Source organism: Shewanella sp. SM55 (genome assembly GCF_025654025.1).
Taxonomy (GTDB): domain Bacteria; phylum Pseudomonadota; class Gammaproteobacteria; order Enterobacterales; family Shewanellaceae; genus Shewanella; species Shewanella oncorhynchi.
On the sequence record NZ_JAKKRS010000001.1, the window covers coordinates 288,357 to 346,027 of the forward strand.

The 57,671-nt window shown below is 43.9% G+C and carries 60 protein-coding genes (2 of these 60 cut by a window edge); 24 read left to right on the plus strand and 36 right to left on the minus strand.

Translation table 11 applies throughout. From position 1 onward, the window contains the following. From L5L91_RS01285 to L5L91_RS01295, 3 genes are all read right to left on the minus strand, one after another. Positions 1-18 carry the 5' end (the start) of a hypothetical protein gene (locus tag L5L91_RS01285; protein ID WP_263235500.1) on the minus strand. 597 nt of this gene lie to the left of the window's left edge, so the window shows 18 of its 615 coding nt (coding positions 1-18); it begins with the start codon at positions 16-18; its stop codon lies off the left edge, out of view. A gap of 227 nt (positions 19-245) precedes the next feature. Further along, positions 246-770 carry a tyrosine-type recombinase/integrase gene (locus tag L5L91_RS01290; protein WP_317630156.1) on the minus strand — a complete coding sequence of 175 codons (525 nt, stop codon included), beginning with the start codon at positions 768-770 and terminating at the stop codon, positions 246-248. 319 nt (positions 771-1,089) lie between these two features. After that, a complete protein-coding gene (locus L5L91_RS01295) occupies positions 1,090-1,455 on the minus strand; it encodes an Arm DNA-binding domain-containing protein (RefSeq protein ID WP_263138206.1) in 366 nt (121 codons plus the stop codon). Between the two features lie 176 nt (positions 1,456-1,631). On the opposite strand from L5L91_RS01295, the gene sbcB reads away from it, so the two are divergent. Together sbcB and cdd are read left to right on the plus strand one after the other, a co-directional pair. After that, the gene (gene sbcB / locus L5L91_RS01300) at positions 1,632-3,050 is read left to right on the plus strand and encodes an exodeoxyribonuclease I (RefSeq protein ID WP_263235503.1); all 1,419 of its coding nucleotides are present in this window, start codon (positions 1,632-1,634) and stop codon (positions 3,048-3,050) included. A gap of 211 nt (positions 3,051-3,261) precedes the next feature. Continuing rightward, complete coding sequence (cdd, locus tag L5L91_RS01305; RefSeq protein ID WP_212599913.1) at positions 3,262-4,152, plus strand: cytidine deaminase; 891 nt, start codon at positions 3,262-3,264, stop codon at positions 4,150-4,152. Positions 4,153-4,277: 125 nt separating this feature from the next. Here the strand turns inward: cdd and L5L91_RS01310 are convergent, their stop codons facing one another. From L5L91_RS01310 to L5L91_RS01320, 3 genes are all read right to left on the minus strand, one after another. Next, entirely contained in the window at positions 4,278-4,511 is a 234-nt protein-coding gene (locus tag L5L91_RS01310; protein ID WP_263235505.1) for a DUF1289 domain-containing protein, read from the minus strand. Next, entirely contained in the window at positions 4,486-4,836 is a 351-nt protein-coding gene (locus L5L91_RS01315; protein WP_105252887.1) for a VOC family protein, read from the minus strand. The genes L5L91_RS01310 and L5L91_RS01315 overlap by 26 nt, the downstream gene beginning before the upstream one ends. Positions 4,837-4,938: 102 nt before the next feature. Continuing rightward, the gene (locus L5L91_RS01320; protein WP_105253144.1) at positions 4,939-5,643 is read right to left on the minus strand and encodes a DUF445 domain-containing protein; all 705 of its coding nucleotides are present in this window, start codon (positions 5,641-5,643) and stop codon (positions 4,939-4,941) included. 434 nt (positions 5,644-6,077) lie between these two features. Between L5L91_RS01320 and L5L91_RS01325 the strand changes: the two genes are divergently transcribed. The 3 genes from L5L91_RS01325 to L5L91_RS01335 all read left to right on the plus strand — a co-directional run bounded on the left by L5L91_RS01325 (position 6,078) and on the right by L5L91_RS01335 (position 10,768). After that, on the plus strand, positions 6,078-6,458 hold the full coding sequence (locus tag L5L91_RS01325; protein ID WP_131524339.1) for a VOC family protein: 381 nt from the start codon (positions 6,078-6,080) through the stop codon (positions 6,456-6,458). Positions 6,459-6,713: 255 nt separating this feature from the next. Continuing rightward, entirely contained in the window at positions 6,714-10,109 is a 3,396-nt protein-coding gene (locus tag L5L91_RS01330; RefSeq protein WP_263235507.1) for a DUF748 domain-containing protein, read from the plus strand. A 302-nt stretch (positions 10,110-10,411) separates the two neighbouring features. Continuing rightward, positions 10,412-10,768 carry a glutathione S-transferase N-terminal domain-containing protein gene (locus L5L91_RS01335; protein WP_028760396.1) on the plus strand — a complete coding sequence of 119 codons (357 nt, stop codon included), beginning with the start codon at positions 10,412-10,414 and terminating at the stop codon, positions 10,766-10,768. Positions 10,769-10,928: 160 nt separating this feature from the next. Here L5L91_RS01335 and L5L91_RS01340 read toward each other — a convergent pair whose 3' ends face one another. Continuing rightward, a complete protein-coding gene (locus L5L91_RS01340) occupies positions 10,929-11,618 on the minus strand; it encodes an energy-coupling factor ABC transporter permease (protein WP_263138203.1) in 690 nt (229 codons plus the stop codon). 131 nt (positions 11,619-11,749) lie between these two features. Between L5L91_RS01340 and L5L91_RS01345 the strand changes: the two genes are divergently transcribed. After that, a complete protein-coding gene (locus L5L91_RS01345) occupies positions 11,750-12,211 on the plus strand; it encodes a hypothetical protein (protein ID WP_263235508.1) in 462 nt (153 codons plus the stop codon). Positions 12,212-12,348: 137 nt separating this feature from the next. Here L5L91_RS01345 and L5L91_RS01350 read toward each other — a convergent pair whose 3' ends face one another. The 4 genes from L5L91_RS01350 to L5L91_RS01365 are packed head-to-tail and all read right to left on the minus strand — an operon-like array spanning position 12,349 to position 17,694. Further along, positions 12,349-12,528 carry a Trm112 family protein gene (locus L5L91_RS01350; protein ID WP_006081200.1) on the minus strand — a complete coding sequence of 60 codons (180 nt, stop codon included), beginning with the start codon at positions 12,526-12,528 and terminating at the stop codon, positions 12,349-12,351. Positions 12,529-12,538: 10 nt separating this feature from the next. Beyond that, a complete protein-coding gene (gene lpxK / locus L5L91_RS01355; RefSeq protein ID WP_263235509.1) occupies positions 12,539-13,534 on the minus strand; it encodes a tetraacyldisaccharide 4'-kinase in 996 nt (331 codons plus the stop codon). Next, positions 13,535-15,343 carry a lipid A export permease/ATP-binding protein MsbA gene (gene msbA / locus L5L91_RS01360; protein WP_105252892.1) on the minus strand — a complete coding sequence of 603 codons (1,809 nt, stop codon included), beginning with the start codon at positions 15,341-15,343 and terminating at the stop codon, positions 13,535-13,537. A 32-nt stretch (positions 15,344-15,375) separates the two neighbouring features. Then, positions 15,376-17,694: a DNA internalization-related competence protein ComEC/Rec2 gene (locus L5L91_RS01365; protein WP_263171098.1), complete on the minus strand. Its 2,319-nt coding sequence runs from the start codon at positions 17,692-17,694 to the stop codon at positions 15,376-15,378. 32 nt (positions 17,695-17,726) lie between these two features. Between L5L91_RS01365 and L5L91_RS01370 the strand changes: the two genes are divergently transcribed. The 6 genes from L5L91_RS01370 to L5L91_RS01395 all read left to right on the plus strand — a co-directional run bounded on the left by L5L91_RS01370 (position 17,727) and on the right by L5L91_RS01395 (position 20,871). Continuing rightward, positions 17,727-18,236 (plus strand): DUF2062 domain-containing protein, encoded by a 510-nt coding sequence (locus L5L91_RS01370; protein ID WP_028760402.1) that lies wholly within the window; start codon positions 17,727-17,729, stop codon positions 18,234-18,236. Positions 18,237-18,494: 258 nt separating this feature from the next. Beyond that, a complete protein-coding gene (locus tag L5L91_RS01375; protein ID WP_028760403.1) occupies positions 18,495-18,899 on the plus strand; it encodes a phosphate-starvation-inducible protein PsiE in 405 nt (134 codons plus the stop codon). Positions 18,900-19,057: 158 nt separating this feature from the next. Beyond that, the gene (locus L5L91_RS01380; protein ID WP_105252894.1) at positions 19,058-19,360 is read left to right on the plus strand and encodes a PilZ domain-containing protein; all 303 of its coding nucleotides are present in this window, start codon (positions 19,058-19,060) and stop codon (positions 19,358-19,360) included. Between the two features lie 76 nt (positions 19,361-19,436). Further along, the gene (locus tag L5L91_RS01385; RefSeq protein ID WP_028760405.1) at positions 19,437-20,105 is read left to right on the plus strand and encodes an AAA family ATPase; all 669 of its coding nucleotides are present in this window, start codon (positions 19,437-19,439) and stop codon (positions 20,103-20,105) included. Continuing rightward, positions 20,092-20,436: a replication protein RepA gene (locus L5L91_RS01390; RefSeq protein ID WP_263235511.1), complete on the plus strand. Its 345-nt coding sequence runs from the start codon at positions 20,092-20,094 to the stop codon at positions 20,434-20,436. Before L5L91_RS01385 ends, L5L91_RS01390 begins: the two co-directional genes overlap by 14 nt. Before the next feature lie 237 nt (positions 20,437-20,673). Then, positions 20,674-20,871: a hypothetical protein gene (locus tag L5L91_RS01395; protein ID WP_263223057.1), complete on the plus strand. Its 198-nt coding sequence runs from the start codon at positions 20,674-20,676 to the stop codon at positions 20,869-20,871. Here the strand turns inward: L5L91_RS01395 and L5L91_RS01400 are convergent. After that, positions 20,798-21,040 carry a YecH family metal-binding protein gene (locus tag L5L91_RS01400; protein ID WP_028760407.1) on the minus strand — a complete coding sequence of 81 codons (243 nt, stop codon included), beginning with the start codon at positions 21,038-21,040 and terminating at the stop codon, positions 20,798-20,800. The two genes, L5L91_RS01395 and L5L91_RS01400, sit on opposite strands and share 74 nt — an antisense overlap. A gap of 128 nt (positions 21,041-21,168) precedes the next feature. On the opposite strand from L5L91_RS01400, the gene L5L91_RS01405 reads away from it, so the two are divergent. The 5 genes from L5L91_RS01405 to L5L91_RS01425 all read left to right on the plus strand — a co-directional run bounded on the left by L5L91_RS01405 (position 21,169) and on the right by L5L91_RS01425 (position 26,424). Next, positions 21,169-22,866, plus strand: coding sequence for a sensor histidine kinase (locus L5L91_RS01405; RefSeq protein WP_263186264.1), 1,698 nt, complete (start codon positions 21,169-21,171; stop codon positions 22,864-22,866). Beyond that, complete coding sequence (gene btsR, locus L5L91_RS01410) at positions 22,863-23,573, plus strand: two-component system response regulator BtsR (protein ID WP_263235513.1); 711 nt, start codon at positions 22,863-22,865, stop codon at positions 23,571-23,573. Before L5L91_RS01405 ends, btsR begins: the two co-directional genes overlap by 4 nt. A gap of 199 nt (positions 23,574-23,772) precedes the next feature. Then, entirely contained in the window at positions 23,773-25,233 is a 1,461-nt protein-coding gene (locus L5L91_RS01415; RefSeq protein WP_263235515.1) for a carbon starvation protein A, read from the plus strand. Positions 25,234-25,415: 182 nt separating this feature from the next. After that, positions 25,416-25,799, plus strand: a complete 384-nt coding sequence (locus L5L91_RS01420; protein ID WP_263235516.1) for a VF530 family protein — start codon at positions 25,416-25,418, stop codon at positions 25,797-25,799. 169 nt (positions 25,800-25,968) lie between these two features. Continuing rightward, positions 25,969-26,424, plus strand: coding sequence for a FlxA-like family protein (locus L5L91_RS01425; protein WP_263175935.1), 456 nt, complete (start codon positions 25,969-25,971; stop codon positions 26,422-26,424). Positions 26,425-26,475: 51 nt separating this feature from the next. Here L5L91_RS01425 and L5L91_RS01430 read toward each other — a convergent pair whose 3' ends face one another. From L5L91_RS01430 to L5L91_RS01460, 7 genes are all read right to left on the minus strand, one after another. Then, entirely contained in the window at positions 26,476-27,423 is a 948-nt protein-coding gene (locus tag L5L91_RS01430; RefSeq protein WP_263235517.1) for a hypothetical protein, read from the minus strand. Positions 27,424-27,480: 57 nt separating this feature from the next. Then, on the minus strand, positions 27,481-28,095 hold the full coding sequence (gene ribA / locus L5L91_RS01435; protein ID WP_006087423.1) for a GTP cyclohydrolase II: 615 nt from the start codon (positions 28,093-28,095) through the stop codon (positions 27,481-27,483). Between the two features lie 273 nt (positions 28,096-28,368). Beyond that, the gene (locus L5L91_RS01440; protein WP_028760414.1) at positions 28,369-28,725 is read right to left on the minus strand and encodes a YibL family ribosome-associated protein; all 357 of its coding nucleotides are present in this window, start codon (positions 28,723-28,725) and stop codon (positions 28,369-28,371) included. Positions 28,726-28,839: 114 nt separating this feature from the next. Continuing rightward, a complete protein-coding gene (gene nrdG, locus L5L91_RS01445) occupies positions 28,840-29,301 on the minus strand; it encodes an anaerobic ribonucleoside-triphosphate reductase-activating protein (protein WP_263144485.1) in 462 nt (153 codons plus the stop codon). 113 nt (positions 29,302-29,414) lie between these two features. Continuing rightward, on the minus strand, positions 29,415-31,532 hold the full coding sequence (gene nrdD / locus L5L91_RS01450) for an anaerobic ribonucleoside-triphosphate reductase (protein WP_173245562.1): 2,118 nt from the start codon (positions 31,530-31,532) through the stop codon (positions 29,415-29,417). A gap of 261 nt (positions 31,533-31,793) precedes the next feature. Further along, on the minus strand, positions 31,794-32,483 hold the full coding sequence (locus tag L5L91_RS01455) for a hypothetical protein (protein WP_173245565.1): 690 nt from the start codon (positions 32,481-32,483) through the stop codon (positions 31,794-31,796). Between the two features lie 119 nt (positions 32,484-32,602). After that, a complete protein-coding gene (locus tag L5L91_RS01460) occupies positions 32,603-33,082 on the minus strand; it encodes a MarR family winged helix-turn-helix transcriptional regulator (RefSeq protein WP_263163220.1) in 480 nt (159 codons plus the stop codon). A 146-nt stretch (positions 33,083-33,228) separates the two neighbouring features. On the opposite strand from L5L91_RS01460, the gene L5L91_RS01465 reads away from it, so the two are divergent. Next, the gene (locus L5L91_RS01465; RefSeq protein WP_263163221.1) at positions 33,229-34,239 is read left to right on the plus strand and encodes an NADP-dependent oxidoreductase; all 1,011 of its coding nucleotides are present in this window, start codon (positions 33,229-33,231) and stop codon (positions 34,237-34,239) included. A 135-nt stretch (positions 34,240-34,374) separates the two neighbouring features. On the opposite strand, the gene rssA is transcribed toward L5L91_RS01465, so the two are convergent. Beyond that, the gene (gene rssA, locus L5L91_RS01470; protein WP_263163223.1) at positions 34,375-35,322 is read right to left on the minus strand and encodes a patatin-like phospholipase RssA; all 948 of its coding nucleotides are present in this window, start codon (positions 35,320-35,322) and stop codon (positions 34,375-34,377) included. Between the two features lie 250 nt (positions 35,323-35,572). Here rssA and L5L91_RS01475 point away from each other — a divergent pair, with 250 nt between their 5' ends. The 4 genes from L5L91_RS01475 (at position 35,573) to L5L91_RS01490 (ending at position 38,688) form a co-directional block, all read left to right on the plus strand. Then, a complete protein-coding gene (locus tag L5L91_RS01475) occupies positions 35,573-36,928 on the plus strand; it encodes a DEAD/DEAH box helicase (protein WP_173496518.1) in 1,356 nt (451 codons plus the stop codon). Positions 36,929-37,131: 203 nt separating this feature from the next. Then, entirely contained in the window at positions 37,132-37,569 is a 438-nt protein-coding gene (locus tag L5L91_RS01480) for a DUF3010 family protein (protein ID WP_028760422.1), read from the plus strand. Between the two features lie 48 nt (positions 37,570-37,617). Beyond that, complete coding sequence (locus L5L91_RS01485) at positions 37,618-38,142, plus strand: M48 family metallopeptidase (protein WP_168823683.1); 525 nt, start codon at positions 37,618-37,620, stop codon at positions 38,140-38,142. Positions 38,143-38,232: 90 nt separating this feature from the next. After that, complete coding sequence (locus L5L91_RS01490) at positions 38,233-38,688, plus strand: hypothetical protein (protein WP_173248655.1); 456 nt, start codon at positions 38,233-38,235, stop codon at positions 38,686-38,688. 372 nt (positions 38,689-39,060) lie between these two features. Here L5L91_RS01490 and L5L91_RS01495 read toward each other — a convergent pair whose 3' ends face one another. The 4 genes from L5L91_RS01495 to L5L91_RS01510 form a co-directional block, all read right to left on the minus strand. Then, positions 39,061-40,362: a peptidoglycan DD-metalloendopeptidase family protein gene (locus L5L91_RS01495; RefSeq protein ID WP_263175939.1), complete on the minus strand. Its 1,302-nt coding sequence runs from the start codon at positions 40,360-40,362 to the stop codon at positions 39,061-39,063. 264 nt (positions 40,363-40,626) lie between these two features. After that, the gene (locus L5L91_RS01500; protein WP_263235519.1) at positions 40,627-43,683 is read right to left on the minus strand and encodes an AAA family ATPase; all 3,057 of its coding nucleotides are present in this window, start codon (positions 43,681-43,683) and stop codon (positions 40,627-40,629) included. Then, the gene (locus L5L91_RS01505) at positions 43,680-44,825 is read right to left on the minus strand and encodes an exonuclease SbcCD subunit D (protein WP_263235520.1); all 1,146 of its coding nucleotides are present in this window, start codon (positions 44,823-44,825) and stop codon (positions 43,680-43,682) included. Before L5L91_RS01505 ends, L5L91_RS01500 begins: the two co-directional genes overlap by 4 nt. A 383-nt stretch (positions 44,826-45,208) precedes the next feature. Next, a complete protein-coding gene (locus tag L5L91_RS01510; protein WP_028760428.1) occupies positions 45,209-45,982 on the minus strand; it encodes a TSUP family transporter in 774 nt (257 codons plus the stop codon). Positions 45,983-46,138: 156 nt separating this feature from the next. On the opposite strand from L5L91_RS01510, the gene L5L91_RS01515 reads away from it, so the two are divergent. Beyond that, complete coding sequence (locus L5L91_RS01515) at positions 46,139-47,026, plus strand: LysR family transcriptional regulator (RefSeq protein WP_263235521.1); 888 nt, start codon at positions 46,139-46,141, stop codon at positions 47,024-47,026. A gap of 152 nt (positions 47,027-47,178) precedes the next feature. Here L5L91_RS01515 and L5L91_RS01520 read toward each other — a convergent pair whose 3' ends face one another. The 5 genes from L5L91_RS01520 to L5L91_RS01540 all read right to left on the minus strand — a co-directional run bounded on the left by L5L91_RS01520 (position 47,179) and on the right by L5L91_RS01540 (position 50,792). Beyond that, entirely contained in the window at positions 47,179-47,565 is a 387-nt protein-coding gene (locus L5L91_RS01520) for a ribonuclease E inhibitor RraB (RefSeq protein ID WP_263235522.1), read from the minus strand. A gap of 22 nt (positions 47,566-47,587) precedes the next feature. Continuing rightward, positions 47,588-47,818: an RNA-binding S4 domain-containing protein gene (locus tag L5L91_RS01525; protein WP_028760431.1), complete on the minus strand. Its 231-nt coding sequence runs from the start codon at positions 47,816-47,818 to the stop codon at positions 47,588-47,590. Between the two features lie 74 nt (positions 47,819-47,892). Further along, on the minus strand, positions 47,893-48,429 hold the full coding sequence (locus L5L91_RS01530; protein ID WP_028760432.1) for a GNAT family N-acetyltransferase: 537 nt from the start codon (positions 48,427-48,429) through the stop codon (positions 47,893-47,895). A gap of 83 nt (positions 48,430-48,512) precedes the next feature. After that, the gene (locus tag L5L91_RS01535; protein ID WP_028760433.1) at positions 48,513-48,791 is read right to left on the minus strand and encodes a peptidylprolyl isomerase; all 279 of its coding nucleotides are present in this window, start codon (positions 48,789-48,791) and stop codon (positions 48,513-48,515) included. A 171-nt stretch (positions 48,792-48,962) separates the two neighbouring features. Continuing rightward, positions 48,963-50,792, minus strand: a complete 1,830-nt coding sequence (locus L5L91_RS01540) for a DUF885 domain-containing protein (protein ID WP_263235523.1) — start codon at positions 50,790-50,792, stop codon at positions 48,963-48,965. Between the two features lie 65 nt (positions 50,793-50,857). On the opposite strand from L5L91_RS01540, the gene L5L91_RS01545 reads away from it, so the two are divergent. Then, a complete protein-coding gene (locus tag L5L91_RS01545; protein ID WP_263235656.1) occupies positions 50,858-51,376 on the plus strand; it encodes a diguanylate cyclase domain-containing protein in 519 nt (172 codons plus the stop codon). 70 nt (positions 51,377-51,446) lie between these two features. Here L5L91_RS01545 and L5L91_RS01550 read toward each other — a convergent pair whose 3' ends face one another. The 7 genes from L5L91_RS01550 to L5L91_RS01580 form a co-directional block, all read right to left on the minus strand. Further along, positions 51,447-52,694: a tetratricopeptide repeat protein gene (locus L5L91_RS01550; RefSeq protein WP_105252916.1), complete on the minus strand. Its 1,248-nt coding sequence runs from the start codon at positions 52,692-52,694 to the stop codon at positions 51,447-51,449. Next, positions 52,694-53,320: an energy transducer TonB gene (locus L5L91_RS01555; protein WP_028760437.1), complete on the minus strand. Its 627-nt coding sequence runs from the start codon at positions 53,318-53,320 to the stop codon at positions 52,694-52,696. Before L5L91_RS01555 ends, L5L91_RS01550 begins: the two co-directional genes overlap by 1 nt. Before the next feature lies 1 nt (position 53,321). After that, positions 53,322-53,726, minus strand: a complete 405-nt coding sequence (locus tag L5L91_RS01560; protein WP_028760438.1) for an ExbD/TolR family protein — start codon at positions 53,724-53,726, stop codon at positions 53,322-53,324. Positions 53,727-53,739: 13 nt separating this feature from the next. Next, positions 53,740-54,267, minus strand: a complete 528-nt coding sequence (locus tag L5L91_RS01565) for a MotA/TolQ/ExbB proton channel family protein (protein ID WP_081729046.1) — start codon at positions 54,265-54,267, stop codon at positions 53,740-53,742. After that, positions 54,267-55,622: a MotA/TolQ/ExbB proton channel family protein gene (locus L5L91_RS01570; RefSeq protein WP_263235527.1), complete on the minus strand. Its 1,356-nt coding sequence runs from the start codon at positions 55,620-55,622 to the stop codon at positions 54,267-54,269. The genes L5L91_RS01565 and L5L91_RS01570 overlap by 1 nt, the downstream gene beginning before the upstream one ends. Then, positions 55,622-56,404 carry a DUF3450 domain-containing protein gene (locus L5L91_RS01575; RefSeq protein WP_105252918.1) on the minus strand — a complete coding sequence of 261 codons (783 nt, stop codon included), beginning with the start codon at positions 56,402-56,404 and terminating at the stop codon, positions 55,622-55,624. Before L5L91_RS01575 ends, L5L91_RS01570 begins: the two co-directional genes overlap by 1 nt. Before the next feature lie 1,146 nt (positions 56,405-57,550). Further along, positions 57,551-57,671: the final stretch of a TonB-dependent receptor domain-containing protein gene (locus L5L91_RS01580; RefSeq protein ID WP_173245588.1), read on the minus strand. It continues 2,858 nt past the right edge of the window; 121 of the gene's 2,979 nt are visible here — the last part of the coding sequence; the start codon falls outside the window, past its right edge — the gene reads right to left on this strand; the stop codon is at positions 57,551-57,553.

A 57,671-nucleotide genomic window follows, 5' to 3' on the forward strand; every position in this document is an offset into this window, starting at 1 on the left:
TAAAAATTTTAGTTCCATGACGTCCTTGCTTAACGTTAATCCGAACACTGTGCCAAGTGTATGATTAATTGAGTTGAAATGACTAAACCATAAATAAAGCTGATATTGAATAGATAACAGTTTACCTTGTGCCGAATTGAGCTCCAATGCACCTAATTACAAAGAGGTGTTTCTGCTGCACTGCAACGCAACTGATTTACATACTGAATAAGCTCACCATTTTCTGCTGTCAGCGACAAACATGCCTAACCCCTTCTTTCTAACACGACTATTTTGCTATCACCCAGAGCTTCCAATCTCAGCTTATTTGTCCATTTTTCATAGGCCTCAGCTTGATCATCTAACCAATCATGTTTGTTGTACACCGCCATCACCCCGCCTAATAGATGGCCTAGCATCTTCTCTGTCACATGGGGCAACACCCCCGCTTCTGACATTCTGGTCGATAATGTGCGTCTAAAATCGTGAATACGCCAGTCAGGGATTTCGAGTCTTGGTTTGATCTCGCGGACCAGCTTATTTTCTGAAGCGATGTTGCCTGGGCGCTTAAGATCGTTTGCTGCGGGAAAACTCCATAGTGAGTTATAGAGGTTCCACTGTTCTTGCAATATGTCGAATAAGGTGGGACTGATTGGCCTCCGGATTGACAAATTAGTTTTGCTATTATTTATCGGGAAGGTCCAGACCATCGACTCAAGGTCAAAATCAGCCCGTTTGGATTTTAATATTTCTGATATATGCCCCCGTAAGTAAACATGCCTTGATAGCATTGGTTACTGCTTTGGTCGCGCGGCATTTATCAAGCTCACGGATGATTTTGCCACACTCTAGAATGGTGAGTACTCGCGAACCGACTTTGGGCGCGGAGCCCACATCACTGACTCGTAATTGAAGAACATCAACAAGCGATATCATTTGTCGGCGAACGGACCAGCTAAGTACCGTCTTTAACTGTTTGAGTATCTCACCTGCGGTGACTCGACTATGAATTGCCTTTTTATCGAAAAAATCTATCCACTCGCCGAGTGTGATACTTTCGACTTTGCGATCAGCAAAAGCATCATAGAGATGTGCTCTAAAGCAGGATTGCTACGTAGCAACAGTGCTCGGCTTAAGTGCTGCACTTCGCGCCGATAAAAATTGTTCACAGCAATCCCTCAGTGTTGTCTGGCCTGCAAATGTGTTGCGCTGTTTCCAAAACACACGTGGATCTATATTATTTGCCACAGAGTTCCGTAATTCAGGGATCAGTTTCCGTGCGTCAGCTAGTTTCAAATCAGGATAGCGACCAAGGGTTAAGCGTCCAGGTTGATTATCAATCCTAAATCGATACTGCCATGTTATAGTCCCTGCAGGGGTAATACGAACGCTTAAGCCGTCGCGGTCTGCAAGCTCTGGTTTCTCTAAATATGGTTTGCCGTTTATTGCACGTAACCAATTGTCAGATAAAGACATTTTAATTACCCTGTGTACATGTGATTTTAGCTAATCTGACGCAGAACCTAATATATACAGATTATGTACTCACATCGAAGAGCTGCATACTAAATTGATGTGAATGACAACGAATCCAATTAAAGAAATTTAACTACTGATAACATGAAGTTACATGCTTTAGAGAACGAAAATAAATGAAGATGAAAGACGATAAAGCAGGGTCGATTTTTTGGCACGACTACGAAACATTTGGAGCGAACCCAGCGAAAGACAGACCCTCGCAATTTGCGGGTATTCGCACGGATTTAGATCTCAATATCATCGGCGAGCCTGAGACATTCTATTGTAAGCAAGCCACTGATTATTTGCCGTCTCCGGAAGCAATATTAATCACAGGGATCACTCCACAGTTAGCTAATTTAAAAGGCATCCCTGAAACTGAGTTTATGGGACGAATTCAAGCACTATTTAGCCAACCAAACACTTGTGTTGCAGGTTATAACTCACTGCGTTTTGACGATGAAGTGACCCGTTATGGCTTTTATCGGAACTTTATCGATCCCTATGCCCGTGAATGGCAAAATGGCAACTCTCGTTGGGATATCATTGATTTAGTGCGCGCTTGTTACGCATTTAGGCCCGAAGGTATTAACTGGCCGACAAAGGAAGATGGCTCTCCGAGTTTTAAGCTAGAACATCTGACACAAGCGAATGGTTTAAGCCATGAGAAAGCCCATGATGCTATGTCTGATGTGTATGCGACCATCGCTATGGCAAAACTCATTCGCGAGAAACAGCCTAAGTTATATCAGTACTATTTTGACCTGCGCCGTAAGCAAGCGGTTAGCGATCAAATCGATGTGCTCAATATGCAGCCTTTGGTTCACGTGAGCTCTAAAATTAGTGCGCGCAATGGTTGTGCAACGTTGATCTCACCCGTAGCGCACCATCCTACTAACAAAAATGCCGTTATTTGCGTTAATTTAGCCATGGATTTAACGCCGCTATTCGAGCTAGATGTCGAACAAATTAAAACGCGCATGTATACGTCAAGGGCTGATCTTGCCGAAGATGAATTACCTATCGCAGTAAAACAAATTCATCTTAATAAGTGCCCTTTTATCACCTCGGCAAAAATCCTCAGTGATGAGCATGCCGCTCGTTTAGGCATAGATAAAGAATTTGCCAGAGAGCAGTATAAACGCCTAAAACGTCACCCAGAATTACGCGAAAAACTGGCGCTATTATTTGAGCATGATGACAGCAGAGTAACCACAGATCCCGATTTGATGCTGTATTCTGGTGGGTTCTTTAGCCAAGCTGATAAAGCAAAAATGGAAATCATCCGTCATACCCTACCGCAAAATCTAGCGGCGTTAGATTTGCAGTTTGATGATCCACGTATTCCTGAGATGCTGTTTCGTTACCGCGCCCGTAATTACCCTGAACTACTCGATGATACAGAATCGCAGCGCTGGCGTGAATTCTGTCAAAATCGCTTAGCCGATCAAGACTACGTATTTAAATTAGAAAATTTGCTACAAGAAACACAAGCGGATGAGACTAAGCAAAAGCTACTTGCTGCCCTTTGTCATTATTTGCGTGAACTTTAAGTTGTGTAAATTCAAGCTTAAGTCTTTTGTTTTATAGTCTTAAGCTTATTTGTGTGCACCAATAGACTCAATCTATACGTGAGTAACATAAGTTTATCACTCTCGATAGCACTGACATTGACAGCGTATAAACGCGAGCTAACTCGCATTTATGCTGTAACAAAATTACTAGAATGTTCTTCCATGAACTTAACAAATAAGGAATAGGGAAATGCAAGATAGATTCATTCGTAGCATAACCCAACTGCCAACGCCGTTAGCCGATGCACTTATCCCAATGTTACACCAGAATTTTGCTGGACACATTGATGCGCAGCAACTTGCTACGCTAACAAGTGCAAGCAAAATGACCGAAGCAGAAGTGTTATTAGCATTACTGCCGATAGCAGCGGCATTGGCCAAACCGCCTATCAGTGAGTTTTATGTCGGCGCGATAGCCAAAGGTAAAAGTGGCGATATCTACATGGGTGCCAACTTAGAATTACCCGGTGAAGCGTTATTTCATTCTGTCCATGCAGAACAAAGCGCTATCAGCCACGCATGGCTCAGTGGTGAAAGCCAAATTGTTGATATCATAGTTAATGCCAGTCCTTGCGGTCATTGTCGTCAGTTTATGAATGAACTGGTTGAAGGCAGCAAGATCAGCATTCATCTACCCGCACAGGAAAGCCATCCTCTGGCCTATTATTTACCCTATGCCTTTGGCCCAAAAGATTTAAATGTCACTTCGCCTTTAATGGCTAAGCAACAAACTGAATTTGCACTGGATAGTGCCGACCCTATGATCATAGAAGGCTTAGATCATGCAGGTTTAAGCTATGCACCTTACACCCAAAGTTTTGCCGCCGTGGTATTAGAAACCCATGATGGCGCAACCTATTGTGGTCGCTACGCAGAAAATGCGGCATTCAATCCTTCTATGCTTCCCATGCAGATGGCCTTATCAAATCTGGCGCGCCACAATCGTGAGTTTAGCGATATCAGCCGTGCGGTTTTAATTGAGTCATCTCAAGGAAAAATCAGCTTAGTTGGCGCGACTATGGATGCGCTCCATACCGTTGCCGCCATCGAACTTGAGCACATAGTGGTAGATCCAGTGTAACTCCTGCTTCAAATGCCAAGGGTGTTTCAAAATGCCAACGGCGAAATACGTTTATGCGTATTTCGCCGTTCGATTATCCACTTAAAGCTTAAAAATCAATTATCGTAGGTAATTCTGACGGCTAATCATGCTCCATCCTGTCTTCTACTAACCGCGTCATTGAACTTAGCCAGATACTCCCCCTTACGCTCCTCCATCCTGATAAAACAAGCTTGCCGCTCCACTTCCGACATAACGCGCCACGCTAAAATTTCATCAAGATGCCTGAAACAACCTAAACAAATATCTTGCTGATCTAAACAACAATTTCGAATACAAGGAGTTACATTAGGATCATTCTGACCAAACGGCATATTCATTGCCACAAGGTTCAACAAAATGGAATCGACGGCCTCCCGGAAAACTAAAGATGTCAGCTGTGATAATGCCACCAGCTGTTACGACAGCCGTCAGAGTCAATTCTAAGTTCTGGCTGTAAATCACAATCAGCGGGCAACCTTTTGCGAGGGTGAAATTCACGTCGGCTTGATAGAATCCCCCAGTAATGCCGACATCCATAAAGCAACTGTATTCAGGGCCATAATCGACATAGGTCCATCCAAAAACTTGGCTAAAAAAGGCCTTAGAGCTCGCAATGTCGCGACTTGGGATTTCCAAATAATTGATACTGTGGTGACGGTTCATAGACTTCCTTGCTATTTAATCAGGACACAAAATGATGAACATAAAATGCGTAAGTGAAAATGGGAGCCAAAGCTCCCATTCTATTCGCGGCTTTAACTCAGGTTAACCTTGGATTAAGGCTGCGGCAAGTCCAATCAGACCGCCAAACACGCCGCCCCAAATCACTAACCAACCTAAGTGCGTTTGGATCATGTCCTGAACGATTTGTTTCACCATTTGCGGTGTTAACTCGTTTAATCTTTGCTCCACTATGTTAGCAATTTTAGTTTGCAGATCGGCCATCACATTTGGCTGTTCAATTTCTTGTTTCAGCAACTCGTGAAATGCATCGCTTTGTGCCATTTCAACTAAAGAAGCTTTCATCTTCACAATAAACGGCTCTTTTAACGGCAATAAGGCATCTGTGCCACCAAACATAGACAACATGCCGCCAAAGGAAGATTGGGCGACTGTGCTAATTAACGCATCAAAAGAAGGCGCTAAATCAACCTTTTCAATCACTGGCGCCAAGTCTATTTTACTCAGCCCTTCTTTTTCAGATAGGAATCGGTCGATATTTTCAGTGGTAAAAAACTGTTTCATCATCAAATGAGCAATACCCGCCTTAAACTCTTCAAAACGAGAAGGCACAACTCCCGAACCATAGAGTCCGGGGACTTTCTCAAACAACATATAAACTGCAACCCAGTTGGTAATTGCACCCGATAAAGCAAATAATCCGACATTCAGGACAATTGCCGAATTCATCAGGTAACCCACAACGACCAAAGCAGCCGCCAATAAATTCGTCACTAAACTCTTATTCAATCTCATATCCCCTAAGGTGGCATCGATAAGATGCAAAACTCGCCTATATTAACAAGTTAACGGGAGTCAGGTCTAACACTCAAACCACAGTAAACAAACCCGTTTTAAAATCTGTTTTCAGTGCTAAGTCTTGGCGCGAGGGGCAAGATGAAGCCCATCAACTAAGCCGCAGCGCCACTGAGCCACAAGAAGCTGATTAGCCAGCACTGAATAAAGTGAATCTCCTTATAGAACATTAAGTTAATTTAATGTTTGCCGACCTAAAAAAGCAAAAATTTTAATTTACCGTCTGTGAATTATCAACTTGCCTCAACTACACTCAATCAAGATAACGCACAAAAAATATGGCTCAGAATACAGCTGGCACTGAACACTGACAGTTAACCTCGGCTCAATACACAAAATTTACCCAAAATAGAATAAAGGATGCGCTTATGGAATCGGCTTTTAACACAGCAGGGGCGTTAAGTTGGCATGAATTGACAACCCATAATACCGAAGAAGCTATGCACTTCTATGCTGAGATTTTTGGTTGGCACTTTAAAACAGTCAAAATGCCCCACGGTAATTATCATATTATTGAAAATCAGGGCGTCAGTATTGGGGGGATCACCGATAGTTTGCTCCCAACGCTTCCCTCACATTGGACCGGCTACATTACCGTTAACGATGTCGATCAAGTCGCTATCAGCGCAAAAAAGCTTGGCGGGGATATTCTGTTTGGTCCTGAAGATATTCCCGAAGTAGGCCGTTTTTGTTGGATAAAAGATCCACAAGGCGCCATTATTGCAGCGATTAGTTATTTAAATCGCTGATCAAAAATAGCCTCCAATATAGCGAGTATTGACGACTCAAATCATTAGCCATAGGCTGAAACACATGTAGTTATCAATGTAGATGATAGGTTACCACTCAGGAACGTCTTAGATCAGAAGACGTTATTGTCTGTGTAATACCAAGATTTCATTGGTAAAAATATAAATAATTTCTGGAAACATTAGCATTATTCGCTAGAATGTCCGTACTTATGGAAGTTTTTCCCTGTCTTATGCATTGGAGCCTTGATATTAATGCTGACCCAGTTATCGCAATTCAGACACTCTTTTTTTGCCCTCCCAAGATACCTGCGAGTGATTATTTACCTCACAGCAGTCTACCTTAGCTATGTCTGCACATTAGGTTTAATCCTCCCCTATGCGATAACCACGCTGGCACCAGAAAAACTCTCAACTCTGCTCGCTCGTCCCGTCACCCTCGGTGATATACGCATTAACCCTTTTAATTTCAAAGTCGAAATCGACCAACTGGCCATTAAAGAAAAAGACGACAAACCTTTTGCTGGCATTGCACAAGTCCAATTCGAAATACACTTTTGGCGATCTGTTTTTAATCGCGCCGCCGTTATCGAAAACATACACATACAAGCGCCCTACGCACATATCATTCGCGGGGAAAAAAAAGGGAAAGCTGGATTCAACTTCGACGATATTCTGCAGACCTTGAACGAGCATTCATCCACCGATACAGAAACGACACCCGCTGAAGCCAGCTCACCCGTTCGTGTCCTGCTCAGCCAATTTGTGTTGGATGCAGGACAATTTAACTTCGATGACAAAATTACCCACGCTCAAGTGAACTACCCCAATATCAATCTAAAACTCAGTTACCTTGATACTGAATATTTGATGGCGGCATCATCGGCATCGATAACACCAGCCATAAAAGTAAACAAAGTTGATAATACAACACCAAACGCCCAATCAACGTCTGACTCACCCATTGTGCCTATCAAGCACAATCACTATGCGATACAACTCAGTGATGATCATGCTGGTGAAATCAGTTTGCAGGGGCAATTCCAATTGTTCCCGCTAAAAGTTGCGGGTGACATCCAAGTCGCCAAACTCAAACTGACACCACTATGGCGATTTATCGACGATCAATTTAATCCCGTCCTCACGAATGGCGAGCTCAGTATTAAAACTCAGTATCAAGTGGATCTTGCCGAGAATGGCGAGTTACAAGTCACCAGCAACAATGGCCAGTTTATTGTTGAAAAACTTAACGTTAACGACAAAGATCGCTCAGTGGTAAAGCTCCCCATGTTTGCCCTCGACGGCATTTCAGCCAACTTGAAGCAGCAGAAAGTGCATATCAACAAACTCCACAGCGATGGCTTAACAATGAGTGCCATTTTGAACCAAGACGGGCTCGATCTTGTTGGCTTATTCATGCCTAAATCGTTAAGCGCCTCCACAACGACTACGCAGCCAGTTGCTAAACCAATCGATGCTAAGCCTGCAGATGCTCAATCGCTAGAACGCGTACAAGTTACGCAAGTGGAAGAAAAACGTCAAATAGCAGAGACTGTCACAGATGCAAGCGATAGCGCAGACAAAACAACGGAAAGCGAATTAACCGCAACTAACGAGAGTGATAAAACAGAACAAAAGACAGAAGCGACCGCAAATGTCACCACTGATGCCACTAAAGAAACCGCTGCAGACATCACTTCAGAGGCAAATCCTCAACAGCCAGTCAAGCAAACACCAGTAACGACGTCAACTGACACTTGGTTAGTGCAACTCGATGCGCTCAATATTGAAAACTATGACCTTAATCTATCAGAACAAAAGCTAACGGCAACGCCGCAGCAATGGCGAGTGTATCCGCTTAATTTTTCAACTAAGGTCATAACGAGTACCTTAACCGCTCCGATTGAATATGAGCTACAACTCAGCCTCAATGGTCAAGGTACTTTGAGCTCTCAAGGCCAAGTCGATGTGACGGGCGAAACCATAGATGCCAATATCCAACTCGATAAGCTGGCATTAACCCAATTTCAGCCCTATTTAGCACCCTACGTGAATATCCAGCTCAAGAGCGGTCTATTAAGCTCAGCAGGCAAACTGACCGCCGATGCTAAAGGCAAAGCCATTTACGGTGGCAGTGTTGAGCTCGATGATTTAGCTATTCATGACAAATTGCGTAATGCTCCGCTGGTCAAATGGCAAAAGATGAATATCAATCAACTGGATTTTGACCAACAGAAAAATCAAATCAAAATTGATCACTTAGCCTTTAATCAACCCTACGCCAAAGTGGTGATAGCCAAAGATAGAACCACTAATATCAGCGATCTTATCGTTGAGGCTCCGGCTGCAAATAGCAAGACAACTAAAAACACAACCACAGCCAGTGCTAAGCAAACCGAGCTGCAAACGGCAAGCAAGACAACGCCTGAGTTAAGCCTCGATATTCAAAAAATTAGCTTTAGCCAAGGCTCGGCTTACTTTGCCGATAACTCACTGACTCCGAATTTTGCTTCGGGAATTGAGCTGCTTGAAGGCAATATCACTCACCTGTCGTCCACGCCAGGGACTAAGGCCTCGGTTGATATCAAAGGTAAGATAGACAAGTATGCGCCTGTAACTCTAAAAGGCGATATTAACCCTTTGCTAGATATGCCATATTTAGATCTCGATTTAGTCTTTAAGAGCGTTGAGTTAACCTCAGTCAATCCTTACTCAGGCACCTATGCGGGTTACTACATAGATAAAGGGCAGCTATCACTATCGCTGAACTATCAACTCGATAAGAACAAGCTCAAGGGCAGTAACCATCTGATCATAGACCAACTGAAACTTGGTAAACCCAGTGACAGTGACCTTGCCACTAGCTTACCCATCACGCTCGCGATTGCCCTGCTGCAGGACCGTAACGGCGTGATTGATTTAGGTATGGAGGTCTCAGGCGATTTAGACTCACCCAGCTTTAGTGTCGGCAGCATCATAATGACGGCGATTACCAATGTGATCACTAAAGCCGTCACTGCGCCCTTCACTTTCTTAGCAGGACTCATAGGTTCTGACGAAACCTTAGATAAGATCAGCTTTGCCGCTGGTCAATTCAGCCTAAGTGAAGATGAGCAGAAAAGTTTAGACAAACTCGCCAGCGCCTTACTCGACAGACCTATGCTCAAGCTCAGCGTTGAAGGTGAAGTCGATGCCATCAATGACAGCCAAGCCATTGCTGAGCGCATCATGAAGCGTAAATTGGCTAAGTTAGCCAATATCGAGTTCAGTGCGTTACCTGATGATTTAAGTCCAAGCCAATTCCCGACCCAAGGGCCGCTCGCCGATGCGCTAGTGAAGCTCTATGAGCAGGAAGTTAAAGCCGATCCGGCACTAATAAAAGACACAGTTATCGCAGAGGCCAAAGACGCACAGCTTTCCGATGACGAAATCACCACCCGCTGGCATATCGCTTTATATAATCTGTCGGTAAAAGCACAGAATGTTAACGATGGCATGTTGGGTAATTTAGCCCAAGAAAGAGCGAAAGCCGTTAAAGCTTACCTTGTGGACGTGAAAGAAATTGCTCCAGAGCGGATCTTCTTGCTCGAAAGCCGAGTGAGTTTAACCCAGAATGCAGCCCAAGTGAGCCTCACCATTGATGCTCAATAACTCAGCCAATTAACTGCTTTTTATATAAAACTAAGCCCGCTAAAGTCCGACTTTAGCGGGCTTTTACCTTATGGCTAAGCGTCATAACCAATCAAAAAACCATTCTTCTACAATCAAATCATCTATCTGTTAATTCACTCTAAAATGTTGGCCGAGCTTGGTGCCATAGGTTACACTCTGCGGCCTTTATACAACTGAGATCACAGTTTTTAAACGACTGGATCCCAGACTCGCCGCACGCTTTCTGTGGCGCCATGACGCACAAATGTTCTTCCACAAAAATTATCATTAAGGTCAATAACATGTTTATCATTCGCTGGATTTTAGGCAGGATTATTCTGTTTTTAAACTTCGTATTTAGCCCTAAGAAGCGCCAACGTCCACTGGCTGAGCAACAAAAAATTGATGCTCAAACTCAAGCATTAGCCCTGTATCAATATCCTGCATGCCCATTTTGTGTAAAAGTCCGCCGTGCAATGCGTCGCCAAGGACTCAACATAGTGACCCACGACGCTAAAAAAGCGCCGCATAAAGATGAACTCATCGCTCAAGGCGGCAAACAGCAAGTGCCTTGTCTGCGGATTGAAGAAAACGGTCAAGTACAGTGGTTATATGAATCAAAAGAAATCATTAACTACTTAGACCAACGCTTCGCCTAAATCACGGCGCAACGGTCAGCGCAAATATACAAATAAGTGCGTCCAATAACCTTTCAATCGTCTGTTCAATGGGCTCCTTACAAAGGGCTTTACGTTGGAATGACGAGGTTTAGGGCGCAGTTCTTTTATTGCGTTGTTTTACCACATTCTTTTATCACATTTACTTACGCCACAAATATTCACGGTCAGAATAATCAAATAACCACTGGGGCTGATACACCACCAATAGCGTCACCGCCATGCCATTAAGCAATGCCTCTGGGAATGCCAGCAAAGGGATGAGCATCAGGTAGTCGTCCACTAACACATTCCAATCGTAATCCGCTGCAGACCACAACCACATCGCCCAACTCAATTGATGAAACACAGTTGAGAGGCCCGCATTGATAAAACCACCGACGAAGATGAATACAAAAATATGTTTAGGAAATAAATGGTAACTGCGACTGTATAGGATAAAACACAGAAACAGCGGCACAGCCATAGCGAACAAACTAAAAGCACCAAAATCAGCGGGCTGCTTTAATACAAAAAGACTAAAAAAAGCGCTCGGCAATAGCAACACTAGAGTCGCAAGACGCCAGCCGAACATCAGCATACAAGTGACAATTCCCAGAAAATGCAGATGCAACCCTGTTTGAATACTGGCATTTAACGACCACAGCGCATTGATCCCCACCAACGTCAGCAACAAACGTAATTGGAGATGTTTATCCCGCCGGAGCTGCACTAACTCTTCTTTTGGCCATATGGCGTAGAGCCATAACGCCAAGAACATAAGGCATATACCTTGAGTCAGGCCCATATCCCATTCGATTTGCGCCCATTTATTTGACCAAAACGCCAACATTACTCGCCCATCCTTAATCCATTACACCTATCGGCGCGTACTCAGCCTATGAGAATGCCATAAATCCATGAACTTTAGGGCCATATTAAGGTATTCTTCTGTCAGTTAATAACTAAGAGTTAAATTTGATTATGCCGTTTCGATATCTCAGCCTTACCATCTTAAGTTGTTTCTCGCTCATCGCCTGCAGCAGTGCGCCAATTGACCCGAGTGAACTCGCCGGAAAATTACGGGATAAGTTAACGACGGATATTAAAAGCGATGGCCTTAAACTCTTCAGCTACAAAGCGCGGCTGGTCGATGAAAAGTCGACAATGAATGATACCGAGCGCCCTTTTCCACACGAGGCACGCATACGTAATATGCAAGATCCCCGTGAGCAACGTCGCGCGATGCAAGATCTACAGGACTCATTAGAAATTTGGGGGAGACAGGTTGATTTAGGTTTAATCAAAACCCTTGAAATGACGGGTTATTGCCGCGAAGGTTATATTGAATTAAGCCGAATTATCGAGACTGGTCGAGGAGAAATTCGCGGTGAGTGCCAAGAGGGGGCAACCAATGCTGATAAACACAAATTTATGAGCTATTAACTAAACTCAAAGTAATGAAGAAACGTGCACAGTTACCAATACAAAAAACTTAAATCGGCTAAAAATAGCTAAAACGATAATAAGCAGAATAAAAAGTAAGCATGCGCGTATGAGACAATACGCGCATTCACATCACACTAAACTGATTCGGTCAGTGGCACAGCACGATTTTCCAATAACACCGGGATACCTTCAGTGATCGGATAAGCAAGTTTATCTGCCTTACAAATCAACTGCTGCGTCGTTTTATCGTACTCAAGTTTTCCCTTACACACAGGGCAAGCCACTATATCTAACAATTTTTTATCGAATGCCATGGAAGTTTCCTTATTTAGCTGCAGCCACTTCACGAAGACGTGCGAGCAGCTGTTCATCAAATTGTGGGGATAGCTTGGCATCGACCGCCAAATACCACCAGTTTTCTTGTGCAAAATCGCGACATTTAACCGCATCTTTTTCTGTCATCAACAGTGGCAAGCCTTGGGCTAAATCACCTAACTGGGTTTTATCGTAGGCCTGATGGTCATCAAAACCATGGCAGAAGGCCAGTTGATAGCCTTGTGCGCGCAACGATTCAAAGAAACGCGCTGGATTACCTATGCCCGCCATCGCAACGAGCGGCTGAGACTTATCGAAAGTATATTCACCAGACGTCGCATCACATTTAACAGGCTTCACTGCCGTAGGTGTCAGTTGCATTTCGAACTGCCCTTTTGCCGCTGGGCCGCCATTACTGACGATAAAATCCACGGTATCGAGACGCCACGCGCCTTCACGCAATGGACCTGCTGGCAATAGCAAGCCATTGCCTAAACCGCGCTGACCATCAATTACCACCAGCTCAATATCGCGTGCCAGAGCATAATGCTGTAGGCCATCGTCACAGATGATGACATCAACACCAAACTCAGCAATAAGCGCGTTGGCCGCATCGACCCGTTTAGCGCCAACCACCATAGGCACTTGAGTACGCGCCACTATCATGGCAGGTTCATCACCCACCTCTGCCGCACTTGCACCTAAGCAAACCGATTTAACGCCTTGAATATCAACACCGTAACCACGACTGATCACACCGGGGTGAAATCCATGTTGGCGCAGCAATTCAATCAGATAAATCACAGTTGGCGTCTTACCGCTGCCACCGACGGTAATATTACCGACGACGATGACAGGTACAGGCATTACAGTTTGTGATTTCATCCCGAGGTGAAACAAAGCGCGGCGCACATAAGTGATAACCGCGAATAAGCCAGATAACGGTAACAAGAGCCATCGCAGTGGATGGCCCTGATACCAGATTTTATTCACTAAGGCCTGCATCTAACTACCAAATTGCATTTGGTATAATTTGGCGTACATGCCATCTAATTCCAATAGTGATTGGTGCGTCCCGCGCTCGACAATCCGCCCCTGATCGACTACTAAAATCTGATCGGCACTCTCGATGGTCGACAACCTGTGGGCGATCACTACAGATGTGCGGTTTTGTCTGAGGTTATCTAACCCTTTTTGAATGGCTTTTTCTGACTCAGTATCCAGTGCAGAGGTCGCTTCATCGAGGATCAACACAGGCGCATCACGCAACATAGCGCGCGCAATCGCAATCCGCTGCCTTTGACCACCGGACAATAACACACCATTCTCACCCACTTGGGTATCAAGGCCTTGGGGCAGCTGATCAATAAACTCCATCGCATAGGCCAAGGTCGCAGCTTCAATGATCTGCTCACGAGTCGCCTCACCGGGATAGGCGTAGGCGATGTTGTTGGCAATCGTATCGTTGAATAAGGTCACCTGTTGCGATACCAGTGCCACTTGATTGCGCAGCGATTTTAGCGAGTAATCGTAGATACTGACGTCATCAAGCAGAATATCGCCGGATTCAAGGCCCGTATAAAAACGGGTCACTAAACTCGCAATAGTCGACTTACCTGAGCCAGAACGTCCAACTAAGGCTAAGGTTTGCCCGGGTTTGACTTCAAAATCGACATTCTCAAGTGCACGACGATCTTGGCTGTCATAGGTAAAACACACATTATCAAAACGTAGATGACCCTTAGCACGCTCGACAGTATAAGTTCCCGTATCGGACTCTGGCAGCGTATCCAGTAATTCAAACACTGTGGTACAAGCCGCAATACCCCGTTGAAATTCGGCATTCACTCGGGTTAAGTTTTTGATGGGTTGTAACATGGCCATCATGGCGCCAAGAATCGTCGCGAAGGTACCCGCGGTAAGATCGGCTTTCATGCTGTCTAAGCTTGCCGCATAAAGTACAAAGGCTAAGGCGAATGAGCCAATAATCATGATCAAAGGCTGACTAATGGCTTGTGCCACAGCTAACTTCATATTTTGATGGCGGTTTTGATCGTTTACTTTAGCAAAACGGGTTGCTTCTGTTTCCTGTCCACCAAAGGCCAATACGTTTTTATGGCCCTTAATCATTTGCTCAGTTGTGGCACTCACGCCGCCCATGGCGGTTTGAATTTGCTTAGAAACCTTACGGAAACGACGACTAACCACCGCAATGACCATGCCCATGATAGGACCAATCACAAGAATACAGAGGGATAGCTTCCAAGAGTTATAGAACATCAGCACCAGCATACCAAACACAGTCACACTATCGCGGACGATGGAAATCAAAGCACTTCCCGATGCTCGAGCGATTTGCTCAGTATCAAAAGTCACTTTTGAGATCAAGTTACCGGTATTTTCCTTATCCATATAACTGACAGGCAGGCTCAGATAATGCTCAAACACTTGCTGACGCATGTCCATGATCAAACGCGCACTCATGTATGAAATGCCGTAGGTCGAGACAAAGTTGGCAAAACCGCGCAGGGAAAACATGACGATAACCACAAGCGGCGCCATCATTAGCACGTCGTTGTTCGCGTGGAAACCTTCACTGGTTGGCAATGCTATGCCGTTGGTGACCGCAGCGGGTGCGCCGCCGGAAAAGCCCTTATCAATAAAGGGGCCGATGAAAGCGATAAAGGCGGCATCGACGAGACCATAAATAATTAATCCCGCAACTGAAAGCATAAACATGCCTTTCATCTGTTTTATATAGCCCAGTAATCGTTTGAAAACTGTCCACATTTCGTCTTTAGGAGATGTTGTCATTGATAACACTAAATTATGGCAAAGTAGGCATTCTACTCTGGATTAATCAAGTCACCAAATCTAAACAGAGAGTTGTACCAAAATGGCGCTAAATCACCACGATAGGTCTTAACCTCTCGCTCAGACTGCTGAAAAATCACACTAATCTGCCCTTCTATACCTGTAGTTAGGCCCATAATCTCCCGTTGCTGATAACGTTCAACCACTGTGGATTTTGGAAACCCCCAGCGATTAGCAAAACCAGCAGGAAACAAGACTAACTTGGGGGCAACAGCATCAATAAAGGCTTCAGTTGACGAGGTTTTACTACCGTGGTGGGGCGCAATGAGCACCTCACTTTGTAACTCATACTCACCACTTAGGGCACGACTTAATAGCGAAGTTTCGATTTGCTTTTCGATATCCCCCGTAAGCAGTAGACTCTGCCTGTCATCATCAATGCGTATAACACAGGAACCATTATTACCCGCTAACGCTTGAGGCGGAGAAAGCAAATTCAAGCTCAGCCCTTGCCATTGAATCTGCTTTGGACGGCAATCTTGGCCGCTAAAGCCAGCCACGTCTGTGATCACTAAAGCCTTAGGGTAAGCCTCAATCAAAACAGGGGCACCACCTGCATGATCGTTATCGCTATGGCTGATAACAATATAATCAATCTCTTGAATGCCTTTAGCTTTTAGGAAAGGTAATATCACCCGCTCCGCATAACTAAAGTCATCACCAAAGGCGGCACCGGTGTCGTAGACCAGCCCTCTACCATTCTTTTCAATAACCACAGCTAAACCTTGGCCCACATCCAGTAAATGCATAGCCCATCGATTATTTTGAAAGGGTGACCACAGCGTAATACAGAAAAGCAAAGCGGGAATAAACAGTAAACTCAGCAGGCTTAACCAAGAAGTATAATTTTTATTTTTAGGCACATAGCGCCATAACACACCACCGATGAGCGCGTATAACCCAAAGGCTAATATCGTATCTGAAAGCGCTAACCAATGGGCTGGCAATTGCTGGCTTATGTCTAGCAACTGCGCATAGGGTGATAAACTCCAATCACTTAGGCGAAGCAGTCCCAACCAAGAGAACCCAAACGCAGTTCCAAACCACCAGCATATAAATCCCGCCATGGCTAATGGGATAACAACAAAACTAAACCATGGCACAGCTAGGATATTCATCCACAAGCTGTGTAAACTCACACCACCAAAGAGTGCTCCTTGCAGTAATCCAAGCCCAAGGCTCAGGCGCCATTGGATAGCCCAAAATTGCAAAAGCCCCGCGCCTACACGCGTCCTTCGAGTCGACACAGCCGTAAACTCTTTGGGCTGGATGACTAAGGTATATAAAATCACCCCTAAAGCACAAAACGACAGCCAAAAGCCCGCACTTAAACAAGCAAGCGGGTCGAGTAACAATACGACAAACAATGCAAACAGCAAGCGCTCCCACGCAGTAGAAAATCGCTTTAATAAACTCAGTAGCATTAACAGTAAAATCATCACGAGTGCACGCTGAGTCGACACACCAAAGCCTGCAAGATAAGCATAAAATGCGGCGCCTATACCTGCCGCGACTAACGCAAAAGTCATATTCCGTCGACTCTGATGTGACACTAAACGACTCAATCCAAACAAAAGGCAAGCGTATACCCATGCCGCGACAACGGAGAGGTGCAAACCGGAAATCGCCACTAAATGGCCAGTGCCAGTCTGCCTTAGTGCTTGCCAACGAGCTTGTGAGATCAAATGCTTATCCCCCAAAAGCAAAGCGAGTAAAATGTCACCTTGAGGTAAAGAGGCTAATTCAGGTGTCAATGCGCTTATGAGGTCATTACGCAATGAAGGCGAAACCGCAAGTAACTGCGCCTCAATCACTCGTCCTTTACCGACAACATGTTGACTGATTAATTGTTTTTGTTCGTTGTAGCCGCCTTGATTTAGCACGCTAGCAATGCTCTTAGGTGTCAACGTAAACAGCCAAACCTGACCCACATCGACTTCTGGCGGATCTTTCCACGTGAGTCGCAATTTTGCGTTTGGCCCTAAGATTAAATTTGGTTTAATGAGCGATATATCCAAACTTAGCCAGTCGCTGTTTCGACTAACTAGTGATATGATTTCGCCCCTTACCTGTATAGGTTGTTGTAACACTGGCAAATCCTGCCTAGATAATCCTAAGCAAAAACCAGTTAGCCATGCTACCGCAAAGAGCCCACCTGCACAGACAGGGATTTTTCGGTGTAAGATTAACGCCCCAACAACAAGGTAGGGTATGTAACTGACTGGCGGCAGCGAAGGCCATAACATCGCTGATAATAAGATGGCACTAAAGCCAAACATGAATCGATTCATAGTGAATTAAGTTAAGACAGCAATTTCAGCATATGCCAAAAAAATTAATTAAAAGATTTATGCCTAAGCCTGAAACCTTGCGTGAGCATAAACACTTACGCATGTTCGGACGCTTGTTACATAATCCCAATCTATGGGCACTTAATCGAAAATCCGCCCCAGGCGCATTTGCCGTAGGGTTATTTGTCGCTTGGATCCCCATGCCATTTCAGATGGTTGTTGCAGCGGCTTTTGCCATTCTATTTAACGTTAATATTCCTGTTTCAGTTGCATTAGTATGGATAACCAATCCCTTAACTATGCCAGTGATGTTTTATGGGGCGTATTTACTCGGTGCTAAAATACTCGGCCATGCTCCGCAAGATTTTGCCTTCGAAGCAAGTTGGCAATGGATTGAAGCATCGCTTGCGACTATAGGTCCGGCATTCTTACTCGGGTGTCTCGTGCTAGGAGTGGTTTTTTCCGCTGTCGGTTATTTGCTGATTAATAATCTGTGGAAATATTCAATTATGTTTAAGTGGCAGAAACGCAAGAATAAATAATCTTTTATATTCAAACCGCTTATGTTGGTACAACGATTGAGTCGAGGTAACAGCATAAGCGGATTAACACATTCGCTCTCGCTTCCCTTTTGTTCATCATATAAATCACCTTCTACAATACAACCACATTAACTCCACTTTGCGCCGAATTTAAGATCGTACATATCTGTGAATTAAATCACACAGCGGCGCCTAGCTTTTCCCTAAAAACAGATTTTTGCTGTTACTATTTATAAAAACATCAAGTAGGGAATATCCATGCCTTTTTATCATCAATATGGTTCTAAAAGCCTTAAAGCCGTTGAACACTTAGTCCTATTTATTATTGCCATTGCCACCGTTGTCGCAATAGGCCAAGAAATTGTGCATATCATCTCTGTACGTATGGTCGCACTGGCCGATTTACTCTTGTTATTTATTTTCTTAGAAGTGTTAGCCATGGTGGCTAACTACTATGAATCCGGTAAGTTACCAGTACGTATGCCGCTTTATATTGCGATTGTCGCCTTGGCCCGTTACCTAATCTTAGATATGAAGAGCATGGAAGACTGGCGTATCGCAGCAATATCATTATCGACGCTAATTTTAGCGGCAACCGTGATTGTGATTCGTTGGGGCCAATTAAAAATGCCTTATCCAAAAAATCAAGAATACGACAATTAATCAAATACCTGAGTTGGTGCTATTGAAACCTAAATCAATGGCACCTGCTGTTCTCGTTTTAAAACTATTATCAAAGACCTAGCTTTCACATTGGTATTCTGCCAAAAAGCAATTATGCTAGTTTTACTGAGATCAATAATTTACGGGGCAATTGAGTTATGGGTGACCATACTACTGGTTTTGAAGAAAAACGCACATCACTGCGAGTCGACATGGAAGCAGAGCGCGTGGTCTTGAATTGGATCGACACTCAAGGCATGAAGCAAACAGATGAAGGTGTGTGTATCGACTTAGCAAGACGCGGCATTTTATTCGATTATAAAAATCCGTTTGCACTCGGGGAACTCATCGAAGTGACCTTTAATCCCAATTCAACCCAACAAAATACCGTTAAAGGACAAGTCTGCCGTTGCGCGAGATGCCATGACCAAAGCTACCATATTGCTATGCAACTGCTTTAATTTAACTTAAATTTCGCAGCTTTAATGGCTCTGTTCTACACTCAATGAATTGAACAATTCATTAAGGGGCGTCAGTATGATCTTGCTGGTAGGTGGTGAAAAAGGTGGTAGCGGAAAAAGTTGTCTCGCTCAAAATCTTGCCGTTTATATTAAGCAAAAATTTCAGGCAAACGTCCTCATGGTCGATTGTGATCCCCAACGCACGACTTCAGATTGGATCCAAGCAAGAAATAATGATCCAAGCCTCCCAAGTATTAATTGCATCCAACTTTACGGCAAGATTCGTAATGATTTACTCAGCCTCAATGAGCGTTTTGACTACGTAATTGTAGATTGTGGTGGCCAAGATAACTTAGCCATGCGCGCAGCTATGTCGGTAGCGACTTATGTTGTGATCCCCCTCAGACCCAAAAGACGCGATCTCAAAACATTACCCCACATGGAAGACATGCTAAGTACGTGTAAGATGGTGAATCCTAAAATGATCGCGACTATAGTGCTAACCCAATGTCCAGCGCTTCCTACACAGTTTAAACGCATTTTAGAAGCCAAAGATGTGGTGCAATCCTTTGGACTAAGAGTGCTAAATTCAGTTACATTTTGCCGAAATATTTATGATGACAGTGAAGAAAGAGGCTCTTCAGTCGTCGAAATAGAACCCGATGGAAAAGCAGCCGATGAGATCCGCGCCATCGCGGATGAGTTATTCGCAATGCCACCAGAAAATAGCTATGAGCTTAACTGATCTTAAACGTAAGAAACCTAAGCAAATCATCAAGCCGGTTTCTGTCGATGATTTCATTGAAGATGCCAATAACTACGCTTTAGGTAAGGCGAGTTTATTAGCTGCGCCCACCACACAAACCATAGTTAAGGGCTTAGATAAAAAATCGACTAAGATTTATCGCCACGCGACCTTTACCCTCACTGAAAACAGTATTTCTCAGCTTGACGCCCTATCGAAATCCACCAATATTGCAAAATCTCGATTACTGCGTATTTTGATCAATGAATTTACCCAACTCACCCCCGCACAGCAGGAGCAAATTGCAAATAAGCGCCACGATGAGACCTGAGCTTCAACAAAACGATTACACGTCTAAGCGGCTAAAAACCAATCAATAAAATACAACAAAATAAAATGAGTACGCTATGGCACTGTGTATTATACCAATAATATTAAATAGTTAGCCATTTCAGAGCCTCACTAGCATCTCAATCCAAGGCGCATTGATGCAGAAATGATCATTCACTTTTAAGTAATGCAACACCGGAGTGGAATGCCTGTGGCTCCCGAAGGGCGGCTGATGTTTATGGCATCGCGCTTTATACTGCGTTTAAGGCTTTTGACAGAGCACCACTATGCCTTCAAGCCTTTTCCTTGTCTAAAGCGAGTTAAATTCCCGCTGAATGAACAGATATTTAATACGATGGATATTAATGCTCACACTTTCGCCCAGCTACAAGTTGAATACCTTGGGACGTTTCGTAAAACTTACCTTTACCTATAAGTAACTCAATTAATGCTTCGGCACTCAAATCAGTTGCACTACAAGTATGGTATCGAGCCGCCGAGCCAAACTTTTGCTCCATCATGGAAATTAATTCAGGCTTTATAATAGCGGCCCCTTGAGCTACCATCAGCGCCATAACATCATGACCGTGAACAGAATTGGACATATGTCCTCCTAAAGATGCAATATTATTGTTCTTTATATCCTAACGGTTAAATTCGAACCCTGATCTCGCGCACAAACTTTCAAATGGGGACGACTGCGCCGACATCTGTGACGATAATGTGAGCCATTATGTCTTTGATCCTATTACTGACCCAACAGATGTCGCTGTACTTAGTGATCGTTTACTTAGTCAGTAAAACGCCACTGTTTAAACTGTTTGCCGAAACGTCTCCTCGTCTGCCACATAAGATTTTTATGTATCTGATTTTTTCGAGTTTCTGCATCATGGCCACTTATTTTGGTGAGCAAACCTCGGGAGCGATTGCCAACACTCGTGCTATGGGCGCAGTTTTAGGCGGATTATTAGGAGGACCGGTTACTGGTTTTCTGGTGGGGCTGACTGGTGGGCTACACCGCTACAGTATGGGCGGTTTTACTGATATAGCCTGCGCTATCTCCACCACCTTAGAAGGCTTATCCGCTGGGATGATAAGCTTCTACTTAAGACGCGCAGATAAAAGTGAGCTCATCTACAATCCATTACTCGTTTGCCTAGTGACTTTTTATGCTGAAATGATGCAAATGAGCATCATACTTTTGGTTGCACGTCCCTTCGATGATGCATGGGAATTGGTACGTCAAATCGCGCCGCCCATGTTGTTAGTGAACTCCGTGGGAGCGGCACTCTTTATGAGCATGATCCGTGACCAAAAAACCATGTTTGATAAACTCTCATCGAGCTTTTCGACTAAGGCATTAAAAATTGCCGAACGCAGTGTCGGATTACTATCCAAAGGATTTAACGAAGAAAGTAGTAGTCACGTCGCCCAAATCGTCATCGAAGAAACCAATGTGGGTGCAGTGGCCATCACGGACAGAGAAAAACTGTTAGCCTTTATTGGCATAGGCGCCGATCACCATCTCCCTGGTACACCGATTTCATCCAAAATCACCTTAGAAGCCATCAATCAAAATAAGGTCATGTTCGCCGATGGCGTTGAAACGCCCTATGCATGCTCTATTTCTTCTCATTGCCGTCTAGGGTCAAGTCTAGTGATCCCGCTGCGCAGTGATACCGAAGTCATTGGCACGATTAAACTCTATGAGCCTAAGAATAAACTTTTTTTGAATATCAACCGTACTTTAGGTGAAGGTATTGCCCGCCTGTTATCGAACCAAATTCTTTATGGGCGTTTTGAGCAACAGCAAAATCTACTGACTCAAGCCGAACTTAAATTGCTGCAGGCTCAGGTCAATCCGCACTTTTTATTTAATGCACTGAATACCATTAGCGCGATTATCAAACGTGATCCTGATATGTCTAAGCAGCTATTGCAGCAGTTATCGCAATTTTTACGGATCAATTTAAAGCGAACGACAGGCTTAGTGACGCTTGGGGATGAGCTAGATCACATAGCGTCCTATCTCACCATTGAAAAAGCGCGTTTTATTGATAAATTACAAGTCAGTATCGCGATACCTGAATCACTCTACCACTGTAAAGTCCCCGCCTTTACCCTGCAGCCAATTATTGAGAATGCCGTAAAGCACGGCACTTCGCACATGATTGAGCAAGGGCAGATTAAAGTAACTGGCAAGCTCGAAAATGATGTGCTGGAGCTAGAAGTCACAGACAATGCCGGGTTGTATCAGCCCATTGAGGGCTCAGAAGGCCTAGGGATGAACTTAGTGCATAAGCGAATTCAGAATATTTTTGGCGAACAATACGGCGTGACAGTGGAGTGCGAGCCCGATCAATTGACTCGTGTCACCATAAGATTGCCCATAGAAAGCCCTGAAACATCAAATATGGATACCCGCACGTGATCACTTGTTTAATTGTCGATGATGAGCTGTTTGCTCGTGAAGAATTAGCTGACCTTTTGGGGCAAGAACACGACATCCAAATCGTCGGTCAATGCGCCAATGCTATTGAGGCATTACAGAGCATAACCAAAGAAAAACCTCAGTTAATCTTTCTTGATATCCAAATGCCACGCATTTCGGGCATGGAACTTATTACAATGCTCGACCCCGATGACATGCCGAAAATCGTGTTTGTCACCGCCTACGACGAGTTTGCCGTCAAAGCCTTCGACAATCATGCCTTCGATTATTTACTCAAACCCATAGATGCCGACAGACTCAGTAAAACCCTCACTCGCGTGCGTAAAAATCTAACGCCTCAGGCTATGGACTCCATTACCCCAAAGAGTCTTGAACATATTCCCTGCTACAGCGGCAATAAACTCAAAGTCATTGCAATCCAAGATGTGGAATATGTGTTCAGTGACTTAAGCGGCATCCATGTGGCCAGCACGAAAGGCAAAGTCCATACCCAGTTGACCTTGAAAGTGTTCGAAGAAAAAACCCCACTGGTGCGCTGCCATCGGCAGTATTTGATTTCACCTAAGGCGATTGCTGAAATTGAGCTGTTAGATACAGGGGCTGAAGTCACCACTCTTTTAGGCGATAAAGTACCCGTATCACGCCGCTATCTTAAAAGCCTTAAACAGCTATTTGGCTTTCAATAAACACAATCCAAAAGTCATCTTAGCGACGTATTTTTAGCCATAAGATGGCCAACAGCACTCACCGTTAACATAAAATGGTAACCACTTAAGCTCGCCTATTGCCGCTCACACTGCATTTTCGACCACTCATTGAGATTACAAAGTTTTATATCAACAACTTGTTTACACTCGCCAGAACTCAAATGGGGAGATAACAAAAATGATGTGGTTCCTACTCTGTGTCGGTCTACTGATCGGCGGCTACTTTATCTACGGCGCCTTTGTCGAGAAAGTCTTCGGCATTAACGCTAATCGTCAAACACCCGCTTTCAGTCAAACTGATGGCGTCGACTTTGTGCCTATGTCTAAAGGCAAAGTCTATCTAATTCAATTATTAAACATTGCAGGCGTAGGCCCAATCTTTGGTCCTATCTTAGGTGCACTCTATGGTCCTGCAGCCATGTTGTGGATTGTGGTTGGCTGTATCTTTGCAGGTGCAGTACATGACTACTTCTCCGGTATGTTGTCAGTGCGCAATGGCGGTCAATCCGTGCCAAACCTTGCGGGTAAGTATTTAGGTAAGAGCGCCAAACACTTCATGAACGTGTTTGCTATTGTGCTGTTACTGCTCGTCGGTGTGGTCTTTATCTCTGCGCCTGCTGGCTTACTTGGCAAGCTTACCGGTTGGGATGTCAGTATCTTCGTTGGCATAATCTTCATCTATTACCTGATTGCAACTGTGGTACCTGTCGATAAAATTATCGGTCGTCTGTACCCTTTCTTTGGCGCTTTATTGTTCTTCATGTCGTTTGGTTTAGCTTTCGCAATTATGCTATCAAGCGAGCACACCTTACTGCCTAACGTACAAGCGGGCGATTTCTTCCAAAACTTAAATCCGAACGACATGCCACTTTGGCCTGCCCTATTCATCACTATTGCCTGTGGCGCGGTATCGGGTTTCCATGCGACTCAATCACCGTTAATGGCCCGTTGCGTTGAAAACGAGACTAATGGTCGCTTCGTCTTCTTTGGCGCCATGATTGGCGAAGGCATTATCGCATTGCTTTGGTGTGCCATCGCGTTGTCTTACTTTGGCGGAGTAGAAGGGTTAAGTGCGGGCATGTCAGGTAACCCTGCCAACGTCGTCTATGAGGCCTCTACTGGTCTGTTAGGCGCTATTGGTGGCTTTATGGCTATCCTAGGGGTGATTATTCTGCCGATTACCTCAGGCGATACGGCTTTCCGCTCTGCGCGTTTGATTCTGGCTGAATTTTTCAATATGCCACAAATCTCACTACCAAAGCGCTTAGTGTTAGCTCTCCCACTGTTTGTTATCGGCGGCATATTGACCCAAGTGGACTTTGGTGTGATTTGGCGCTACTTCGGTGTAGCAAACCAAGCCACTGCAGTATTAATGCTGTGGACGGCTTCGGCTTACCTGCTACGACATAACAAACTACATTGGATTGCGACAATTCCAGCGATGTTTATGACCACTGTGGTTATCACCTTCCTACTGAACTCGTCAACCTTAGGTGCCGGTTTACCTATGACGGTATCAACCATAGCGGGCATAGTCACAACCTTAGTGATTACAGCACTCTTGATTGTGAAAACCAAAGGTAAAGGCGAAATTGATTTACCGGTTGAAACTGAGCTTAAAGAGACAGTCAAAGACTAGTCAAACAGTCCAAATGACCAACCTAAAACAGGCGCTTTATTGCGCCTGTTTTGATCATACTGCTCCACCAATAACAGCTATCACAGGTTTGAGCTAGCAAGGTATTCAAGCTTGACTCGATACCATTGCACACTGTATCAGGCATACAAAACTGCTATACTCCCGCCATAGCACACTGCAACATGCATAATATGAATCAATCGAATAACCCGCTCCACGGCATTAAACTGGAAACGATCATCACTTATTTAGTCGAGAAATACGGCTGGGAAGAATTAGGTGAAAGAATTAATATCCGCTGTTTTACCCACGATCCCAGCATCAAATCCAGTTTACGTTTTTTGAGAAAAACAGAGTGGGCGCGGGATAAAGTCGAATATCTTTATTTAAGAGCCAACAAATTACCCTTGCCGCCACCTAAAGCGGAAGCGAGTCAAACAGCTAAGAAGCCTGCGGCAAAAATCGCGACTAAAAAGCCCACTCAAACCGCTCCTGAAAAGCCGGCTAAAAGCGATAAACCTAGCACAGATGACAAAATAAATAGCCATATTTGGGGTAACAGTTAATCTTCGCCCTCTGCAGCCATAAAACGTGAACAGCCCTCACTTAAGGGCTGTATTGTCATCAGCTCTATCGCGCTTTTTGCCAAATAAGCCAAAAATTAGCTTCAGCTTTTCAATTAATGGCCGATAGCGATTTGAGTATCAACACCGTTTGCATCTAATGGAGTATGGAATGAGCATTAATGGAATAAACAGTGCCACAATCGGCTCAACTTTCACTCCGGTATCGGGCGCATATATCGCAGCAACTCCTGCCACAACAAAAACGGCGACTAATGAATCGACAGCAGATGCGCAGGATACTCAAGACACAGTCTCCATTTCTTCAGCCGGCCGCGCCGCATTGTCCGCAGATGTAGGTGCCCCTTTAAGAGACAATGCTGCAGCCAAAAAAGATGGAATAGAAAATGATGCGTCAGAAGAGCCCATGACGTTAATCGACCAACAGATCCAGAAAATAAAGGAGCAGATCAAAGCACTACAAAAAATGCTGGCCAAACTTAAAGGAGATGACTCTGAGGTTGCAGAGCAACAACGTAAGTTAATCCAAGAACAAATAATGCAGCTAAGTAGTCAAATAGCGACCTTGACTGATAAGAAGATGCGCGACGCGCAAAAGTCAGCTTAGGCAAGATAACTTACCAATAGTCTTTGTAATACATCCCGTAATGGATGATACCTAGATAGGAAAGCTAAACATTAAACGCCAAACATTGAGCCCATCGCCACGACGATAACTGAATCCGATGCGATCAACACTCAATAATTCACCACCTAACGGCTTAGAAAAGGCAAGGGAGAAGCCTGCCTCATAGCTGCCAGAAACAATAGTATCTTGCTCTATCTCGCTGATAAATCTGAGCTCATTGAAATACCAATAACCCACAGCAAAGATCCTTGGTTGCACCTGTAGATCCCACCATTGCCAGCGTGGTGCTAACCCTAAATCAACACCTGTTTGTAGTACTGCAAATTGATCCGAAAACTTACCATAGTGCTCGCTGTACCCAGCAAAGCGTAATCTCGATACCCACACAGCATCCTGCCCTGCTAAGGTAAAGTCATACAAGCTACTAATCCCTGAGGCAATAATAGCAACGTTATCGTTTTTATCGAAGTTAGTACCAAAACCGATATCTAAATACCCTTCCATTCGAGTATTTTCACTCGCCTGCCAATGATGCTCAAAACCTGGGGTAACTGTCATAGTACCTATCGACGACGGCAACTCACCTTCAGTGATATCTTTGGCTAAATAATCAAAAAAACCAAAGGAGATAGGTAACCGTAACCAAGTTTGGCTACCGCTATCTTTCTTCAAATCAAAGCTTAACGGAATGCTAACGACGGTCGCATTTTGGTTTGCAGCGCGGTAAACGCCAGTGCCAAGATAACTACCAAAGGCGTAAACAGAATTTGGATTAGCGCTAGTTTCTATCGGATTACTACCATTAGCATTACTATTAGATGCATGATTGATAGAAAAGCCGGAATCATCCGCTTGAGATGCAGATATGAATGTATTTGTAGCGGAGACACTATCGGCAAAGGTGGTAGGAATAACGCTCAGTAATACCAAGCACATTAGCGACAAGCTTAATAGCAACCGACTGAAACAATGGCTCAATTGACTTAAACCTTCCTCATTTTTAACTCAATCGGTCGACTCATCATAATGACAAAACTACTTATTTTCATCCATAAAATGATATTCAGACATCATGTGTCCAAGCTCAGTGGATTTAGTTTTTAAGTACGCTTCGTTATAACGATTTTTACCAACTTGCAGCGGTACGCGCTCAACCACTTCGATGCCAAACTCCTTCATCGCTTTCACTTTACGCGGATTATTGGTCATCAAACGCACATGCTTCACGCCTATCTGTTCCAGCATAGGTTTGATCATGTCGTATTTACGCATATCGGCTTCGAAGCCCAGTTGCTCGTTGGCTTCAACTGTGTTGGCACCTTTATCTTGCAGCTCGTAGGCGCGGATTTTATTCAACAAACCAATGCCACGGCCTTCTTGGCGCAAATAGAGGATAAAGCCACTGCCCGTTTCCGCAATATTTTGCATCGCCGCTTGTAACTGAAAACCACAGTCACAACGCAAGCTAAATAACGCATCGCCAGTTAAACACTCGGAATGAATTCGACCCAACACAGGTTCATCCGCACTGAGCGTACCAAATGTGAGCGCAACATGCTCTTTGCCTGATTCTGTATCTTCAAAACCATGCATGGCAAACACGCCCCAAGGAGTGGGTAACTTTGACGTCGCGACATATTTTATCGACATACTTAACCTTAACGACAACTCTCATTCCATGAGACGAATAAGATCCCTAGAAACAAAACGAGGATTAGGCACTTAGCCAACTAAGCGCACCATTCTAAAGTGTTTTCGAACAATCCAGAAATACTTTAGTGTTTTAATCAACTAAACCAAACATGAATGTCTTTTCGATGGGCAGCACGAAGGAATGGATTAAAACGAAGCAGTGCATTAAATACAAGGAGCACAAACACGCGATCGACACTCGATCCCGTGCCAGTGACATCCAATCCCACATTAAAATTTTGCGGGAGCGTATCCAGTAACTTCCGTTAGCCCCATTTCACGGCCGATAGCCGTCATAGGGTGGATTACCACAAGCCCTTTGACAGACTTTTTCAGTTTGCCCATGTCTGCTTGTTCCGCTTTTGTCAAAGCACGATGGAAAGGCAAACCTTTGATATCTGACCCTTGCTTATTCAATAAGCGGGTTTGTTGCCCTTTCACACTGCCGATTTGCTTAGTGACCGCAGCGATTTCGCGTTTGAACTGGGCAATAATGACGTCATCGCCTCTTTGTTCAGCCGCAGCAAGTTTACGACGAAATTTATCTAATTTATCGTTAAGCTGCTGCAGTTCTTGCTTTAAATTCATTCTGTTACCTTAAATTACCTAAGTTAGCCACAGTAAAATCTTAGCCTGATTATGCTAGCGTCTGTGTCAAGGCCTGAGATTATAGCAGCAAGTTACAGATCCTCGTTACCGCTTTTATAACAAACGAATGATCTGATTGCTGCTACCGCGAAAGACAAGACTCGGATCGGCAAGACTTTGTTCAAATTTTCCGTCCACCAGCACATCAATATAGGCCAACACGGCGCGCTGTTCATCACTCAACTCATCGAGCACATAACCTGTCCACAGCCAAATATCTTTACCCGAACACTCAGTCTTGACTCGTTTGACGAGCGTCAAAATGGCACTGAGATTGACAGGCAATAAAGGATCGCCGCCCGAAAGCGATAAACCACGGCGCACAATCCGCTTATCATTAAGATCGGCAATAATCCTATCTTCTATCGTCCTATCAAACACATGCCCAGAACGGGGATCCCACGTGCTTTGGTTGTAACAACCCCGGCACTGGTGCTCACAACCAGAAACAAACAAGGTCGCACGCGTACCAGGACCATTGACCACATCGATAGGGAAATACTGATGGTAATTCATTGATGGTCACTCACAGTGCATTTCATCTTTTAACATTGGTACTTACCCCATGGCACCATTGATGCCACGTGATGCCACGGAATAAGTCTAACAGGCAGAATAAGGTAATAGTGTTACAAGTGTTTGATCCTGCGTTTTACTTCTTCTTGCTTGCCATAATTAAAGGGCCGCGCATCTGGGCTGCCTAAGTAACCGCACACACGACGCGTCACAGAAACCCGACTAGGCTCATGATTGCCACACTTAGGGCAAGTGAACCCTTTACTGGTACAACTAAATTCACCGGTAAAGCCACAGTCGTAGCATTCATCAATTGGCGTGTTAGTGCCATAGTAAGGCACGCGGCTGTAGCTATAATCCCAGACGTTTTCCAGCGCTTCGAGGTTATGCTGCATATTGGGATATTCGCCATAACAAATAAAGCCGCCGTTCGCGATAGCGGGATATGGCTGTTCAAAATCAATTTTATCGTAAGGATTAACACTTTTTTCCACATCAAGGTGAAAACTATTGGTGTAATACCCCTTATCAGTCACCCCAGTGACTAGCCCAAATTGCTTCGCATCCAGTTTACAAAAACGGCTGCAGAGACTCTCACTTGGCGTGCTATACAGACTAAAGCCATAACCTGTTTCGGCCTTCCACGCATCGGTAGCCGCTTTAAGATAAGCTACAATAGCAACGGCTTTTTCCCTTAATTGTGCATCATCAAATACATGGGTTTGGGTTCCATAGAGTGCATTCATGGTTTCATGCAGTCCAATGTAACCGAGTGAAATCGACGCACGGCCATTTTTAAAGATTTGCGCCACATCATCATCTGCCCGTAAACGTACACCACAGGCGCCTTCCATATAGAGGATAGGTGCCACGCGGGCTTTAACACCGTTCAGTCGCTCAATACGGGTATCCAGCGCTTTACGGGCTAATACTAATCTGTCATCTAAAATGCGATAAAACTCAGTCTCATCGCCATTGGCTTCTAAGGCAATCCGCGGCAAGTTTAGACTGACCACTCCCAAATTATTGCGCCCTTCATGCACAAGCTCGCCATTTTCTTCATAGGTGCCTAAAAAGCTACGGCAGCCCATTGGGGTTTTAAATGAACCAGTCACTTTCTCGACTTGCTCGTAGTTGAGAATGTCGGGATACATGCGCATTGTTGCGCATTTGAGCGCCATCTGTTTTACATCGTAATTGCAATCGCCCGCTTTATGATTAATACCATCACGAATCGCAAACACTAGCTTAGGGAATACTGCAGTCTTGCGATTTTTACCCAATCCCGCCATCCGCACTTTGAGCATTGATTGCTGAATTAAGCGTGATTCCCATGACGTGCCTAAACCAAACCCAAAGGTCACGAACGGTGTTTGGCCATTGGCAGTGTGTAAGGTATTGACCTCATATTCCAAAGACTGGAATGCATCGTGACATTCTTTTTCAGTTTGCGCCGTGGCAAAGGCTTTGGCGTCGGTAATCTTCCAATTCAGGGCAATTTGGTAATGCTTGTCGTAGCTCTTAGCGACAAATGGCGCTAACACTTCATCGATACGGTTGATAGTAGTTCCGCCATAGATATGACTCGCCACTTGGGCAATAATCTGAGCGGTCACCGCTGTCGCTGTTGAAATAGACTTAGGGGTTTCAATTTCGGCATTACCCATTTTAAAGCCGTGGGTCAACATGCCAGCTAAATCAATCAACATGCAGTTAAACATCGGGAAAAACGGAGAGTAATCTAAGTCGTGGTAATGGATCTCGCCCGCTTCATGGGCAGCGACTACATCCTTTGGCAAAATATGACTCTTGGCGTAATGTTTGGCGACTATGCCCGCGAGTAAATCCCGCTGAGTAGGAATGACTTTTGAATCTTTATTAGCATTTTCATTGAGTAAAGCCGCATTGCTTTGCTCAACTAAACCACGGATTTCGAGGTTGAGTTTACTGGTCGCTTCACGGCACACATCTCTGTCGTGGCGGTATTCGATATACACCCGCGCCAGGGACTTGTACGGCCCTTCCATCAGTAAATTCTCAACCGCATCTTGTAGATGGTGGATATCGACTTCAGCTAATGGCGCGACGCTCTGACTGATACACGCTGCCACTGTCGCTGCATAGTCGCCATCCTCTATTCCAACTGAGTTTGCAGCGGCATTCACTGCATCCCTTATCCTTGTTTCATCAAAAGGTGTGCGGCAACCATCACGCTTAATTACGACTGGCATTGTTCAGTTCCTCTCCATCTCGCCTAAAAATTAACACTACATCTAGTGATTTTAAAAGCATAAAACACAATATGTAGAGCATTAGGCTACAATGACGGTAAGGAGTCCATGATCCAGATCATAGTTTTTAGGATGAAATAAAAGAACAAACAAGAACTGCAGCTAGGCCCAATTATCTGAAAATTGCGCCTTGACCTGCTGATTAAACCCAGCTAGTTGAATGCGTGACAATTTGTGTTTATCACGCACTATGGATGTGAATTAACGTTTAGCAAGCGCAAGATAACTACTGAGTTGGCCCGATGCTGACTGATGCGCCCCCATAGATGAGGCGAGTTGCATCATAGATTTTAGCCCCTGCCACTGCTGCTTTTGAGCATCCGTAAGCGGAGGTTCAGAATTCAAATAATCCGTCAATTGGCTAAGGACTTTCGTGGCCTTCTGGGCTAGCACCGGCGACTGAGCATCATCCATATTGGTTAAGACGTTCTTAGCATCAACTAAGGTATTGATAAGAGGATTATTGGGTGATTTTTTAGCTAATGATTTGATTTCATCATCTAAAAAATCTTGCAACGATTGTTTAGTCGGCGTTGTTGTGCTCGGCACTGTAATACCGTTTTTCGATAAACGCTCGAGTTGCACATCCGATAAAATGCCATCTTTTTGTAAGCGCGACACCAATGCGGGAATATCGGCGACGCCAAATTGACCATCGGCAAAAAAATCCTTCGCCATCGATTGAATTTTCTGTGCGCGTTGCGCCCGTGGCGACAGCGCTATCTCATCGGTTTTACCTTTATCGGGTTTGGTAGCATCCGTCTGCGTTTTATTTGTTTCTGTCGTAGTATCGGTTTTAGCCGTGCTCGTCTTTTGGCTATTGGCACCATAAGCATCGGCGATACTGGCACTGCTGCGATTAAGATTAAAGGCATTTAAAATAGAATTCATCGTCAAAAATTCGGCGTCTAAGACTCAATGACGGTTTTAAAGCAAAAACTAAGCCAATCAAGTATTAATCAGTGCAACCCCTGAGTTAATAGCATCACTATGCATAAACTAACTTATATCTAGGACTGTATGTCTTCGATCAAGGCAAGACATTGCCGCCTTAGTAAATCGAGTGCCTCAGCGTCCATCTGCACTTTATCAAGCAAGGTTTGCTTCAAGGCAAGAGCTTCGTGCCTGATACCCTCTCCTTGACTTGTCAGAGTGATCAGCTTTTTCCGCTCATCTTCAATGCAGGCCAAACGCGTGATCAAGCCTTTTACCTCTAATCGCTTAACGATAGGCGTTAGCGTCCCCATATCGAGCTTAGTCGCCGCTGATAGCTGGGTTTGGCTACAGCCGTTTTGACGCCACAGGGTTTGCATCACCAGATATTGAGGGAAAGTTAACTCGTATGCCTCGAGTAGAGGCCGATAAGCACGCACTAATGCATTGCTCGCAGAATATAACGCGAAACAAACATTATCGGATAAACAGAGTGGAGCTTGGCTATGAGTCTGTTTTGTAGCGTCTAGCTCAGGTTGAGGTAAGCAATTCTGCACGTTTAAGCGCCTGTCATTTAAACATAACACTATCTTATCCGATCTGTCCCACCCCATCTAGTTTGCGCGCAAACTATTTGCATTCAATCTTAAAGCCACGTAGAGTTAACATCATTAGTTTGCGCACAAACAAAAAGTGATTTTTTATGAAGAGTATGACTGAAACCCGTGAAATCCATCTAGCTAGTCGCCCAGAAGGCATGCCTACAGCACAGAACTTTACTTTAGTAAATAAAGCGTTAGCACCTCTCGCTGATGGACAAGTGCTGATTAAAAATCTATGGATGTCGGTTGACCCTTACATGCGCGGGCGCATGGTTGATCGCAAGAGTTATGTTCCGCCCTTCGCCTTAAATCAAGTCTTAGAAGGCGGTGCGATTGGTGAAGTTATCGCGTCAAAAAACACCAAGTTCCCGGTTGGTACTAAAGTCAGCAGCATGCTAGGTTGGCGTGAACACGCAGTCACAGATACCGCAGGACTGACAGCTTTACCACTAACTACGCTTGATAATTCACATTTCCTCGGCGTACTCGGAATGCCAGGCATGACAGCTTGGACAGGACTGACTCACATTACAGATTTAAAAGCGGGTGAGACACTGTTCGTTTCCGCAGCCTCTGGCGCAGTAGGTAGCGTAGCCTGCCAAATTGGTAAACTAATAGGTGCTCGTGTAATAGCCTCTGTCGGTTCAGATGAAAAAGCTGAATTATTAAAAAGTTATGGTGTTGATGCGGTCATCAATTACAAGACTTGTGGCAATCTTACCCAAGCGTTGACAAAAGCCGCCCCAGAAGGAATTGACGTGTATTTTGAGAACGTCGGTGGCGAGCATTTAGCCGCAGCGCTGAGCAATATGAAAGATCATGGACGTATCGCTGTTTGCGGTATGATTTCGCAATATAACAACACAACTCCAACACCTGGCCCTGACAACTTAGCCCTAATTGTAATGCGAAAACTCAAGTTAGAAGGTTTTATCGTATCCGAACATTGGGCGCATTATCCTGAGTTCACCGCAAAAATGGCTCAATGGTTAGCGGAAGGCAAAGTCAAAGCAGAACAAACAATTTATCAAGGGCTTGAACAAGCACCTGATGCTTTTATCGGTCTATTTGAAGGTAAGAATCGCGGTAAAATGTTGGTAAAACTAGCCTAAGTCACCAACAAAGCGGTATAAACATCTCAATATGATATAGCAAATAGTCGGTATCGCGAAAGTGATACCGACTTTTGTTTATCTTGCAATCAAACGCTATCTATATGAAAGCTTTTGACTCTACATTTTGCATCATCAGCCTTTCCAGAGCGCAGCTTCAATCAAGTGGGCGACTTTCTCCACCGCCGCTTCGCCGGCGGCAATCGCCTCATCAGCACGATGAAACTCCATAGTGCCGATATTTCCCACCTCTGGCACAATACAAATATCTGGTGGATCGCCCATCAACCGCGCCCGCTTATGTCTTTGCTCTAAAATACCCATAGATTGCGACATCACAGCAATCATCCCCGGATTCGATTTAGTGCCGAGTGAAAACTTATCGGTTAGGTTGCTGACATAATCTCGGCCACGGGCGAATAAATCCATAAAGCCCGTTTCTTGTCGCGCTGGCATATCCATTTCAGCTTGGACAGTCCTTTGGCTGGTCATATTCACGGGTAACACTTGGATACGCCCAGAATGATAACCATATAAATCCACTGCAATCACTACATCAACACCCATGGCACGGCTGACCGAAACAGGAACAGGATTCACTACAGCACCATCGACTAACCAGCGATCTCCTTGTCTGACCGGGGCTAAAATCCCCGGCATGGAGCAAGAGGCCCGTACCGCTTGCCGTAAATCCCCTTCAGTAAACCAAATTTCCTGACCAGAGTATAAGTCAGTCGCGACGGCTGCAAAGGGACGATTGAGATTCTCAATATTCACATCTCCTATACGTGCATGCAGCACATCGAACACCTTGTCTCCGCCGATAAGCCCGCCTTTACGCCATCGAATATCCATCAAGCCAAGCACGTCCCAACTAGAAAAACTGCGCACCCATCTTTCTAACTCGGGTAAATGATCATGGGCGTAAGCGGCCCCCACTAAAGCCCCCACCGAACATCCAGCCACTTTATCGGGCTTAATACCCATGGCAGCTAAACCATTCAATACACCTATATGTGCCCAACCTTTCGCCGCCCCACTACCCAAAGCAATACCTACCGAAGGGGTTGTTCCGTTAGCCATAAATCATTTCTCCTGTAACTCAATGCAGTACACGATAACGTAAAATCCTGCCATATCCACTGTCAATCGGTAAAAACGACACAATTAAGAGGTTGTAACACCAATGTAAATAAATACAATCAACAGAGCATAAATGGCACACTTTCTACATCAATCCGTGCATGAAGCAGAGATAATCACCGATGTGGATAGCTGAGCAAGGGCGATTAAGGCTATAATCTGCCCTTACTAAGATTTAGGGGATATACCTTTGCAATTTACCGATTTTTCTCTGGACCAGCGTCTGCTTCAAAGCATAAAACATATGGGGATCACAGAACCCACCGCCATCCAGGAACAAGCACTGCCTATCGCATTGGCAGGTAAAGATTTAATGGCGTCATCAAAAACGGGCTCAGGTAAAACCTTAGCGTTTTTGTTACCCGCATTGCAAAGAGTCATTTCTACCCGCTCACTGTCGAAACGTGATCCTAGAGTCTTGATTTTATTACCGACCCGCGAACTAGCGCATCAGGTTTATAGTCAGCTTCGCCTGCTTGTCGCCAACACCCAATACAAGGCCATCAGCGTACTGGGCGGTGAAAACTTTAATGACCAAGCCAAAGCCTTAGCGAAAGAACCGCATTTTATTGTCGCGACTCCAGGCCGTATCGCCGATCATTTAGAACAGAAGCATCTTTTTCTCAATGGCTTAGAGTTATTAGTCCTCGATGAAGCCGACCGCATGTTAGATTTAGGCTTTGCCCCGCAGTTAAAAGCCATCAACGATGCAGCCGATCATAAACGTCGTCAAACGCTGATGTTTTCGGCCACGTTAGATCACGACGAAATCAATGATATCGCAGCAACATTACTAAAAAATCCAGCGCACGTGGCGATTGGCGCGGCTCACTCTGAGCATAACGATATTCATCAACGTATCTTTTTATGTGACCACTTAGACCATAAAGAAGCGTTATTAGCCCGTTTGCTCAAAGATGAAACCCATAAACAAGTGATTATTTTTACCGCGACGCGTCCAGATACTGAGCGCTTAGCCGCTAAATTAACCACGCAAGGTTTTGCAACCGCCGCACTCAGCGGTGATTTAAAGCAGGCCGCACGAAACCAAATCATGGACCAATTTGCCCGTGGCCAACAACAAGTACTAGTGACAACCGATGTCGCCTCTCGCGGCCTGGATTTGCTCAATGTGTCCTTGGTCGTTAACTTCGACATGCCTAAATTTGCCGAAGAATACGTGCATCGTATCGGCCGTACTGGTCGTGCAGGCGCAAAAGGTGATGCGATATCGCTCGTCGGGCCAAAAGATTGGGACAACTTTAAGAAAGTCCAAGTCTTCCTCAGAAAAACCTTTGAGATCAGCACAATTCCAGGCCTAGAAGCTAAATTTAGTGGTCTAAAAAGCAAAGCTAAACAAACGCCAGTAAAACGTGTTGCTAAAGCGGAGCTTGCTAAAGGTAAGAGCAAAAGAACCAAAGCAACCACACCAGCACCGTCGCGGGATAAGCGTTTCATCACGGGCGTGGATGTCGGCGATGCTCCTATGCGTAGAAAACCTGCTGCGGCACAATTACTGCAAGATAATGATACTGAAGAAGTTTAAAACTAATTTATGCATAAAGGCCGGTGGATTTAACATCAGATATTATCTCTGATACAAATCACATAGGCATGATCTAATACTGGAAATTGACATACTAAAATTATCAGTCTGTCGCCAAGCGAATCAAAAGCGCATGGTAAACACTGATCCTCATGTCATTTCCAGCTACAATAGCGCTATTATCGATATTTTGAAGGTGTAACATGAGAGTTTGTGGTGTTGAATTAAAAGGTGGCGAAGCCATTATCAGTTTATTGAGCTATGAAGGTGAAACCTTCAATGTGCCAGAATGCCGTAAGGTGTCTTTCACCGTTTCCCAATCTGCTACCACAGAAGCTATTCGTGAGTTTCACTTCGCTTTTCATAAGCTTATGCAAGATTATCGCGTTGATGAAGTTGTCATCATAGAACGTGAGCAAAAAGGTAAACTCGCGGGTTCAGCGACAAGCTTTAAACTTGAAGCAGCCATTCAATTAGGGGAATTACCCGTCAGTCTATTGTCTCCTGTCACTATCAAAGAGCAAAACAAGCGCAATCCACCCCAAGTTGATTTCGATAGTTTAGATCTTAAAAAAGTACAGCAGTTAGCTTTCGAAGCCGCTTATGCCCATCAAAATCGCCGAATTTTTGGCAAAGTATAAGTAATGTGATGAACTCAGGCTCCGAAGTCATTCGGAGCTAAATCCTCTATGAATCCATTAAAGTACTTAAACGGTTACAGCCCTGATATTCAGCAGCAGGTACAGCAACATCTCGATGCTGGCACATTACCCAAGCTATTGCTGAAACGTCATCCTGTCATACATAGCGTTCGTAGCGATAAAGCGCTGTACGACTATACTCAGACGATTAAAAATCAATTTTTACGCCAGTCCTCCCCGCTCTCAAAAGTGATATTTGATGACAAAATTAATATTAGCCATCATGCACTTGGCTTGCATTCTTACGTAGCACGAGTTCAAGGCAATAAAATCAAAGCGAAGAACGAAATTCGCATTTCTTCGCGTTTAAAGCGTGTGCCAGAACCTTTGTTGCGTATGGTCGTCGTACATGAATTAGCCCATTTAAAAGAAAAAGATCACAACAAAGCTTTCTATAATTTGTGTACCCACATGGAGCCGGATTATCACCAGTTTGAATTTGATTTGCGCTTATTATTGACTTGCATCGACGCTAACATATCCCCTTATTCTGCAGATAAAGTCGATACCTGACCTTCGTATATTTTTCGCCCAAAACTTGACTGATAATAGTTTTCATTTAGAATGTTGTAGTATCTAGTGCTGCAGAATACTGTAATGACAATGACGAAACAGAATATCGACAAACTCTTAAGCAAGTGGTGTAAAAAGCAAGCTAAAAAGTTACTCAAAACACAGGCGAAATCTGTTTCAAGTTCAGGAAAAGCGATTCCATCCTTATCTCGTCTGAACACCCTGACTGATAAATCTTTGACGAATAAAAAGGCTCAACGAAAGCACCTCACCCAATTACTCTCTAAGCATATTGCTCAGCAAGAATTTGCCCTTAGCAATAAATCAACACTCAAAAAACAATTAAAACTCGCAAAAGCTAAGTTTATTGCCGCAAATGATGCGACATTTTCATCGACTATTATTACTCGACTTTCTCCTTTACCCACAGAACACAGCTTTGCATTACGCCCCTTTAAAAAATCACCCTGCGGTGGCTGTCCCGCATTAAAAGGTAAATTGTGCAAGTGCGCATTAAAAGTGATGCAAAGGCGCCACGCAAGCTGATAGGCACTATTTAGCACTGCATATTTGGTTCTCTGTTCAGTCCTTAATAAAAAACGTTATAAGCTCTTCAGCCGCACAATTTTCCTCTTCGCAACCTTTTGAATGACTCGCTATACCACTTCTAACTGAAGATCCTATCTATTTTATCCCCTTATGTTTTATCGCCACGACTTCGAATCGAATAAATTTTAAGCTTTCATACAACTCGAACAGTACTCGTGATAGCAAAAAAATGCCTACCACAATAAGCATTTTGGAAACAAAAATGCCGATGAAATTTTCATTTCATCGGCATTGATAAACTCTTCTAGAAAATCAGTACTATTATTTATTCAAACTTTGATACTATAAATTCTATTAGCTTAGGTTTGGCTAACCTAAGTTCATTATAGCTTCACGACTCTTCACCATATTAGTGAATGTGCGTAAATCTTGATTCGCTAACTTGCTCGACATAGGAATATCGGCTTTCAACGGATCAACAGGTTTACCATTGATATGGAATTCATAATGCAAATGTGGACCAGTCGAACGACCTGTATTACCAGATAAAGCAATCACTTGACCGCGAGTTACACGTTGACCTTTACGCACTAACGCCTTAGACAAATGTAGGTAACGGGTACGGTACTTACCACCATGTTCAATCACAATATACTTACCAGCAAACTGATGGTCAGTCACTAAACTGACAATTCCATCACCAGGTGCAATAACTTTAGTCCCGATTGGCACGGAAAAATCTGTTCCATTATGGGGAGAAATACGCCCTGTGATTGGGTGTTTGCGATGGCTGTTAAAACGTGAACTCATACGCGGTTGTTTAGCTAACGGATAACGTTGGAATGCCCGAACTAAACTCTGGCCTTTAGCATCATAATAACTACCATCAGAATATTGATATGCACTAATTTCAGAACGACCACTTTTAATACTGACGCCTAAAATTTGGCTACTTCCCGTCGGTTCACCTTCAACATATTGATCATTTACCAAAACTGAGAATTTGTCGCCAACTCGTAAATCACGGGCAAAATTCAATTTTTCTTTGAGTAAATCTTCAATTCGCTGAATATCTGCAGCGGCTAAGCCCATTTTTTGGGCTGAAACGTAGAAAGAACCTTTAATATCGCCAGTCAAAATTCGATTTTGCCAAACACCTTCAACGTTCACTTCTTCAACATTAAAACTACCGTCTTCATAACGCGTAAAAACCACTTGGCGGGCAGCGTTAAAATAAAGTTCTAATTTTTGTAACTGGCCTTCACTATCAAGCCAAAATTGCATTCTGTTACCAGGTAACAGGGTATCAAGTGCCAAAATGTTTAAATCAGCTTCTAAAACCTTATACATAGTCTGCTGATCAACACCCGCCTTGGAAAATAACCCACTTAAGGTATCACCGGAAACGATAATTCGCTCAAACTGGGGAGCATTATTAATGAGTGCAGCTTGATCTAGGACTTCAGGTTCAGAAACTTGGGGGAGAATATTTTCAATATCGAGAACAACAGGGATACGCTGAGCAGTTGGCGTAACATGGTTATTATTCGGCATCAACATCGCAGCACCCATCAACAAACTACCCATTAATAGAATGTTCTTTTGGGTCGATGATAAGTTCTGCAAACGGGTTTGCGATAAGTTGATAAAGTTGGGTTTGCCTGTTTGCAACGCTTTTCACCTTTCGTTAACTTTGCGTTCTATTTTTGACCAGTCCCTTTGAGGGAAGCCCGAATTTTTTCCAACTTATATCAAAAAACCGATTATGACAAACGCTATTTCACTCTTTTGTTGCACCATTAATGAAAAACATGCGCTAGTTGGCATTTCCAACTCACTTTGTGTGTATTATCCGAATGTTAAACACACAGGAGATACAATAAATAACACTTATAAAACAATTTGTTATTTATCGCACTCGGTGAGAATGAGCAACTAAGGCAAAACTATCGTCATTTCGCTCCCATGTGAGGTTTTATTGATGTCGATGCGGGTATTTATCTGCTCTTTCATTTCCGACACGTGCGAGATCACCCCTATCATGCGGCCAGAGGATTGCAAATCCATCAGGGTCCGAATGGCCAGTTCTAAAGAATCTTGATCTAAACTGCCAAAGCCTTCATCGATAAATAAAGTATCGAGTTTAATACCACCAGCATAGGCTTGCACGACATCAGATAGGCCTAACGCCATAGATAATGCTGCCATAAAACTTTCACCACCGCTTAAGGTGGCCACAGGACGCACTTTGGAGGTATAAGCATCTTCTACTTCTAATTCGAGCCCAGAAGCTTTGTTGCCCTTGGCCCTATCTTCCTTACGTAGTAAACGATAACGCCCTTTGCTCATTAGGTGTAGCCTGTGGCTTGCCTCTAACAACACATCGTCAAGCAGTACGCTTAACACAAAACGTTGCAGACTGATCTTATTACCTGTATTTCCATTAGCGACATCTGCAAGGGTGCCGATAACCGCATATTCATCTTCCAAAACCTTAGCTTTTGCATCGGCAATACTCAGCTGGGTTTGAGTTTGCATCAGTAATACTGTGCGAGTGTGAAGCAACTGCCATGCATGCTCGGCAGCGTGTAATGCTTGCTGCGCGAACTCAAGCTCAGCAGCCAGCTTAATGCTATCGGGTAGTACTTTATCCTTAAGCCTAAGCGCTAACTGCTCGCACTGTGCCTTGGTCAAAGCACTGCGCTGCTGGTAAGCCTCAATCTCGCTGGCTAATGCACGCTGTTGTTCTTCATCCAGCATGGCCTCAAATAAGGCCTGTTGATCGGCAAAACCTGCTGCGACTAATTGCTGATTGAGTTGCTGCTGTGCACGCGTTTGCTGGGCTAATGCCGCCTCAGCAGCATTTTCAGCACCATTAAGTGCCGCTTTAGCCGCAACAAAAGATTGGCCAGTCTGTTGTTGGAGATCCCTAACACTAGCAATCTGTTGCTTAATTTGGCTGATACTTTGCTGATTTTGCGCGATTGCTGCAGTTAAGGCCTCAAGCGTTGCAAGCGCAGATGGAACACTTTGCTGCATGTGCGCTAACTGCCCCTGCAATGTATCCACTTTAGATTGCAGTGCACTGTCGTGTATTTGTCCTTGCTCTAGCTTTTGTTGTAGATGCGTTTCCTGTGCGTGCAACAATGCAATCTCTTGCTGTAACAGCTGTAACTGCTGATGGGCTTGCTCCGCTTGAGTGAGTGAAAAAGCGTATTGCGACAAGGTATGTGTATGTTCGTCTAAAGGAATATCAACCGCAGTGCCCAATTGGACCGCGAGATCTTGTGCTTGCTGTTGCAAGGTTTCTAACTGCGTTTGTAGCCCACGATATTCCGCTCTGGCTTTGCTCAGGATTTCTTGAGCATTCGTTTCAGCCTCAAGTGCTAATTGCAGCGCTTCATCACTTGGGAGTGGCTCTTGGTTTTGTGCTGGCTGTGGATGTGTTTGGCTGCCACAAACAGGGCAAGGTTCATCTTGCTGTAATTGCCGCGCTAAAATAGCGGCCTGTCCTTGATGCCAAGTCAACAATAAGGCTTTATATGTAACCTGTGCTTGCTGATGCTGAGCACTGAGTTGTCGCCCTTTGACTTTAGCCTCAACAAGTTTTGCCTGTGTCGACGATACCCTTGCCGCCACTTGTTGCCATTGCTGATAGGTAGACAATAACTGCTGTTGCTGCTGATGCGCTTGTTGCAATGAGAGGCGAGTTTCGCTGTTGGCCTGTAGTTGCGGCAGAGCGGATTCCAATTCACGGCGTTTTTGGACTGCGGTGGTTAACTCATTTTTGCTGTTCTGAAGTTGTGTTTTCGCGCTAATGAGTTGCGTTTGCTCTTGTTCAAGGGTTTTATTAAGCCTATCCAATTCCCTGAGCTGCGGCCCTAAGGCATTCAGTTGCTGTTTAACCTGTTCCTGTTCAAGTAACGACGCTTCCAACACGGGCAAATCAGCAGCCTTAAGCTCTGCGTTATCGAAGGCTTTTTTAGCATTGGTTAATGCTGTTTTCGCATGTTCAAGGGCAAGACTTGCCGCCTTGGCTTCCTGCTCACGGGCCACAAACACCTCAAGCATGGGTGCCAAGTGCTGCGCCTGTTTAGCCAAATTCAGTTTGTAGGTTTGCGCAGCCATGTTTTCTTGCTGTGCATCAAGCGCAGCAACCGTTTGAGTTAAGGCATCAAACTGCACAAATTCGGCCAATAAATGCTGGGCGGCATCGCTGGTTTTTATCACCCATTGTTGCTGCTGTAATGCCTGTTCTTTCGCACTTTGGGCAGTTTCAAGTTCTGGCGTGAGCTTGGCTAATTCACAGCTAAGCTCGTCATCGGATGCTAAACCCGCACTTTGTAAAATGCCATCACGGCGGCTGCGTTGATCTTTCACTAAGGCGCGGATATCTGCAGCCTTACTTTTTAAGGAATCTTCAATACGTCGGTATATATGCGTTTGAAATAGCTGACTAAATATCAGTTCTCTTGCTTTGGAGTCTGCCATTAACAATTCGCGAAATTTCCCCTGCGGCAACACCATCACTTGGCGAAACTGCTCCACATCGAGGCCAGTTAAGGCTTCAATCTCAGCAGTTGCCTCTGAGACTTTGCTCGCTACAAGCAAACTTTCATTACCCTCGGCGTCTATCTTATATAACTGAGCTTCGGGCTTCTGCACCGTTGAGCCGTCACCGCTTTTTTTAACCCTGTCTTGCTCTGGCACACGGCGAATACGATAACTGCTATTACCCAACTGAAAACTAAAAGTGACTTCTGTTAGCAAACTATCATCGGCCATATCGCAGCGCATCTGGCTGCCTTCACGCTCATTACCCGTGGTTTTGCCATAGAGGGCAAAGCAAATACCATCGAGCAAGGTCGTCTTACCCGCACCTGTGGGTCCATTGATCAAAAATAACGGATTAGTGCCTAAGGCCGTAAAATCAAGTTGTTGCGTCGATGCAAAGGGGCCAAAAGCTGACATGGAAAGGCTAAGTGGTCTCATGCTTGGTGCTCCTCATTGTGTAGCTTAGTCAGGAGTTCATCCATCACGGCTTGCTGTGCTTGTGTTAATGACTCGCCGGACACTTGAGAGAAAAAGTCACGGAACATGTCCATCTCGCCTTTTTTGATATGATCTCGGCTCAAGGTGACTTGTTGCTGCCCCGCCATCAGACCCGTCCGCTCTAAATGCAGCACATTAGGGTAAACGGCTCTCAATTTCCCCATAGCATCTAAAATGGCATGTTTATCAAGGAGTCTGACCATAAGGTAGTCCTCACGCTTGATATCCATTTTACCTTGGGCGAGTAATGTGGCTAACTCCCCTTCTAAGATGCGGACATCGCGTATCGACGTTAATGGCAATAAACGGATATCTGCTGGCGTTTTTGCGCCAAGCTCGACTAAGGTCACCGACTTATGTTGATGTTGTTCGCTAAAGGAATACTTCAAAATCGATCCTGAGTAGCGCACATGCTCTGCACCTTTGTATTGCGGTCCGTGCAAATGCCCAAGGGCGACATAATCAAACTCAGTAAATAGCGTTGGCGATATTTTATCGGCGCCACCAATGCTCAGTGGCCGCTCAGATTCTGACTCGCTGCCACCATCCAAAAAACAATGGCTTATTACCACTTTCGGCAAACCTTGGCTATCGTGCTGGCGTACTTGTTCAAGCAATAGCGTCATTGCGGCCTCATGGCTTGTAGCCTCACACTCAAAAACTTGGCGCACTGTGGCAGGTTCGGCATAGGGCAAGGCATAAAACACCGCATCACCGCTTGAACTCGACAAAGTAATGGGATAAATATCAGCACTCAAAGGGCCAATAATATGTAACCCACTTGCCGCCATTTGTTTTGCTGCAAAACCTAAGCGCTCGTGACCATCGTGATTACCCGCAATCATAATGACTTGTAGGCCTAAATCATGCACTAAGCGGTTAAGCACATCATCTAACAACGCGACCGCATTCGCAGGCGGAATCGATCTGTCATAAATATCCCCCGCCACAATCACGGCATCCACCTTGTGTTCATCCGCTAGAGCAATGATTTGCTCGAGCACAAAAGCTTGATCATCCAGTAGTGATTGATTGTGTAATTGACGACCTATGTGCCAGTCCGAGGTGTGGATAAATTTCATAATCGCTCTTTTAAAGAAGTGGTGGCGCTAAACCCGAGCGCATATGCCGCCCGTCGATGCAAAATAAGACTGGCAAGATAGACACTGCACTTAAATCAATCGGATTAAATATGTACACAATATTTAAAATACACACCAAAACAATAAGAAGCCTAAAAAGTGTATTAAAAATGACAGGTAATACTATTCAAAAAACTTGAAAGAGTACACCTAACTCAAAGTAGGATGAGACGTTTTAAGTCGTCATTTGGCGGATCTTTTGGATGATATCCACCTCAGCTTAACTTTTGAGCCAAGATGGACGCCACTAAGATACACTCATGCGCAGCTTAAAGAGCTTCTATTGATGGGTGAGTTTTATAAAATGCTTAATATCAAATAGTTTACGAAAATAAATTATATTGGCTCGCCAAAAGTTTAAAACTCATAGCAAGGGACATAGTCACCACCAACGGCTTGATAATCTTTGTACCTTTAGTGACCACGAGACGAGAACCTAAGGTTGCGCCAATCGCTTGCCCTGCCAGCATGACTAATCCTAATAACCAAATCACTTTTCCGCCCAAGGCAAAGAAGATCAGCGAAGCAATGTTAGTGGAGAAATTAAGTAGTTTTGCGTGGGCAGTTGCCTTCGCCAAACCAAAACCCGCTAGCGATACAAAGGCCAGCGCAAAAAAGCTCCCAGTACCAGGGCCAAAAAAGCCATCGTACAATCCCACGCCCAATGCCGCAGTAAAGGCAAATGCGGTAGGTGTCAGCACTTGATGTTTATCATCTTCAGAAATCTTTTTCGAAAATAAAAAGTAACAACCAATAGCCAAAATCAAAAAAGGTAACATCAACTCCAGCACTTCAGTATCGACGAGTTGAACTAGAATCGTACCTAATGCCGCACCGATAAATGCACAAATCAAGGCTAACTTAACGGATTTAAGATCAACCAGCCCTTTACGGACAAAGTACAAACTCGCAAAAAAACTGCCGCCACAGGCCTGCAGCTTATTTGTCCCTAAGGCAACCGCAGGCGGCAAGCCTGCCCACATAAGTGCAGGAATGGTCAGCAAGCCTCCGCCACCGGCGATTGAGTCAATAAAACCAGCCACCATAGCGACGGCAAAAAGTATCGCTGCGATTTGTAGAGTCAGTTCAAATTCCATGATGATTTATTATTCTTCTGATAAAAAAGAGAGTGATTGCCGAACATTAGACTGCGTTTGCCAAATAAACGCAAAGGAGTTATTGTCGACACAGCGTGAGATAAACTCACACAAAATCCCGAGTCCTGTTCTGATTTTCCAGCAGTAGGAAATAAAATGTTTGCCGAACTACCACCCCTCAATTCTCTCCGTGCCTTCGAAGCCGCAGCACGTTTACAGAGCATGACATTAGCCAGCAAGGAGTTGCATGTCACCCATGGCGCAGTCAGCAAACAAATCAGAGTATTGGAGGATTATTTAGGTTTTGCGCTCTTTGTACGCTTACATAAAAAAGTTGGTTTAACCGATGAAGCCAAACGCTATTTACCCCATGTTCAAGCCGCTCTGCAGACACTATCTAGTGCTACCAGTGACTTGCGCCGTCAGCCCACTAAACCGCAAACCTTAGCTATTAATGTGCTGCCAAGCTTAACCATCAATTGGCTCATTCCAAGAATGGAGCAGTTTAAATCCCGCCATCCACACTTGTATGTCGACTTATCCATTGGCGACTTTGCCGTGGATTTTAGCCAAGGTCGTTATGATATTGCGATCCGTAGTAGCACAGTCATCCCTAAGGGCGCGAATTATATCAAGCTGATGGATGAGGATTTATGCTTAGTTTGCGCGCCTTCGTTAGCGCCTAAACTGCAAAATATCGAGGACATTAATCACGTCACGTTACTGAAACACACCACCAGACCCGAACTTTGGGAGTATTGGGCGGAAAAGGTGGGTTTAACACTCACCCAAGCACAAACCTTTGGTGTCGAGCATTTTTATATGTTGAGTCAAGCGGCTGCGAGTGGCATGGGCGCAGCACTTATTCCGCGATTCTTCATCGAAGAACAACTGGCAAACAGCAGCTTAGTCATCCCCTTCGACGCCCCCTTTACCAGTCCCTATCGATATTATTTACTCACCCCAAAATCCCCAAGCCTGCCGTTAAAAGCTCAAGCTTTTATCGACTGGTTATTAGAGATTTTTGCATCCTATCGTCATTAATCTGCATTAAACGTATCTTAGTTTAAGCGAGGTACAATAACGCTATAAGTACTAAACGAGGCTATTAAGATCACTAACAGAGCGCAGAAAACACCAATAAAAAACCACCCAAAAGGTGGTTTATTAGATTCAAGGCTTAAAGCGCATCAGAATTAGTGATTGCAATGCTCACCGTGAACATGGTCATCATCCATAAACTCATCGTCACCGTCTTGATGTTGCATTACGCCCCAACCGTCGGTCATGCCGCCGAATTCGGCAGCAAAATCATTTAGCATGACTTCTTGTTCAACCAATGTATCGTACTCAGGCACCATATTGAGACAAACAATGATTTCCCACTTACCAAGCTCATCATTCAGATTCAGCTCAAGCTCGCCTTCCAAGTCAGAATTTGTTAATTCTTCTAACGCAGTTTCAGCATCGCGTTGGTCATCAAAAACCAAAAAGAAATCAACATCTAACTCTTTAGTTAAATCGATTCCCGCTTCAGCCATTGCGGCCAGCATTTTACCATTGTCATCATCTGGAAATTGCATTTCTTGCTCCACTGTTTCAGGCTTATTCTGCCGCAATGATTTGAACTGATTCACCATTAAAGCTGACGATGTCGCCCGCGATAATTTTTTTACGTTTACGAGTTTCAACTTCACCATTCACAGTGACTTGACCTTCGTCGATAAAATGTTTGGCTTCACCACCCGCATTGCTCATGCCTTGCACTTTTAATACTTTGTACAATTCAATGAAATCTTCGCCAGAATGCAAAGCCAATTGATTAATTTGCGCCACTTAATACACGCCTTCTAAAAATAAACCTGCGGCATTATACCAGCACAGTACAAAATTCGCTGAAGATAATTTGGCTATAGACGTCTTTCATCGGCGAGTAGGCCAAAGGCTGATTCATCGAGCCAGTTTTCACCTATTTTGAATTGCTGCCTGAGCAAACCTTCAAGCCGAAAACCACACTTTTCGAGTACTCGTGCCGATGCGTGATTATCTTTAGCACAATGACCAACAAATTTATGTACATTAAAACTTAAACAGGCCCAATCAATGACCGCCATTAAGCTCTCAGTCGCATAACCTTTACCGTGCCCCTCGGCCGCCAGTAAATAACCCACTTCGGCACGCTGTTCCTCGAAACTTTGACAATAAAGGCCCGTTAAACCAATAAACTGCCCAGTATCAACGGTCTCAATCACTAAGGTCAGCCAATCGCCAGAACCGTAGAACCAAGTATCAGAACGTTGCTGAAACTTACTGCGGATCACCTCTTGCGACTCAGGAACGCGTACAAAACGATTAATCTCAGGATCGTTATGCAGTGCATAAAAATGTTCCCAATCACTATCTTGTAAGCTCCTGAGTTTCAATCTATCAGTGTAGAGTTCCAGCATAGTGACTCCGTGATGAGCATATAAAACAAAACGGCAGCAAACGCTGCCGTATCAAACAAGCTGTATTAGATAAGCGGCAAAACTTACGCGCGGCTGGTCACTTCAAGTAAATGAAAGCCAAATTGCGTTTTCACGGGGCCTTGTACTTCGTTTAATGGTGCACTAAAAACCACTTCATCAAACTCTCTGACCATCATGCCAGGACCAAATGACCCCAATTCGCCGCCTTGGGCACCTGATGGGCAAGAAGAGTGCGCGCGAGCAATTTGAGCAAAATCTGCGCCTTCCATTATTTGCTGTTTCAGCGCTTGACACTGCTCTTCACTGCTGACTAACAAATGTCTTGCTGTTGCCTGGACCATAGTAAAACTCCTGTAAGGATCATGAGACATTTGCCCCAAATATCATTGAGTTCCCACTAAAACATTCGTTTTAACAGGTTTGGAATCAACAGTATAAAAACTTTCTGTTGAATAAAAAAGTCTTAAAATGCCGTCACTGACAACAAAGTCAATTAACGGCATCTTACACGGCTAAGCTTGTTTCGACGCAATCCAACGATCGATCTTGTTTTCCATGACCGCCATGGGTAATGAACCTGAGGTGAGGATTTGATCGTGGAATGCTTTTAAATCAAATTTATCACCCAAGGCTTTTTCTGCGCGGGCACGCAGTGCCAAAATCTTCAACTGACCGACCTTGTAAGACAAAGCTTGACCAGGGATCGCCATATAGCGCTCCACTTCAGCGACTATGTCACTCTCAGCCATAGGCGAGTTGTCTTTCATGTACTGAATCGCCTGTTCACGACTCCAACCTTTAGAATGAAGGCCAGTATCAACCACTAAGCGCATTGCACGCAGCATTTCATCGGAAAGCTTACCAAAATACTGGTAAGGATCGGTAAATAGCCCCATCTCAATACCTAAGTATTCAGCATAAAGTGCCCAACCTTCCTCGAAAGCGGTATAACCGCTAAAACGCTGGAACTCAGGCACACCGGTTAGCTCTTGTTTGATCGCGATTTGGAAGTGATGCCCAGGAGCAGCTTCGTGCAAAGATAAGGTCGTCATCCCCCACTTAGGCTGTGCTTTGAGGTTATAAGTGTTGATATAAAACACCCCTGGACGGCTACCATCCACCGCAGGCGCTTCATAAGAGGCACCCGCTGCCGATTGTTCTCTAAAACTTTCAACCGGCTTAACCACATAATCAGCCTTTGGCATCACATTAAAGTAGTTAGGCAATACATGATTGATTTTATCTTTTAATACCATATAGCCATCAATCAAGCCTTGGCGATCGCTATAGAAATACTGCGGCTCTGAAGATAAAGATGCAAAAAACGCCTTCAAATCACCCTTAAAACCGACCTGCTCACGCACCTTATCCATCTCAGATAAAATGCGCGCCACTTCACTTAAGCCAATTTGATGAATTTCATCCACAGACATAGTCGTGGTCGTATGTGAGTTCGCCAGATGCTGATACCAAGCTTTACCGTTAGGCAAACCTGACCAACCATCAGTCGCCCGCGATTTAGGTAAATAGGTTTGCTTAAAGTAATCGCGTAAGTTCGTTAACGCTGGCACGATACGCTCGGCTATCATGGCTTGATAACGGGTAGTCAATTCCGCTTTATCTTGCTCTGAAAAACTCTCGGGGAAATGCTGGATTGGCGAGTAGAAAATACTCTGAGTCGCATCCGTCGTTAACATAGCATCTAACTGAGGAATAATGCGCTCTACCAACACTCGAGGTAGTACCACTTTACTTTCTATGCCTTGATTCATACGATTTTCAGCAAGTGCGACCCACTTGATGAAACCATCGACTCTCTGTTCCCAATTACGGTAATCTTGGACAGTCTTAAAAGGTTGTGCACTTTCACCACTTCCCAGCTGCACCATAGTAATGACAGTGCTATAGAACTGGCTTATCGGCATAAAGCGTGAAGGGAAAGTTTCGTCTACTAACGCCATATCACGGTCATAGACGAACAGGTCATAACTTAACTGTAGATCCGCAGGCAGTTGCTTTGGATCTATCGCACGCACCTGAGCTAAATAGTGAGTGTTAAGATCATGACGAGCCTTAAGGTAATCCTCAGTTAAATCCCCGCCGAAATCGGCGTTATAGTCATTAACACCGACAAAAGTAGCGTAGATGGGCTCAAGCTTTAGGTAATCTTTAAAATAAGCATCCACAAGCGCTAAGTAACGCTGCTCTGCCGTTTGTGTTTCGCCCTGCACTGCTGTCGTATTAGCCGAGCTATTTTGTTGAACTGCAGTGACTTCAGGTTTAGAACAACCTTGAAGGGTGAAGATTAACGCTATCGAACCTGCCAATAAACCCAATTTCATTTTAATATTTTTCCTTTTTGGCCCGCTATTGCAGAACTGTTTCTATACTTAGTTCAAGGTCTGCTATCGGAGTTAATCTATACTCGTTCCGCAACTCAGGTTTCAGGGATCCTGAAACTGGAGTCTATAACCAAACCTATTTCATGGAAGTATTCAACCGAGAATGGCATCGTCACATGAGAGACCACCAAAGCTTGGCACTATTGTATCTGTGCCCTCACATTCATGAAACCGTCAAACAACCCCATTTACTCGAATTCTTTACTAAACAAGTGCAAGAAGCGCTATTAAGAGCAACAGATATGATTGCTAGGCTAGATCACAATCACTTTGCGTTGGGTTTGTTCAATATAGATGAGGTGGGGACGGAAGTAGTGTTAAAGCGAATAGAACAACAAATATCTGACTTTAAACAAGATTTTGGTAAACATCATAAACTGACAATCGACTATAAACTGGCTGCCTGTATTTGCCTACCTACACAGGAAAGTAAAATAGAGTCACTCTTCAGTAATGTCAGCCAACTTTCACAACAGCTTGAAAAAAATCATGATCAATCCCAAGCTTTAATCCGATTACAGTAAATAGGTTTATTGATACCAAAGAAAAAGCCCCTTGCGGGGCTTTCGATTCAAACGCTAAATGGCGAACTGATTACAGCGTGATATTATGCATACGAGCTTTCTCTTTAATATAAGAGATATAGCTATTTGCACTCTTCTGTGTCTTCTTATCATTAGCAGCTAACACTGCACGGTTATAAGCCGACTTATACTGTTTCAAACTTAAATGAGCCAAAGCTAATTCAAAGTTTGCTTCACCAGGATGCTCAATACCCATTGATATGGCTTTTTCAAGCACAGGGATCGCAGCTGTATATTGTTCATTCAAGTTTAATAAGCGACCTTGTTTCAAGTAAGTCTTGCCATCATTGCTGATGGCTGCAGCTTTACCGTAATACTCAGCAGCTTGCTTAAACTCTTTCGCATTTTGATAGAAACCCGCCAAAATCTCTAAAGACTTAGCGTCCTCAGCGATCATGCCTGATTTCATATGTTTCTGATAAATTTTAGCAGCTTGATAAGGAGCACCTTTTTGTGCCATTAACTGCGCTAAACGCGTAATGTTGCCCGCGCTATCCAAGAAACCATTTCTATAAGCCAAATCGTAAGTTGCAAGAGACTTGTCATAGTCTTCAACCATCAAATAAAACTGTGCTAATTGAACCCACAATCTGCCATCATCCGGGAATAAAGGCACCATGACTTCTAACACACCAACAGCTTTCTTGTACTTCTTCTGATTGAAGTAAGCAGTCAGCTTCATTTGATACAGACCTTTGTCAGGAGCTTCAGCTAATGAAAGACCTTTGTCGGCCACTTCAATCACTTTATCCCACTGCTTCAGTTCTGAATGCGCAATACCAATACGGCGATACATTTGAGAATCGGCTTTACAAGTAAATTCCATCCACTTGTAATAATAAGGAATCGCTTCCTTAAACTTTTTCTCTTGTAATAGCAAATCAGCATAAAGACGCATAGTTGCAGCATGATCTGTACCACCTAAAATATCAGCTTCAACAGCTTGTTTTAGGTACTTGATCGCGGTATCCATTTTGCCTTTCTCGGCATAAAAGTTACCCAACATACGTGCAACATAGGCTTTGTCGAAGTCGTTTTTGGCATTTGCCTCTAGCAAAATAGCAATAGCTTCATCGACCTGACCATTGGTATAAGCTTCAAATGACTTCTGAACTTTCTTCGCCGCACTTTCACCCACAGCTTTAGATTGACGTTTGTCGATAGCACACTTTTCTTCTGCGACTGCAGATGAAAGAGTTAATGAACCTCCACAAACAGAAAGCAATAATAGAACTGCGATTTTATTAACATTACGCATTATTGGTTGCCTCCTTTATCTAAGGTGAAGTCTAGTTGTACTGTCATACCAGGTTGTTTCAATGGCTTGCCATCAACAATCTTTGGCTTGTACTTCCACTTCTTCAGTGCACGAATCGCTTCTTTATCAAATAAGCGTTTTGGTTCTGCTTGAATAACTTCAACGTCGTCGATACCACCGAGTTCGTTGATGGTAAAACGAAGTTGTACCCAACCTTCTTTACCATCACGCGCCGCAGCAATTGGATACTGAGGTTCGATACGAACGATAGGTGTAGCATCACCATCGCGAGTCATCATATTGCCTAATTTAAAACCACCTGTTGAGTGACCTCCAGCTTCTACACCACCCATATTGAACGACATCGCTGTGTCAATATTGCTCGAAGATTCTGGCGGCGTTGCCTCAGGCTTCTGTGGCTGTTCTGGCGGTGGTGGTGGCTTAGGCACTACCCTTGGCTTATTCTGTGCTTTTGAATCCTGTCTATCCATAGTGATTTCAATTACAGGGGTCTCGGCCGATGTTTCGCCGCGTTGTGCGCCGCCACCGACCAAGAACGCCATAAAAGCGAACAGACCAAAAGTCACAGCAGCACCAATAATGATCGATACTAGTGCTCTTAGCATATTAATCGTTCCCCGCAGATACCGAAATTTTATCTATACCAGCCGCTTTGACTTGGTCTAGAACTTTAACAACTAGGCCATGCGTTGCGTCTTTATCTGCCTGAATCAATACCGCAGCCTCAGGAGCTTCAGCCAGCATGCGCTCAACGTTTGCTGTTACACGTTCGATATCAACCTGACGGTTTTCCATCATAATCACGCCTGTTTTACTGACGCCGATAAAGATGTTAGCCGAAGGCTTTGAAGTCGCTTGCGAAGCTTTGGGTTTGTTATAATCCAAACCAGAAGGTTTCACAAATGACGTTGTTACAATGAAGAAGATCAACATGATAAACACGATGTCGAGCATCGGTGTCATATCAATTTGCGCTTCCTCGTCTACACTGGAATGCTTTTTACGTGCCATGTTCAATCTCTCTCTAGTGGTGCGGCATGCTGTCTTTTAGCTTTTCTAAACTGATTTTCATTTTTACATCCAGACGAGTACTAAAGAATACTCCCGATAATGCTGCAACCATCCCCGCCATCGTGGGCATAGTCGCCATTGAAATACCAGCCGCCATTAAACGAGCATTACTCGTCCCCTGAACTGCCATCACATCAAACACTGAAATCATACCGGTTACGGTACCTAACAAACCTATCATAGGACAAATAGCTACTAAGGTTTTAATCATCAGCATACGTGCATTCAAATCTTGCTTCGCTTGGGACAGCCAAGCTTCACGGATACGGTGTGCGTACCAAGAGGTGGTTTCCTCTCTAGAATCCCACGCAGATATGATAGCTTTATGTTGCTTTGGTGATATCCAATTAAGATACCAATAACGCTCAAGCATCAATACCCACATTAAGAACAATACAAACGCAACCAACCAAAGGACGTTTCCTCCAGCGGCCATGAAGCCCCTGACGGAATCCCATATGTCCATCAGGTATAGCATCATTAGTTAGCCCTCTTCTCAGCATGTGCTGCGATAATTCCGGCACTTTGCTCTTCCAAAATTTGGGTGATTGATTTGCTACGCGCAACGAGTATTGCATGTAGTAACATCAGAGGCAGAGCCGCAACTAGACCTTGCACTGTAGTAACCAGAGCCATAGAGATACCACCCGCCATCAGTTTAGGATCGCCAGTACCGAACAGTTGGATACTTTGGAAGGTCGCAATCATACCTGTTACTGTACCTAGCAGACCTAACATTGGACCGATAGCTGCAATGACTTTCAAAATTGAAATTCGAGCTTCTAATGCAGGCGTTTCTTTCAGAATAGCTTCATCCAACTTCAACTCTAATGTTTCAACATCAACATCTTTGTTTTCATGGTAAACCTTCAAGATACGACCAAGGGCATTGTTACCTGGATTATCAACATTTTTAGCTTGGCGTTTAACTTTTGCACCGATAGCTGCCAGCACAATGAAACGCTCAACCGCAATTAATAAACCAATAGCAAGTAATATGAGAATAATATAGCCAATGGTACCGCCTGACTCGATACGATCTTCCATGCTAGCTTTGTTAGTAAATATGTTTAACAGTACGCCACGAGCAGGGTCAATATAGAAAGGTGCTGTACCAGAAGCCGTTTCTTCCCATTTAGCAACTGCGCTAACTTGGTAGCCTTCAGGTTGTTGAGACAGCTGTTGTACTAAACCTAATTCAGAGTTATATACAATATATTTACCATCAGCCGTTAAGTTATAAGCACCAATACGATGAATAGTCGTTGTTTTCACGCTACCATCAATTTCGGTAACAGAACCTTCAAACTTAACCACTTTGCCAGATTGCGCCATTTCAAATAGCTGCTCTTGCCAGAATTGTTCTAACTCTTCAATTTTTGGTAATTGTTTACGGGCACCTAAATCAGCAATAAATTTATCGCGATTTGGAAATTGAGCACTAATGTTTGAACTTGCCAGTTTACCTGCGAAATCGCCGGCTTCACCTTTAACTACACCAAACATCTCACCCAAGTCACCTTGAGCCGTTTTTAGATCTTCTTCTAACTGAGCAATTTTACGCTCGTTATCTAAAAACGCTTGGTTCAAATCTTTACCACGTTGCTTTTCAGCAGCCAACGCATTTTTTTCTTTTTGCAGTAAAGCGGCCTTATCGCCACGCTCTGCTTGAAACTCTTGCTCACGCTTGCTATTAACTTTACCTTCAGCAGCACGCTCAACTTTAACTTGTTGCAATAATTGGTCAATTGACTTAGGCGCATCAGCAGCGCTTACCATACCAGCAGTTAAAGAGAAACTTGCAGCCAAGACAGCTGTAGTAATTAACTTCTTCATTATTGTGCAGTCTCCGCAGCAGGAATTGGTAATGCGAATAGATCTAGAGCGCCTTGTTTACGGGCAATGCGGATACCTTTAGTCAGTTCACGCAAATAGCTGTCATCTAACTTATCCCAACCCTTAGATTCTGGGTTGTACATCCAGCCAGTCTTTTGATCTAAACTCTGTGCATAAAGAGCAACACGACCTAAGTTAAAGAAGTCAACCAACACTTCTTTACCATCTAGGTTTAACTTACCTTGGTTAACGGCAACAGCACTACCGTATTCGCGCTCAATACTATAAGCATCAAGAATTAGACGATATTTTTCTGCTAGTGTTACTTCTGCAGTATTAAGTAGTCTTTTCAGCTCATTAACACGATTCGTACGTATTTCAGAATTAAAAGGTAAATCTAATTGAACAAACTGTTCTAATGATTCAACCATTTTAAACATTAATGGCACAACACCTTGGCGAAGTTTATCAACACCATTGATGTCACCCTGCACTGAATCCATTGTCTTTTGTTGATCAGCGACTAAGCTGGCAACATAATCGTTATATGATTTCAGTGATTCGCGCTCATCTGCAACAGAACCATACTCAAAAAGCATGTCTTGTGCTTGATCGAAATACTTATCAACGTTCTTTTGCGACGCAGCAGCATCAGCATGGATCATACTATCCGCTTTCTGCACGTCGGTAAGAGGATCTGCAACTACTAAGCTGCTGCTCGCTAATGCCAGCACGCCAACAAGTGCAGTAGCGATTTTTGTTCTATTGCTTACCTTGGACATAGTTCCCAACCAATTTGAAGTGAATAAAAAGGTTTAACTTACCAGCAACATAACGACAAGGCATAAATACTTGCCGAAAAAATTCCTGTAAGTTCGTCTTTCTCTTGTGATTCTTAGTTTTTTCTTCCCTTTCCTACGCCCTTACAGGCATAGACCCGCTGGCATCATTTCACAAAATGTTGACCTGTGTCAACATTTCAGACGACTAAAAACTAGTGTAAAGAAGCGTTAATAATGAAATTTTTTACGAAAGGTGTTTTTTTAGGCGAAAATGAATCTTTAGGGTTATTACTTTTTGTTCAAAAAAATAAAAATTTAATTTAAACCCTATAAAATCATAAAGATAGCCAACAACCAACTTTGTGCGCCCTCTTTATTAAAATTAACATTTTTTAACATAATGGCGACTCAAGTAGATGTTCTTTACTCATATCCTACTCCTCTCAATAAAAATTTACTTAAGGATTAGGAATGAAACAATATTAAAGAAATCGAAGACCCCGTTTTTTCGAGGAATGTTAATAGTAGAAGAATTTAGAATGGATAATTTAGAGGAAGCTTTCATTAATTTGACTCATCCGAACTGCGGATAAAAGCGAACAAAATCCAATTGCAATAAAGTCATCACTCCCTAGCTGTGGCCTTACATCAGTCTGAATATAGCAATTTCAAAACCTATTTAACTGAATTTATCTGCCCGAAGCACTTCCTTAATTCACCAGCGATACCGGCATTCTTAAACTGTTATGAACAACCTTAGCGCCATAAGTCTCTGTTTAACAGCTAATTCAAACAACTGTCATCGCTTTTAATAACTTAACTAAATTAAACTCAGGATAAGAATGCTTGGACTTGATGTTGCGTAACCGATTTATGATCAATAAAGTTTTTGATTAACTGAAAAATATTTCTCAGATAGTACATCTAAGGCGACGTAGTTGCCTGAGTTTTAGTGAATTTCATCAAAGGTCCAGTTGCTTATGCCTTCCAGGCTAAAAAGATGAGCATAAAAATCAATCAACTAGAAAAGACAATACTCATTTATAACTGATGTTAACTAACCCGCTAGCAGACAAAACCAAATTAGATACCGTAAATATGAAAAAAGCCCTCTAAACATCCAGAGGGCTTTATACCAACTAAAACTTAAAACTTAAATCTTACACCCGCATAGTAACGACGACCAATTGGATCATAAGTACTCGCTGCAGTTTCTACACCAGTGCTACTACCTGGCAATCCACTGATAATTGGTGGGGGATCTTGG

What these genes read in the sequence shown, in the direction of transcription:
- L5L91_RS01290 (WP_317630156.1), bottom strand. Translation starts at nt 770, where the DNA reads ATGCTATCAAGGCATGTTTACTTACGGGGGCATATATCAGAAATATTA.
- L5L91_RS01295 (WP_263138206.1), bottom strand. Translation starts at nt 1,455, where the DNA reads ATGTCTTTATCTGACAATTGGTTACGTGCAATAAACGGCAAACCATAT.
- sbcB (WP_263235503.1), top strand. Translation starts at nt 1,632, where the DNA reads ATGAAGATGAAAGACGATAAAGCAGGGTCGATTTTTTGGCACGACTAC.
- cdd (WP_212599913.1), top strand. Translation starts at nt 3,262, where the DNA reads ATGCAAGATAGATTCATTCGTAGCATAACCCAACTGCCAACGCCGTTA.
- L5L91_RS01310 (WP_263235505.1), bottom strand. Translation starts at nt 4,511, where the DNA reads ATGAATATGCCGTTTGGTCAGAATGATCCTAATGTAACTCCTTGTATT.
- L5L91_RS01315 (WP_105252887.1), bottom strand. Translation starts at nt 4,836, where the DNA reads ATGAACCGTCACCACAGTATCAATTATTTGGAAATCCCAAGTCGCGAC.
- L5L91_RS01325 (WP_131524339.1), top strand. Translation starts at nt 6,078, where the DNA reads ATGGAATCGGCTTTTAACACAGCAGGGGCGTTAAGTTGGCATGAATTG.
- L5L91_RS01330 (WP_263235507.1), top strand. Translation starts at nt 6,714, where the DNA reads ATGCTGACCCAGTTATCGCAATTCAGACACTCTTTTTTTGCCCTCCCA.
- L5L91_RS01335 (WP_028760396.1), top strand. Translation starts at nt 10,412, where the DNA reads ATGTTTATCATTCGCTGGATTTTAGGCAGGATTATTCTGTTTTTAAAC.
- L5L91_RS01340 (WP_263138203.1), bottom strand. Translation starts at nt 11,618, where the DNA reads ATGTTGGCGTTTTGGTCAAATAAATGGGCGCAAATCGAATGGGATATG.
- L5L91_RS01345 (WP_263235508.1), top strand. Translation starts at nt 11,750, where the DNA reads ATGCCGTTTCGATATCTCAGCCTTACCATCTTAAGTTGTTTCTCGCTC.
- L5L91_RS01350 (WP_006081200.1), bottom strand. Translation starts at nt 12,528, where the DNA reads ATGGCATTCGATAAAAAATTGTTAGATATAGTGGCTTGCCCTGTGTGT.
- lpxK (WP_263235509.1), bottom strand. Translation starts at nt 13,534, where the DNA reads ATGCAGGCCTTAGTGAATAAAATCTGGTATCAGGGCCATCCACTGCGA.
- msbA (WP_105252892.1), bottom strand. Translation starts at nt 15,343, where the DNA reads ATGACAACATCTCCTAAAGACGAAATGTGGACAGTTTTCAAACGATTA.
- L5L91_RS01365 (WP_263171098.1), bottom strand. Translation starts at nt 17,694, where the DNA reads ATGAATCGATTCATGTTTGGCTTTAGTGCCATCTTATTATCAGCGATG.
- L5L91_RS01370 (WP_028760402.1), top strand. Translation starts at nt 17,727, where the DNA reads ATGCCAAAAAAATTAATTAAAAGATTTATGCCTAAGCCTGAAACCTTG.
- L5L91_RS01375 (WP_028760403.1), top strand. Translation starts at nt 18,495, where the DNA reads ATGCCTTTTTATCATCAATATGGTTCTAAAAGCCTTAAAGCCGTTGAA.
- L5L91_RS01380 (WP_105252894.1), top strand. Translation starts at nt 19,058, where the DNA reads ATGGGTGACCATACTACTGGTTTTGAAGAAAAACGCACATCACTGCGA.
- L5L91_RS01385 (WP_028760405.1), top strand. Translation starts at nt 19,437, where the DNA reads ATGATCTTGCTGGTAGGTGGTGAAAAAGGTGGTAGCGGAAAAAGTTGT.
- L5L91_RS01390 (WP_263235511.1), top strand. Translation starts at nt 20,092, where the DNA reads ATGAGCTTAACTGATCTTAAACGTAAGAAACCTAAGCAAATCATCAAG.
- L5L91_RS01395 (WP_263223057.1), top strand. Translation starts at nt 20,674, where the DNA reads ATGGCATCGCGCTTTATACTGCGTTTAAGGCTTTTGACAGAGCACCAC.
- L5L91_RS01400 (WP_028760407.1), bottom strand. Translation starts at nt 21,040, where the DNA reads ATGTCCAATTCTGTTCACGGTCATGATGTTATGGCGCTGATGGTAGCT.
- L5L91_RS01405 (WP_263186264.1), top strand. Translation starts at nt 21,169, where the DNA reads ATGTCTTTGATCCTATTACTGACCCAACAGATGTCGCTGTACTTAGTG.
- L5L91_RS01415 (WP_263235515.1), top strand. Translation starts at nt 23,773, where the DNA reads ATGATGTGGTTCCTACTCTGTGTCGGTCTACTGATCGGCGGCTACTTT.
- L5L91_RS01420 (WP_263235516.1), top strand. Translation starts at nt 25,416, where the DNA reads ATGCATAATATGAATCAATCGAATAACCCGCTCCACGGCATTAAACTG.
- L5L91_RS01425 (WP_263175935.1), top strand. Translation starts at nt 25,969, where the DNA reads ATGAGCATTAATGGAATAAACAGTGCCACAATCGGCTCAACTTTCACT.
- ribA (WP_006087423.1), bottom strand. Translation starts at nt 28,095, where the DNA reads ATGTCGATAAAATATGTCGCGACGTCAAAGTTACCCACTCCTTGGGGC.
- L5L91_RS01440 (WP_028760414.1), bottom strand. Translation starts at nt 28,725, where the DNA reads ATGAATTTAAAGCAAGAACTGCAGCAGCTTAACGATAAATTAGATAAA.
- nrdG (WP_263144485.1), bottom strand. Translation starts at nt 29,301, where the DNA reads ATGAATTACCATCAGTATTTCCCTATCGATGTGGTCAATGGTCCTGGT.
- nrdD (WP_173245562.1), bottom strand. Translation starts at nt 31,532, where the DNA reads ATGCCAGTCGTAATTAAGCGTGATGGTTGCCGCACACCTTTTGATGAA.
- L5L91_RS01455 (WP_173245565.1), bottom strand. Translation starts at nt 32,483, where the DNA reads ATGAATTCTATTTTAAATGCCTTTAATCTTAATCGCAGCAGTGCCAGT.
- L5L91_RS01465 (WP_263163221.1), top strand. Translation starts at nt 33,229, where the DNA reads ATGAAGAGTATGACTGAAACCCGTGAAATCCATCTAGCTAGTCGCCCA.
- rssA (WP_263163223.1), bottom strand. Translation starts at nt 35,322, where the DNA reads ATGGCTAACGGAACAACCCCTTCGGTAGGTATTGCTTTGGGTAGTGGG.
- L5L91_RS01480 (WP_028760422.1), top strand. Translation starts at nt 37,132, where the DNA reads ATGAGAGTTTGTGGTGTTGAATTAAAAGGTGGCGAAGCCATTATCAGT.
- L5L91_RS01485 (WP_168823683.1), top strand. Translation starts at nt 37,618, where the DNA reads ATGAATCCATTAAAGTACTTAAACGGTTACAGCCCTGATATTCAGCAG.
- L5L91_RS01490 (WP_173248655.1), top strand. Translation starts at nt 38,233, where the DNA reads ATGACGAAACAGAATATCGACAAACTCTTAAGCAAGTGGTGTAAAAAG.
- L5L91_RS01500 (WP_263235519.1), bottom strand. Translation starts at nt 43,683, where the DNA reads ATGAGACCACTTAGCCTTTCCATGTCAGCTTTTGGCCCCTTTGCATCG.
- L5L91_RS01505 (WP_263235520.1), bottom strand. Translation starts at nt 44,825, where the DNA reads ATGAAATTTATCCACACCTCGGACTGGCACATAGGTCGTCAATTACAC.
- L5L91_RS01510 (WP_028760428.1), bottom strand. Translation starts at nt 45,982, where the DNA reads ATGGAATTTGAACTGACTCTACAAATCGCAGCGATACTTTTTGCCGTC.
- L5L91_RS01515 (WP_263235521.1), top strand. Translation starts at nt 46,139, where the DNA reads ATGTTTGCCGAACTACCACCCCTCAATTCTCTCCGTGCCTTCGAAGCC.
- L5L91_RS01520 (WP_263235522.1), bottom strand. Translation starts at nt 47,565, where the DNA reads ATGCAATTTCCAGATGATGACAATGGTAAAATGCTGGCCGCAATGGCT.
- L5L91_RS01530 (WP_028760432.1), bottom strand. Translation starts at nt 48,429, where the DNA reads ATGCTGGAACTCTACACTGATAGATTGAAACTCAGGAGCTTACAAGAT.
- L5L91_RS01535 (WP_028760433.1), bottom strand. Translation starts at nt 48,791, where the DNA reads ATGGTCCAGGCAACAGCAAGACATTTGTTAGTCAGCAGTGAAGAGCAG.
- L5L91_RS01540 (WP_263235523.1), bottom strand. Translation starts at nt 50,792, where the DNA reads ATGAAATTGGGTTTATTGGCAGGTTCGATAGCGTTAATCTTCACCCTT.
- L5L91_RS01550 (WP_105252916.1), bottom strand. Translation starts at nt 52,694, where the DNA reads ATGCGTAATGTTAATAAAATCGCAGTTCTATTATTGCTTTCTGTTTGT.
- L5L91_RS01555 (WP_028760437.1), bottom strand. Translation starts at nt 53,320, where the DNA reads ATGCTAAGAGCACTAGTATCGATCATTATTGGTGCTGCTGTGACTTTT.
- L5L91_RS01560 (WP_028760438.1), bottom strand. Translation starts at nt 53,726, where the DNA reads ATGGCACGTAAAAAGCATTCCAGTGTAGACGAGGAAGCGCAAATTGAT.
- L5L91_RS01565 (WP_081729046.1), bottom strand. Translation starts at nt 54,267, where the DNA reads ATGATGCTATACCTGATGGACATATGGGATTCCGTCAGGGGCTTCATG.
- L5L91_RS01570 (WP_263235527.1), bottom strand. Translation starts at nt 55,622, where the DNA reads ATGAAGAAGTTAATTACTACAGCTGTCTTGGCTGCAAGTTTCTCTTTA.
- L5L91_RS01575 (WP_105252918.1), bottom strand. Translation starts at nt 56,404, where the DNA reads ATGTCCAAGGTAAGCAATAGAACAAAAATCGCTACTGCACTTGTTGGC.